Below are 55,453 nucleotides of genomic sequence, written 5' to 3' on the forward strand. Positions count from 1 at the left end.
CCAGTTCTGGACGTCGTGGATCGCCTTCGATTCCGGCGGCAATCACGGCCTGGTCTATTTCACCCAGATGCTGTCCTACCGCTGCGCCATCAAGGAGGTGCATTACAGCCTGAACGGCGCCGCGCTCGACAGGTCGCTCGAGATCCCGCCTTGCGACAAGAAGGACCCCTACGCCATCCCCTACGACGCCAAGGGCTATTTCAAGGTCGCCGACAGCGTGAAATCGATGTCGGTGCAGGTGACCTACACCGACGGGACGAAATCGCCGGTCAGGGAATACAAGCGGCAGTAGGCCTGAGAGCGCTGGTCATGGCGATGGCTTCAGTTTGGCCCTCGTCTTCCCTCGTTTGCGCCGCCCCTCACCTTCCTGCCGGCATCCTCTCCCCGTGTAGAGACGGGGAGAGGGGCGCTGTCGTCAACGGTTTCGCCAATCATCAGCGTTGCAGAGAAAGCTCCAGCGTGCGGCCAGTTCCCTTCTCCCCGTCACTATACGGGGAGAAGGTGCCGGCAGGCGGATGAGGGGCAGCGCCGATGGCTTCCATTGTGCCTGATGCAAAATGCCTTACGCAGTGCTTGCGCGATCAGCGCCTACAGGTTCTGTTTGCGCCCGTCAGATTCGGGTGAGAGCGCTATGGATACGATCACGATCAAGGCCAAAGGTATTTCGGTTTCGCTCGACCTCACCGTCGGCCACATCGCCGACATGACCGTCGAAAGCGACGGACGCCAGCTGAAGCCGCTGCACCGCGCGCCCTGGGTCGACGCAAACGAGACGCTGCCGAAGGACCTGCCGCAAGGCACGGTCCGGCTGTCCGGCGACTTCCTCTGCGCGCCGTTTTCGCGCAGCGATGTCGAGGAGGCGCCGCTGCATGGCTGGACGGCCAACAGTGCCTGGGATGTCACCGAAAGCAGTGCCACGGACGGCGGCTGGCGCGCTGTCTTCCGGCTGCGGCACGAGGTCATGGGCGCCAGCGTCGACAAGATTTTTACGCTCATCGACGGCCATCCCTTCCTCTACCAGGAACATGTGTTTTCCGGCGGCTCCGGCGCGATTTCCGTCGCCCACCACCCGATGACGGTGATGAAAGGCGGCGGACGGCTAGCCTTTTCGCCGAAGCGCTTTGCCGCGACGCTGGCCGATCCGCTGGAGCCGGATCCCGCGCGCGGCCGCTTCATGCTGGCCTATCCGGCGCGTTCGGCCGAGCTCGGCCAGTTTCCCGCCGCCGGCGGCGGCACGCTCGACCTGACGCAATACCGCATGGAGGACAGGCGCGAGGATTTCATCACCCTGGTCGAAGCCGACCATGCCGGGCCGGGCTGGACGGCACTGGCACGCCAGGCCGAGGAGGACCTGGTGCTGGTGCTGAAGAACCCCGCGGAGCTGCCTGTTACCATGCTGTGGCTGAGCAATGGCGGGCGCGACTATGCGCCGTGGAGCGGCCGCCATCTCGGCGTGCTCGGCATAGAGGACGGCCGCACGGCGATAGGCCATGCCGCTTCCATCGGCGACAACTGGCTGAAACGCGAAGGCGTGGCGACCGCCTTTGCGCTCGGCGAAGGCCGGAGCTTTTCGTTCCGCCATGTCATCGGCGCCCTGTCCGGCGGCACCCCGCCGCGAGAGATCACCACGGCCGACGGCCGGATGCGGCTTGCGGCCGGCGGCTCGACGTCCGACGTGCCGTTCGACAGCGCGTTCCTGCGCATCGGCCAGCCTGCGACCGCCTGAGGCGAGGTATGCCCTGAGCGCAGGATTTGAAATTTCCGCCGACTGCCGCCAAAATGCGGCGTAATGTTTCGCCGATCATCCAGGCAAGTGAGGCTCCCATGTCCGAAATCGCCCACCTAGCCGCCACCATCTTCAAACGTGCCGGCAAGGCAAAACGCTTCATCGTCGCCATCGCCGGACCGCCAGGCTCCGGCAAGTCCACGCTGTCGGCCGGCCTGCATGACCTTTTGCCGGAAGGGGCGGTGGAAGTCGTGCCGATGGACGGCTTCCACTATGACGACATCGTGCTCAACGCGCGCGGCATGCGGGCGCGCAAGGGCGCGCCGGAAACCTTCGACTTTGCCGGCTTCGAGACCCTGATGAAGCGCATCCGGGCCGGCGAACCCGACATCGCCATTCCCGTCTTCGACCGCAGCATGGAATTGTCGCGCGCCGCCGCGGCTATCGTCGGCACCGAGACCAAGTTCATCCTGGTCGAAGGCAATTACCTGCTGCTCGACGAGGAACCGTGGGCGCGGCTGGCGCCGCTGTTCGATTTCTCGATCTTCGTCGACGTGCCGCGCAATGAACTCGAGCGACGCCTGATGGAACGCTGGCACGGCCATGGCCGTTCCGACGAGGAGGCGCGCGCCTGGATCGCCTCCAACGACATGCCCAACATCGAACGCGTGCTGGCCCGGCGCCGGGCCGCCGACCTGATCATTGGTTAACACGCTTAATTTTCGGTATTTCTTGGCGGGAACCTTAAGAGTTTCGCGCCGTTATGCCTGACAACCCATTTGTCCGGCGTAAGGGATTTTCCAATGGCCACCAAGGCAAAAAAACCAGCCAAGACCAGGCCTGCGAAGGCAACTCAAGCGAAAGCCGGTGCTGGCCCCGCGATTGCAGAACGCTCGAAAGACGCCAAGGCCGCTTTCGGCAAGGCCGCACCGCGAAAAGTCGCACCGGTCGCCAAGACCGCCAGCCCGCGCAAACCGGCGCCGGCAAAGGCCGGTGCCGTCAGGACGGCGGCTAATGTCGCCGCCGGCGCGGTGGTCGCCACCGCGCGCGGCGCCGTCTCGCTGGCGGCCTCGGTTATCGGCAGGGGCGGCTCGAAGGCCAAGGCGAAGTAGCAGGCTGCTCCGCCCGACCGTGTGTATTGGGCCAAGGCTGTCGCCTTGCAGGGACAGGGCGCACTAGTCCTTTGCCGGTATGGTCAGGCCCTTCTGGACCGCCGGCCGGGCCAGGCCGCGCTCCAGCCATGCCGCCACATTGGCGAAATCATCGAAACCGACGAGGTCGCGCGCTTCATAGAAGCCGATCAAATTGCGCACCCAGCCGAGCAGCGAGATGTCGGCGATGGTGTAGTCATTGCCCATGATCCATTTGCGGCCCTTCAGCCTGCCATCGAGAACGCCAAGCAACCGCCGCGATTCGTCGCGGTAACGTTCCAGCGGACGCTTGTCGGCGATCTCGCGGCCGGCGAATTTGTGGAAGAAGCCGACCTGGCCGAAGATCGGCCCGATGGAAGCCATCTGGAAGAAGACCCACTGGATCGTCTCGTAGCGCCGCGCTGCGTCCGCCGGGACGAGCAGGCCGGTCTTGTCGGCGAGATAGAGCAGGATGGCGCCGGATTCAAAAAGGCCGATCGGCTTGCCGTCCGGGCCGTTGGGATCGATGATCGCCGGGATCTTGCCATTGGGGTTGAGCGACAGGAATTGCGGCGTCCAGCTTTCGTCCTTGCTGATGTTGATCAGATGCGGCTCATAGGGCAGGCCGAGCTCTTCCAGCGCGATCGATATCTTCACGCCGTTCGGCGTCGTTGCCGAATAGAGCTGGATCTGGTCGGGATGTTTGGCCGGCCAACGGATGGTGATCGGAAAGGCGGACAGGTCGGCCATCGGGAAACTCCTGAGCGGGGGATTTGGCGCACCAAGGTGCGCGGTGTTGGCGGGTAGGCCCAAGAACTAGGCCTGCGACCCGCTAGGATCAATATGGCGGCGGCAGTTTCGCCATCGTTATCCTTGGACACCGAATCGAACGCGGTGGATGGTGTCCCCGCCCTGGGGCGGTGGTGACCGCCGAGATCAGATGGCCTTGAATGCCAGCACCGCGTTGGTGCCGCCGAAAGCAAAACCGTTGCTGATCGCGGCGCGCACCTTGCGCTCGCGCGCGACATTGGGCGTCACGTCGAGATCGCAATCGGGATCGGGTTCACGGTAATTCGCGGTCGGCGGCACGACGCCTTCGCGGATCGCCATGACGCAGGCGATCATCTCCAGCCCGCCCGAAGCGCCGAGGCAATGGGCATGCATCGACTTGGTCGAGGAGACCGACAGCGAGCGCGCGTGCTCGCCGAAGACGCGCTTGATCGCGTTGGTCTCGATCTGGTCGTTGGCCTTGGTGCCGGTGCCGTGCGCGTTGAGATAATCGATGTCCTCGGGATTGAGCCCGGCATCGGCGAGACAGAAGCGCATCGCCGCTTCCGGTCCCTCGATGGTCGGGGCGACGATGTCGGAGGCATCGGCCGAAAGGCCGGCGCCGGCGATTTCGGCGAGGATGGTGGCGCCACGCGCCATGGCGTGATCGTAGCTTTCCAGAACCGCCATGCCGGCGCCTTCGCCGAGCACCAGACCCTGGCGGTCGGCCGAGAACGGCCGGCAGGTGTCGGGCGATAGCACGCGCAGTGCCTCCCAGCCCTTGAGCACGCCCCAGACCAGCGGCGCATCGGTGCCGCCGGCGACCATCACGTCGGCACGGCCGAGCCTGATCTGGTCGACCGCGGAGGCGATGGCGTGGTTGGCCGACGAGCAGGCCGACGTGACGCCGAAAACCGGTCCACGCAGGCCAAGATGCATGCTGACCTGGCCGGAGGCGGCACCTGGCATGACCCGGGGCACGGTGAAGATGCCGGCGCGATTCTTGCCCTCGATCAGAATAGCGCGATAGTTCTCCTCGACGGTCTCGAAGCCGCAGACGCCGACGCCGACAATGGTTCCCATGCGATAGGTGTTGTCGGCATGTGGGGCCAGGCCGGACTGCTGCATCGCCTCCTTCGCAGCGATAACCGCCAGCAGGCTGAAACGGTCCATCGACACAAGCTGCTTGCGCTCGATGCCGTGATCGGGCAGCGCCTTGATCTCGCAGCCGGTCTTGACCTTCAGGTCATGCAGGAAGGGATTGTCGATGGGGCCGATGGCCGAACGGCCGGCCCGCATTTCAGCCCAGATCGACTGCGCATCGACGCCTAGTCCGCACAGCCCGCCAATGCCGGTAATGACGACGCGTTTCAGCATTCGGTCAGGCTTTTTTCGCGATCAGCGCGCGAACGGCCTCGACCATGTCGCCAACATTCTTCAGATTGCTCCAGGCATCGACCGTGTTCATCTCGATCTCGATGTCATACTGCTCCTCGAGGTCGAAGATGATCTCCGTCAGCTCCAGCGAATGGATGCCGAGCGACGTCAATTCGGTGCTGGTGGTGATTTCTTCACCGCCCGGCTCGGCATGGGCCTTGATCTTTTCGATGATGTCCGTTGCCAGCTGGTCAGCCATTCGGTTTCTTCCCCACTTTATCGTTTCCCGACGCCAACTGAACAGCGCCTTCTTATCCTCGATATCAGGCCGCGATCGTCGCCTTCTACCCCCGTCAAGCATCGCCTGACCGTATCGAGGTGGCTCCCTCTATAGAAACGGAAACGCCATCAAGCAACAAGCTATATATCGACAAAACCGCCACAGTGCTTAACCTGACGGCGTGGATACGATCGAACATACCAAGTTTTCGGCCCCTTTGGCCCAGCGCGCCGCGGGTCTGGCCCAGCTGGGCTGCGCCAGCGCGGACGGGCGCACGCGGCTGCGACGCCTTTATCAGGACGGTTCCGCCAAGATAAGGCTGCCGGCCGTTTTGGCCGACCCGCTGGAGGCAGTGCTGATCAACACCGCCGGCGGATTGACCGGCGGCGACCGCATCGGCTGGGATGTGGATGTCGGCACAGAAGCCTCGGCGTCGATAACGACCCAGGCCTGCGAGAAGGTCTATCGCGCCGCATCCGACCATGCCGAGGTGCGGGTCAAGCTGACGGTCGGCGAGAACGGCCGCATCGCCTGGCTGCCGCAGGAGACCATCGTCTTCGACCGGGCGGCCTTTGCCCGCACATTGGATGTCGAGCTTGCCGCGGGGGCCGAGGCGCTGGTGCTGGAGGCCACCGTCTTCGGCCGCCTGGCGATGGGCGAACGCGCCGCGCAAGGCATTTTCCGTGACCGCTGGCGGGTCCGCCAGGACGGTTTCCTCATCCATGCCGAGGATTTCCGTATTGGACCCGATATCACTGGTGCCCTGGCACGCCCGGCGGCCGCCGGCGGCGCGATCGCCGTGGCGACGCTGCTGCTGGTGTCGCAGCGGGCCGAGACCCTGCTCGACCCGGTCCGGGAAATCATCGGCGACCAGGGCGGCGCCAGCGTCTGGAGCGTGAAGGCATCTGGCAAGCTTCTTGCGAGGCTTTACGCCGGGGACGGCTACCAACTGCGTCAGCGGCTGGTTCCGCTCGTCGGACTGCTCAACGGAAGGGCGGGGCTGCCCAAATTATGGTCACTGTGATTCTGGAAACCGCATGAACCTGACGCCGAGGGAAAAAGACAAGCTGCTGATCGCCATGGCGGCGATCGTGGCACGCAAGCGGCTGGAGCGCGGCGTCAAGCTCAACCATCCGGAAGCGATCGCGCTGATCACCGATTTCGTCGTCGAGGGCGCCCGCGACGGCCGCCCGGTCGCCGAACTGATGGAGGCCGGCGCCCATGTCGTCGCCCGCACGCAGGTGATGGAAGGGATCGCCGAGATGATCCATGACGTGCAGGTGGAAGCGACCTTCCCCGACGGCACCAAGCTGGTGACCGTGCACGAGCCCATCAGGTGAGGAGATCGACATGCTCGAACTGCGCCCAAACTGCGAGTGCTGCGACAAGGACCTGCCGCCTGAGGCGACGGATGCATTGATCTGCACCTTCGAATGCACTTTCTGCGCCGATTGCGTGGAAAACGTGCTGGACGGCGTCTGCCCCAATTGCGGCGGCAATTTTTCGACCCGGCCGATCCGCCCGGCAGCGAAGCTGGAAAAATACCCGGCGTCGACCAAACGCGTCCTTAAGGCCGAGGGCTGCGGCCCGCGCAAGGCCGCGTGACTGCACCATCGCAAACGAAAGGCATGTAGAATGATCCCTGCCAAACGCCTGTGCCTCGCGGCGATCCTGCTCATGGCTGCCGCCATGCCGGCCTATGCCCATGTCGGCATCGGCACGACCTCTTCCTTCACGGCCGGCTTCATGCATCCCTTATCCGGCCTTGATCATATGATTGTGATGATCGCCGTCGGCCTGTGGGCGGCGCTCAAGGGCGGCAGGGCGATCTGGGCATGGCCGGCGGCCTTTGTCGGCGTGATGCTTGCCGGCTCGGCCCTTGGCATGGCGCATGTGCCGGTGCCCTTCGTCGAGCCAGGCATACTGGCCTCCGTGGTGGCGCTTGGCCTGCTCGTGGCGCTGGCGGTCGACCTGCCGGTTTTGGCCGGCGTCGCCATCCTCGGCCTTTTCGCGCTTTTCCACGGCCACGCTCATGGCACTGAAGTGCCGGAAAACGCCGGCGGGCTCGAATACGTGGCGGGCTTTGCCGTCGCCACCGTGCTGCTCCATGCCGTCGGCATCGCCGCCGGAATGAGCCTTGGCATGAGGTTCCGTGGTCTGGCTCGTGTCGCCGGTGCTGCCTGCGCGGCGATCGGCGTCGGCCTCGCCTTCGGCGTCGTGTGACATCAGATGATCCCCGGCGAAATCATTCCCGTCCCAGGCGACATCGAGCTCAACAAGGGTCTGCCGACCGTCACCCTGAAAGTCGCCAACAGCGGCGACCGGCCGATACAGGTCGGCAGCCACTACCATTTCTTCGAAACCAATGAAGGGCTGAAATTCGACCGCGAACAGACCCGCGGCATGCGCCTCGACATCGCCGCCGGCACCGCCATGCGCTTCGAGCCGGGACAGGAACGCGATGTCACGCTGGTGCCGCTCGGCGGCAAGCGCGAGGTCTATGGATTCCAGCAGAAGGTGATGGGCAAGCTGTGAATCCTGTGGCGTCTCGCGCTTGGCCTTCAAAGGCCGCGAACGGCGTTTGGGCAAGCGTGAAAGCAAATGGTGCTTTCGGCTCAGTCCGACGGTTTGGCGGCCGCATAGATGATGATCTTTCCGGGATCGTCGAACGCGACGGCAAGGACGTCCTGCGCGGCCACGCGCCGCGAATCGATGGCGTTAAAGAGCAGGGCGTTCGCCTCAATCTCCTTGCGCAGTTCCGCGACGTCGTCCTGATGCTGCCGGACCTTGTTCTCGATGACCGGCGGCGGGCCGCCTTCGCTGCGTGCCGCGTCGGTCAGGAACACGATATCGACCTTGTCGAGCTTGGAGGTCTTTCGCACCGTGCCGATGTTGTCGCGCGTGCGGTCGATCGCCGAACTGACTTTTCCGATTTCAGCTGTCGTCTTGGCCTGTTCCTCGCTGATTTGCGAGCCGACGATGCGGTCAACGGTCTCCGGGCTTTCAAGGCCTTGCGCATTCAGCGCGGCCTGGGGAAGGCTCGCTGCCAGAAACGCGGCCGCCGCAATGGCATGCAGCCATCGGGCATCGGGCAAGGTGGTGGAGGTCATCGTTCGCTTTCGCAGCTTGTTTCAACAATCAGCAAGCGAAACGACTCCAGCCCTGCCACGGTTCCCTTCGCAATACGGCCGGCGGACCGGATACCGGCCCGCCGCGCCGACCCGTCAGCTGGCCTTCTTGGTGATCAAGGTCAGCGCGCCATTGGGCTCCATGCTGGCCGCGACGACCTGGGCCGAGGTCATTCCCTTGGCCTGGAGGGCGGACTTCACCTTGGGGGTGGCGTCGATCGAGCTGCGCAGTTTCTGCAGGCCGGCGTCACCGCGCTGGGCGATCACCTGATTGACCTGCGTCTGGGTGTCCTTCGGCAGCTCGGTGATGTCGACAATGTTGACGCTCTGGATCGCCGGCGCGGCCTGCTGACCGCCGGGGGCGGGAGTCGTCGCCTTGGGGGCAGGCGTGGCCGGAGCGGGCTGCTGCTGGGCACTGGCGGCACCGGCCAGCATCAGGCTGGCGGCGGCTGCAAGAATTATCGTTTTGCGCATGGATTTTCCTTCCATCGATTTGGCAAACGGTCGTTTTGGGGTGACCTCCCAACCTCAACCGCCAAATGGGATCAGAAGGTGTCGCCCAGCGGGTCATTGCGTGACCATTGGATGGCGGCAATGTGCAGGCCAGCCTCAACCACACCGCATTTCGGGAGCAATCGCTGATGGCCAGAATCTCGCGTGCCGCCTACGCCCAGATGTATGGGCCGACTGTCGGCGACAAGGTCAGGCTGGCCGACACCGAACTCTTCATCGAGGTCGAAAAGGACCTCACCATTCACGGTGAGGAAGTAAAATTCGGCGGCGGCAAGGTGATCCGCGACGGCATGGGCCAGAGCCAGGTTTCCCGTGCCCAGGGCGCGGTCGACACCGTGATCACCAATGCCTTGGTGATCGACGCCAGCGCCGGCATCTTCAAGGCCGATATCGGCCTCAGGGACGGCCGCATCGCGGCGATCGGCAAAGCCGGCAATCCGGACACGCAAGACGGCGTCACCATTATCATCGGCCCGGGCACCGAAATCATCGCCGGCGAAGGCAAGATTCTCACCGCCGGCGGCTTTGACGCGCATATCCACTTCATCTGCCCGCAGCAGATCGAGGAAGCGCTGATGAGCGGCATCACCACAATGCTGGGCGGCGGCACCGGGCCGGCGCATGGCACGCTGGCCACCACCTGCACGCCGGGGCCGTGGCACATGGCGCGCATGATCCAGTCCTTCGATGCCTTTCCGATGAATATCGGCCTGTCGGGCAAGGGCAACGCCTCGCTGCCGGCGGCACTGGAGGAAATGGTGCTGGGTGGCGCCTGCTCGCTGAAGCTGCATGAGGATTGGGGCACGACGCCGGCGGCGATCGACTGCTGCCTGTCGGTGGCCGACGATTACGACGTTCAGGTGATGATCCACACCGACACGCTGAACGAATCCGGCTTTGTTGAAAACACGGTCGCGGCGATCAAGGGCCGCACCATCCATGCCTTTCATACCGAGGGCGCCGGCGGCGGCCATGCGCCCGACATCATCAAGGTCTGCGGCCTGCCCAATGTCATCCCGTCCTCGACCAATCCGACGCGGCCCTACACGGTCAACACGCTGGCCGAACATCTCGACATGCTGATGGTCTGCCACCATCTGTCGCCGTCGATCCCCGAGGATATCGCCTTTGCCGAGAGCCGCATCCGCAAGGAGACGATCGCGGCCGAGGATATCCTGCATGACATTGGCGCCTTCTCGATCATCTCGTCGGACAGCCAGGCGATGGGCCGCGTGGGTGAAGTGGCGATCCGCACCTGGCAGACCGCCGACAAGATGAAGCGCCAGCGCGGCTCGCTGCCGCAGGAGACCGGCGACAACGACAATTTCCGCGTCCGCCGCTACATCGCCAAATACACGATCAACCCGGCCATCGCGCATGGGCTGTCGAAAGACATCGGCTCGATCGCCGTCGGCAAACGCGCCGACCTGGTGCTGTGGAACCCGGCCTTCTTCGGTGTGAAGCCGGATATGGTGCTGATCGGCGGCATGATTGCCGCCGCCCCAATGGGCGACCCCAACGCCTCGATCCCGACCCCGCAGCCGATGCACTTTCGGCCGATGTTCGGCGCCTATGGCAAGGCCAGGACCAACTCGTCGGTGACCTTCGTTTCCAAGGCGGCACTCGAGTCTGGCCTGCATGGCCGGCTTGGCGTCGAAAAACAGTTCGTCGCCGTGGAAAACACGCGTGGGGGCATCGGCAAGCATTCCATGGTGCTCAACGACGCCACGCCGCATGTCGAGGTCGATCCGGAAACCTACGAGGTCCGCGCCGACGGCGAATTGCTGACCTGCCAGCCGGCGACCGTGCTGCCGATGGCGCAAAGGTATTTCCTGTTCTGAGGTCGGTCGGCCAAATTCCGTTGCGGCTGGTATGCATAGGCCGCAATATGCGGTCGAGCAGAAACCCACCGTGATCAGGCATGGCCACCGAAATCGCCTCTCCCCACGACGTCTTCCCGCATATCCGCATCGTCATGGGCATGGTGATCGGGCTTGGTGTCGCCCGCCTGCTGTCGGGGGTGGCGCGCATCGTCCAGCATCCCGGCCAGTACCGGCTGTATCCCGTGCATCTGGCCTGGGTCGCCTCGGTGCTGTTGATGCTGGTGCATTTCTGGTGGTGGGAGTTCGGGCTCTACGCCATCGAGACCTGGACCTTCGGCAAGTACCTGTTCATCATTTTCTACGCGATCACGCTGTTCCTGCTGTGCGCGCTGCTGTTTCCGGATTCGATGCTGGACTACACCAGCTACGAGGATTTCTTCTATTCGCGCCGCGGCTGGTTCTTCGGCCTGCTGGCGGCGACCTATCTGCTCGATGTCATCGATACGCTGCTGAAAGGGCCCGAGCATTTTGCCCGCTTCGGCAACGAATATCTGTTCCGCACGCCGGTCTTCGTGGCACTGTGCATCGCCGCGATCCTGGTGCGCGACCGCCGCTTCCACATCGCCTTCGTCGCGGCAGCACTGATCTACCAGATATCGTTCATCCTGCGGCTCTTCGACACGATCGTATGACTGTTGCGGATGGTCTAGAGTCCAGGAAAAGACAGGATCTTAGCATGTACAAGGCCGTTGGATCACGGGGATCCCGGGTCAGCCGCGTTCTCTGGATGCTCGAGGAGCTCGGGCAGCCCTATGAATTCGTCGAGGTCAAGCTGCGCTCGCCGGAAGCCTATGCGCTCAACCCGTCGGGCAAGGTGCCGGTCCTCATCGACGATGAACTGACGGTGACGGATTCGGCGGCGATCTGCGTCTACCTGGCCGACAAGCACGCCGACAAGGGCATGGGCGCCAATCCCGGTGTTGCCGGCCGTGCCGAGATGGATTCCTGGATGCATTTTGCCCAGAGCGAGTTCGAGGCGCCGCTGTGGAACAAATTGCGCCACCGCTTCCTGCTGCCGAAGGAGGTTCGCGTCGATGTCGGCCCGGCGGCGGCCTACGATTTCGCCTCGGAAGCCAAGGCGCTGGACCGCCGGCTCGGCGACAAGCCGTTTGCGCTGGGTGACCGGTTTTCCGCGGTCGACGTGCTGCTCGGCGACATGGGCAACTGGGCGCGCGCCGGAAAATTCCCGATCGAGTCCGACCGCGTCAACGCCTATTTCGACCGGGTGCTTTCGCGCCCTGCCCGCGCGCGGGCGCAGGCCAACGGAGGCTCCATGAAATGAAGCTCAACCTCAACACCGACTTCACCAAATTCCCGCGCGCCGTCTCGGTGCTGGCCGTCGGCGAGGCGGGCGCGGCGCCGGCGTTTGCCAAGGCTGTGCTTGCGCATGACGAGCGGCATCTGCGCCGCCGCGCCATCGAACTGTCCGACGGCAGCAAGGTGCTGGTCGACCTGCCCGAACCCGTCGCCCTGAACGATGGCGACCGGCTGGTGCTGGAGGATGGCCGCCATGTCGAGATCATCGCGGCGCCGGAAGAGGTCTATGACATCCGCGCCCGCGACGGCGTGCATCTGACCGAACTGGCCTGGCATATCGGCAACCGCCATCTCGCCGCAGGCATCGAGGCGGATCGCATCGTCATCCTGCGCGACCATGTCATCAAGGCGATGCTGGAGGGGCTTGGCGCCACGGTGCGCGAGGTCTCGGAACCGTTCAAGCCGGTGCGCGGCGCTTATTCCGGCCATGGTGGTGGGCATGGTCATGACCATGGCCACGATCACAGCCATGCCGAGGCGCATGCACATAGCCACGGTGAGGCACACTCCCACTCGCATAGCGAATCGCATTCGCACTCGCACAGCCATACCGGCCACCACCACGATCATGACTGACCAGCCTTCGAACATCGCCCTGCTGCGGCTGATGGCGTGGCTGTCGCCGGCCTTCCCGGTCGGCGGCTTTGCCTATAGCCACGGTCTCGAACGGGCGGTGCATGACGGGCAGGTTGCCGATGCCGCGAGCCTGGCCCACTGGCTGGAAACGCTGGTCGAGATGGGCTCGGGCTGGAACGATACCGTGCTGTTTTCCGAGAGCTGGCGCCGCGCCCGCACCGCCGGCGATCTCGACGAAGTCGCCGCACTGGCCGAGGCGCTGGCCGGCTCGCGGGAACGCCATACCGAGACCATGCTGCAAGGTGCCGCCTTCCTCAAAGCAGCTGCGGCCTGGCCCAATCCGGTGCTGGCGCGCCTGCCGGCCGAAAGCGCTTATTGCGTCACCGTCGGCGCCATTGCCGGCGGAAATGGCATTGCGCTTGAGGATGCGCTGTCCGCCTTCCTGCAAGCCTTCTTCTCCAACCTCGTCCAGGCGGCGATCCGGCTCGGTGTCGTCGGCCAGAGCGAGGCCACCACGCTGCTGGCCGGCTTCGAGCCGTTGGCGCTCTCAACCGCCGACCGCGCGTCCCGATCGACATTGGATGATCTCGGCGGCTGCGCCTTCGTCTCCGACATCATGGCGATGAAGCACGAAACCCAGTATTCGCGGCTGTTCCGTTCATGATCGCCCTCGCCTTTGTCCTCTCCTTCGTCCTGCTGCTGATCACGGCGCTGCATGTCTATTGGGGCATTGGCGGCATCTGGCCGGGCAGGGATGCGGCGTCCTGCGCCCGCGCGGTCGTCGGCTTTCGCGGTGTCGACGAAATGCCGACGCCCTTCGCCAGTTTCGCCGTTGCCGCCTGTCTTGGCCTGGCAACGCTCTGGCCGCTGGCGCTCATCGGCTTCTTTGCCTCGCCTTTCCCGAGGGAGGGCCTTGCCGCCACCTCGCTGCTCATCGGGCTGGTGTTCCTGGGGCGCGGCATTGCCGGCTTCACGCCGTGGTGGCGGCGCCTGGCGCCCGAACAGCCTTTCGCGCGGCTCGATGTGCGTTACTATTCGCCGCTGTGCCTGTTGATCGGGCTCGGCTTCGCAGTCCTTGCCATCATGGAGTTCCCGACATGACCCAAGCCAACGGTCCCCTTCGCATCGGTATTGGCGGCCCTGTCGGCTCCGGCAAGACGACGCTCACCGAAAAACTCTGCAAGGCGCTGCGCGACGAGTTCTCCATCGCCGTCGTCACCAACGACATCTACACAAGGGAAGACGCCATGATGCTGGCCCGGCTGCAGGCGCTGCCGGAGGATCGCATTGTCGGCGTCGAGACCGGCGGCTGCCCGCACACCGCCATTCGCGAGGACGCGTCGATCAATCTGCAGGCGATCGCCGAACTCAACCGGAAGTTTCCCGACCTCGACATCATCTTCATCGAATCCGGCGGCGACAACCTTGCCGCCACCTTCTCACCGGACCTCGCGGATCTGACGCTCTATGTCATCTCGGTCTGCCAGGGCGAGGAAATCCCGCGCAAGGGCGGACCGGCGATTACCCGCTCCGATTTCCTGATCATCAACAAGAGCGATCTGGCGCCCTATGTGAACGTCAACCTCGACGTGATGGAGAGCGACGCCGCCCGCATGCGCGGCAGGCGTCCGTTCGGCTTCACCGATCTATCGCGCGGCAAGGGCTTGCGGGAAGTCATCGACTTCATCGTCGAGCATGGCGGGCTGAGGGTTGGCACCGCCACCAGCACGGCGGCCTGACAGGCATCCGGCCCCTCTGCACCAACCGAAACCCGTTGCGGGCAGCGGTGGCTCGCGGCATTCTGGCCAAAACCGGAGGATTTTTCGATGAGCATCGCCCGCCTGCAGAAGGAACCGCTGACCAACCTGCCCTTCTACGAAGAGCGCGTCGATCTCGCCTGCGCCTTTCGCTGGACGGCGCGGCTCAACATGCACGAGGCGGTGGCCAACCATTTCTCGCTGGCGGTCAATGATGACGGCACGCAGTTCCTGATGAACCCCAACCAGGTGCATTTCTCGCGCATCAAGGCCAGCGACATGTTGATGATCGACGCCAACGATCCCAACACGCTGTCGGGCCCCAACGCGCCCGACCCGACGGCCTGGGGCCTGCACGGCGCCATCCACCGCAACGTGCCCCATGCGCGCTGCGTCATGCATGTGCATTCCATCCATGCCACGGTGCTGGCGTCGCTCGCCGATTCGACATTACCGCCGATCGACCAGAATTCGGCGATGTTCTTCAACCGCCATGTCGTCGACGCGCATTATGGCGGGCTGGCCTTCGAGGAAGAGGGCGAGCGCTGCTCGCAGCTTCTCACCGACCCCAAGGTCAAGGTCATGGTGATGGGCAATCACGGCGTGCTGGTGATCGGCGATACGGTCGCCGATGCCTTCAACCGCATGTTCTATTTCGAGCGCGCCGCCGAGACCTATATCAAGGCGCTGTGGACCGGCCGGCCTCTGCGCACGCTGTCCGATGCGATCGCCGAGAAGGCGGCCAGCGAAATGGACGACTATCCCGGCCAGGCCGAGCGCCATCTCGCCGAGTTGAAGGCGATCCTCGACGAGGAAGAGCCGGTCTACCGGAATTAGAGCCCGAGCTGAGCCCGCAATTCCTCGGCGCTGTTGATGACGATGGCGCCGGGCGGTCCTTCCATCGGCTTTTCCGGCCAGAAGATCGTCTTCATGCCCGCCGCCAGACCTGCCATGGCGCCCGGCCAGCTGTCGTCGACCGCGACCGCGTGCGCGGGATCGACTTCGGCCAGGTACGCGGCGCGCAGGAAAGGTTCGGCGTGCGGCTTGCCATCACGCACATCGTTGCGGCTGATCGTTTTCATGCCTGGATAAAACAGACCGACCATGCGCAGATTGGCGTCGACGATCATCCGGTCCGAATTCGATACCACCGCTTGCTGCACGCCAAGCGCGCGCAATTCATTGAAGACTTCTATAGCGCCAGGACGCGGTTTCAGCCTCTCCACCAGCGGCAGATAGTGCTCGTATTTGCGCATGATCCAGTCGTCGAAGGGAAGATCGAGGCCGAACTCGTCGCGCATCATTTCGTAGACCGGCCAGGCGGCGACACCGAGCACGCGCTCATGAAGGTCGGCGGGCGGCTTGAGGCCTGCATTGCGCATTGCCGCCACAAGGGCGGCCTCGTGCAGCGGCTCGCTATCGACCAGCGTGCCGTCCATGTCCCAGAAAACCGCCTTCGGTGTCATGCAGCGCTCCTTTTGCGATCCCCTTAAAGGGTTTGCGCCGGGAGATAAACCATCGCGATCACAGAAGGTGACTGCCGCCGGAAGCGAAGCCGCCCTGCTTTGCGCGTCGCGATCGTGTCAGCGGGAAAATCCCTGCCGTGCGTGGCCAAACAATTGCCCTTGAGATTGACAATTGCGCAGGAGGCCGTTCCCTGCGAAACTGGGAGCGGACCGCTCCTGTGAGCAGCGGTTTGCGGAGGCAGGACGTGAATACCCGGCAGGATGGCGGCAGCAACAGGCTGGACGACGCGGCGCGCGCCGGATGGCTCTATTATGTCGCCGGTAACACACAGGACCAGATCGCCGCCACGCTCGGCATTTCGCGGCAGACGGCGCAGCGGCTGGTGTCGCTGGCGGTGTCGGAAGGCCTGATCAAGGTCCGTGTCGATCATCCGATCGCCAACTGCCTTGACCTCGCCGCCCGGCTGAAATCGCGTTTCGCACTCGACCTGGTCGAAGTGGTGCCGAGTGATCCGAATTCATCCTCCACCACCATCGGCATCGCCGAAGCGGCGGCCGCCGAGATCGAGCGGCGGCTGCGGTCGCCGACGCCGATCGTCATGGGCATCGGCACCGGACGCACGCTGAAGGCGGCGATCGAGCAACTGCCGCCGATGGAATGCCCGCAGCACAAGGTGGTGTCCTTGACCGGCAACATTTCGCCGGACGGCTCGGCCGCCTTCTACAACGTCATCTTCACCATGGCCGACCGGGTCAAGGCGCGCTCCTTCCCGATGCCGCTGCCGGTCATCGCCTCCTCGCCGCAGGAGCGCGAGATGCTGCTCAACCAGCCGATGATCCAGCCAACGCTGGCGCTTGCGGCGGAAGCCGACGTCACCTTCATCGGCATCGGCGATCTCGGTCCGAAGGCGCCGCTCTACGAGGACGGGTTCATTTCCGAAAGCGAGTTGAAGGCCCTGCAGAAGGCTGGCGGCATCGCCGAGATCGTCGGCTGGGTGTTCGACCGGGAAGGCCGCATGATCGAGGGCATCACCAACGACCGTGTGTCGTCGGCATCGCTGCCGTCGCGCGAGAAGTCGCTGGTCATTGCGCTGGCCATGGGCGAGCGCAAGCTGCCGGGCATCCTGGCGGCCGTGAACCGCCGGCTGGTCAATGGTCTCATCACCGACGAACGGACGGCGACCGCTTTGCTGGCCAGCATCTGACCGGGACGCGGTGGCGCCTGCCGGACACGGCCGCGGCGACTGGCTGGCGATAAAGCCAACAAGTCTATTTATGCCGCCCGAGGGGATCGTTACCATCGAGGAAACCGAGGTCGCGCTGCAGATGCGGCGACAGGTCCCTGATGTCCAGATGCGCCTTTTTTCTGATCGCGAACCAGCCGAATCCGTCCGCAAGCCACGAAATCCAGCGGTGATCGGGAGCGGGAGTGCATTTTTGCTGCGCCATGGTCATGATCGTCAACCTTCGCTATCCTAGACCCGAATGACGGGTTGACAGTGAATGTCGGGCTTGCTGGCCAGCTTTGCCAATCGAACGTCGATAAGGACCCATAAGGACCCTTTATGCCGGATCTGAGCTCACCGCAGGTTTCGCAACTGCCACCGCTGCAGGCGATCCGGGTGTTCGAAGCGGTGGCGCGGCATCTTTCCTTCACCAAGGCCGCCGTGGAACTCGCCATGACACAGGCCGCCGTCAGCTATCAGATCAAGGTGCTGGAAGAGCGCGTCGGCGCACCGCTGTTCCTGCGGCGGCCGCGGCAAATCGAGCTGACCGAAGCCGGCCAAAGGCTGGCGCCGGCGGTCAGCGAGGCCTTTGCCATTCTTAGCCAGGCCTATGCCTCCGCGCGCGGTGGCGCGGACGGGCTGCTGTGCGTCACCACCGTGCTGACCTTCGCCTCGAACTGGCTGGCTCATCATCTGGGTTCGTTCCAGATGGCTCATCCAGCACTTGCCGTGCGGCTCGAAACATCGAGCCGTCTGACGGATTTCGCCCGCGAGGATGTCGATCTCGCCATCCGCTCGGGCAGCGGCAAATGGCCGGGTCTGGAGGCCCACAAGCTGCTCGACGCCGATTTCACGCCGATGCTGAGCCCGAAGCTCGCGGCCAGCATTGGCGGCGTCAAGGAGCCGGCCGACCTCTTGCGGCTGCCGATCCTCGATCCGGGCGATGTCTGGTGGACGCAATGGTTCGAGACGGCCGGCGTGCATGCGCATGATCTTGCCAAGCGGCCCGGCAGCAGCATGGGCGCGCAGGCCTATGAGGCCAATGCGGCTATCGCGGGCCATGGCGTGGCGATCCTGACCCGGGCACTGTTCAAGGCGGAACTTGCCGACGGCCGCCTGATCCAGCCTTTCGACCTGGTTGGCGATGACGGCCATGCCTATTGGCTGGTCTATCCCGAAGCACGCCGCAACGTGCCGAAGATCCGCGCCTTCCGCGACTGGCTGCTGGCCGAGATCGCCTGCTGACAGGCGCTTTTCTCCCGATTCAATCCTCCGGCCCTTCCAGTCCCGCCGCCTGATATCAGGGGCGGACAAGCCTCTCTTTGTCTGTCCATCGGCAGGTCCGGTGCTGCGCTGCAGCATCGAATCCGGCTTGACATAATTCACGGCAAGTGAGTAATTGCTCACAGCCAAGGCAAATGCTCATCTTGGTTCATGGGAGGAATTTGATGAAACTGCGTACGCTCACCCTGGGCTTGTTGTCGGCCAGCGCTCTCGCCTTTGCCGCACATGCCGAATCCATCACCATCGCCACGGTCAACAATGGCGATATGGTCCGCATGCAGAAGCTGACCGACGACTTCACCAAGGCCAACCCCGACATCCAGCTCAACTGGGTCACGCTTGAAGAGAACGTGCTGCGCGAGCGCGTCACCACCGACATCGCCACCAAGGGCGGCCAGTATGACGTGATGACCATCGGCACCTACGAGGTTCCGATCTGGGCCAAGCAGAGCTGGCTGCTGCCGCTCGACAAGCTCGGCGACGACTATGACGCCAAGGACATCATCCCGGCCATCGCCGGCGGTCTTTCGGTCGACGGCAAGCTCTATGCCGCGCCCTTCTATGGCGAAAGCTCCTTCGTCATGTACCGCAAGGACCTGATGGAGAAAGCCGGACTGAAGATGCCCGACGCGCCGACCTGGGATTTCATCAAGCAGGCCGCCGACAAGATGACCGACCGCGCCAATGGCGTGAACGGCGTGTGCCTGCGCGGCAAGGCCGGCTGGGGCGAGAACATGGCCTTCCTGACCGCCATGTCGAACTCCTTCGGCGCCCGCTGGTTCGACGAGAACTGGAAGCCGCAATTCGACCAGCCCGAGTGGAAGAAGACCTTGCAGTTCTATGTCGACCTGATGAAGGCCGACGGCCCCGAAGGCGCCTCTTCCAACGGCTTCAACGAGAACCTGGCGCTGTTCCAGCAGGGCAAGTGCGGCATGTGGATCGACGCCACCGTCGCGGCGTCCTTCGTCTCCGATCCCAAGGCATCCCAGGTCGCCGACAAGGTCGGTTATGCGCTGGCGCCCGACAATGGCCTCGGCAAGCGCGGCAACTGGCTGTGGGCGTGGTCATTGGCCATTCCGGCCGGCACCAAGAAGGCTGACGCGGCCGAGAAATTCGTCTCATGGGCGACCAGCAAGCACTACGCCGAACTCGTCGCTTCGAAGGAAGGCTGGGCCAACGTCCCTCCGGGCACGCGCTCCTCGCTCTACGCCAATGCCGAGTACCAGAAGGCGGCTCCGTTCGCCAAGATGACGCTGGACTCCATCAACGCCGCCGACCCGACGCATCCGACCGTCAAGCCGGTACCCTATGTCGGCGTCCAGTTCGTCGCCATCCCTGAATTCCAGGGGCTTGGCACCACGGTCGGCCAGCTCTTCTCGGCGGCTCTTGCCGGCCAGTCGAGCGTCGACGATGCGCTGAAGCAGGCCCAGGACGCCGCCACCGCGGCGATGACCGAAGGCGGGTATATCAAGTAAGGCTCCTCCCGGTGCCGAATGCCGGTTGCCTCCTCGACCGGCAACGGCCGCCCGAGTTCCCAGCTCGGGCGGCCGCCTTCAACGCCTCTGAAAATTCAGTCTGACCATTGAAGGGTGACCGTCATGGCTACTCAGCAGACCCGTTCGCTTGCCCGTTTCATGATGGCACCATCCGTCGTTCTGCTGTTCGTCTGGATGATCGTGCCGCTGGTCATCACCATCTGGTTCTCCTTCCAGCAGTACAATCCGCTCAACCCGATCCGCGACGGGTTCGTCGGCTTCTCCAATTACGCGCTGTTTTATTCCAATCCGGCCTTCCTGCAGTCGATCCTCAACACCTTGATCCTGGTGATCAGCGTGCTGCTGATCACGGTTATCGGCGGCATCCTGCTGGCGCTGTTGATCGACCAGCCGATGTGGGGACAAGGCATCGTGCGCATCCTCGTCATCTCGCCGTTCTTCGTCATGCCGCCGGTGGCCGCGCTTGTCTGGAAGAACATGATCATGCACCCGCAATACGGGGTGTTCGCCGACATAGCGCGCTTCTTCGGGGCGCAACCGATCGACTGGTTCGGGCAACATCCGATGACGGCCATCATCATCATCGTCGCCTGGCAGTGGCTGCCTTTCGCGACGCTGATCCTGTTGACCGCGCTGCAGTCGCTTGACGGCGAGCAGAAGGAAGCCGCCGAAATGGACGGCGCCGGCTTCATCAGCCGCTTCATCTATCTGACGCTGCCGCACATGTCGCGCGCCATCACCGTCGTCATCCTCATCCAGACGATCTTCCTGCTCTCGGTCTATGCCGAGATCCTCGTCACCACCAATGGCGGCCCCGGCTACGCCTCCACCAACCTGCCCTTCCTCGTCTACCAGAAGGCGCTGCTGGAGTTCAAAATCGGCCAGGCATCCGCGGGCGGTGTGATCGCCGTCATTCTCGCCAACATCGTCGCCTTCTTCGCCATGCGCGCGGTCGGCAAGAACCTCGACAAGTAAGGGAGGACAAGATGGCCCGTGCAGTCACCACCCAGCACAAGACGATCGCGACGGTTGCGGCCTGGATCGTCGCCCTGCTGATCTTCTTCCCGATCCTCTACACGATCATCACCTCGTTCAAGTCGGAACAGGAGGCGATCCAGGGCTTCGCGCTGATCCCGTCGGGAACTTTCGAGAGCTATACCGAGGTTCAGGCGCAGAGCGGCTATTTCAAGTTCTTCTTCAATTCGGTGCTGCTCTCGGTCGGATCGACCGTCCTGGCCCTGCTGGTCGCAATTCCGGCGGCATGGTCGATGGCGTTCTCGCCGACCAAGCGGACCAAGGACATTCTGATGTGGATGCTGTCCACCAAGATGATGCCGGCGGTCGCGGTGCTGTTCCCGATCTACCTGATCTTCCGCGACACCGGCCTGCTCGACAGCCGCATCGGCCTGATGGTCATGCTGATGCTGATCAACCTGCCGATCGTGGTGTGGATGCTCTACACCTATTTCCGCGAGATCCCGGGCGAGATCCTGGAAGCGGCGCGCATGGACGGCGCCTCGCTGTGGAACGAGATCATCTATGTGCTGACCCCGATGGCGGTGCCCGGCATCGCCTCGACCATGCTCTTGAACATCATCCTGGCCTGGAACGAGGCGTTCTGGACGATCCGGCTGACCACCACGGAAGCAGCGCCGCTGACCGCCTTCATCAGTTCGTTCTCCAGCCCGCAAGGCCTGTTCTGGGCCAAGCTTTCGGCGGCCTCGACGCTGGCGATCGCGCCGATATTGATCATGGGCTGGTTCAGCCAGAAGCAGCTGGTGCGCGGCCTGACCTTCGGCGCCGTGAAGTAAGTAAGCCGTGACCTAACGTGACGCTCAAGAACGTCGGACAATAACCCCTCGGGGAGGAAACCATGGGAAACATCACGCTCAAGAACGTCTCCAAATCGTTCGGGTCGACGGTCATCATTCCAGGCATTGACCTGGTGATCGAGAATGGCGAGTTCGTCGTCTTCGTCGGCCCGTCGGGTTGCGGCAAGTCCACGCTGCTGCGGCTGATCGCCGGGCTGGAGGACACCAGCGGCGGCACCATCAACATCGACGGCCGCGACGTCACCGGCGAGGCACCGGCCAAGCGCAAGCTCGCCATGGTGTTCCAGTCCTACGCGCTCTACCCGCATATGACGGTGGCCAAGAACATTGCCTTCCCGCTGAAGATGGCGGGCGAGGACCAGGCGACCATCGACAGGAAGGTGAAGGACGCGGCGCGCGTCCTGAACCTCACCAACTATCTCGAACGGCGGCCAGGCCAGCTCTCCGGCGGCCAGCGCCAGCGCGTCGCCATCGGCCGCGCCATCGTGCGCCAGCCCTCGGCCTTCCTGTTCGACGAGCCGCTGTCCAATCTCGACGCAGCCCTTCGCGGCACGATGCGGCTGGAGATCAGCGAGCTGCACCACCAGCTCAAGACGACCATGATCTACGTCACCCATGACCAGGTCGAGGCCATGACCATGGCCGACAAGATTGTGGTGCTGAACGCCGGCAATATCGAGCAGGTCGGCTCGCCGATGGAGCTCTACAAGACGCCGCGCAACCTGTTCGTCGCCGGCTTCATCGGCTCGCCGAAGATGAACCTGGTGGAAGGCGCGCCGGCCGCCAAATATGGCGCCAAGACCATCGGCATCCGCCCCGAGCATATGCAGATTTCGACCACGGCGGGCGAATGGAAGGCCACGGTCGGCGTTGCCGAGCATCTGGGCTCCGACACCTTCCTGCATGTCCAGGCCGACGGCGTCGGCCCGCTGACGGTGCGTGCCGACGGCGAACTGGCCGTGCATCATGGCGATACCATCTATCTCACGCCCGACAAGGCCAAGCTCCATCGCTTCGGCCCCGACGGCAAGGCGATGGCGACGTGAGGCTGAAAGGCAAATCGGCGCTGATCACGGGATCGGCGCGTGGCATCGGCAAGGCCTTCGCCGAAGCCTATGCGCGCGAAGGCGCTATCGTTGCCATTGCCGACATCAATCTCGAGGCCGCGCAAAAGACGGCGGCAGAGATCGGCGACAATGCCTATGCGGTCAAACTCGATGTCACGGATCAGGCCTCGATCGACGCCGCGGTGAAGGCAGTGGAAACGAGGACCGGCGGCCTCGACATATTGATCAACAACGCCGCTCTGTTCGATCTGGCGCCGATCGTCGAGATTTCGCGGGCGAGCTATGAAAAACTGTTCTCCGTCAATGTCGCCGGCACGCTGTTCATGCTGCAGGCGGCGGCCCGCTCGATGATCGTGCGGGGCAAGGGCGGCAGGATCATCAATATGGCGAGCCAGGCCGGACGGCGCGGCGAGCCGCTGGTCGGCGTCTATTGCGCCACCAAGGCCGCCGTCATTTCGCTGACCCAGTCGGCCGGGCTCGACCTGATCAAGCACCGCATCAACGTCAACGGCATCGCGCCCGGGGTCGTGGACAGCGACATGTGGGATCAGGTCGATGCTCTGTTCGCCAAATACGAAAACCGGCCGAAGGGCGAGAAGAAGCGGCTTGTCGGCGAAGGCGTGCCTTATGGCCGCATGGGCAAACCGGAGGACCTCGCCGGCATGGCCGTCTTCCTGGCCAGCGACGAAGCCGAGTACATCGTCGCCCAGACATACAATGTTGATGGCGGCCAGTGGATGAGTTGAGGGGGGCGGCCTCTGCTTCTCGTCCCTCCGCGAGGAGCAGAGGCTCACATTACAGGCCGCATCGGCCTCGCAAGGCATGTGTCGTCCCTTTCCCGACAGGACGGAGAGAGGCGGAGTAACGAGGCCGAAGCCCGGCCAAAGGGTAAAACAGATGACCGTGAAACTCTCGTCTTCAAACCTCTCCAGCCTGCCCGGCAATGTTGCCGTTCCTAAATATGATCGCTCGAAGCTCAAGGCCGGCATCGTGCATTTCGGCGTCGGCAATTTCCACCGCTCGCACCAGGCGGTCTATCTCGACGATCTGTTCAATTCAGGTGTCGGCCATGACTGGGCGCTGGTCGGCGCCGGCGTCTTCGAGGGCGAGAAGATCGGTCGCGGCAAGCTCGAAGAGCAGGACTGGCTGACCACGGTGGTCGAGCAGGATGAGGGCCATATGAGCGCCCGCGTCACCGGCGCCATGATCGATTTCCTGATGCCCGGCGATGCGGCGGGCATCATCGAGCGGCTGGCCGATCCGGCGATCAAGATCGTTTCGCTGACCATCACCGAAGGCGGCTATTTCATCGACCCGGCGTCGGGCGTCTTCAACCCGGCCCATCCGGATATCGTCGCCGACGCGCAGCCGGGCGCGACACCGAAAACCGTGTTCGGCATCATCCTGGCAGGACTGCTGCGCCGGCGTGACGAAGGCACCGTGCCGTTTACCGTGATGTCCTGCGACAACATCCCTCACAATGGCCACGTCACCTCGGATGGCGTCATTGGTCTGGCGCGGCTGATCGACGAGGATCTCGCCAACTGGGTCAGCAGCAACGTCGCCTTTCCAAACGGCATGGTGGACCGCATCACGCCGGCCACCACCGACCGCGAGCGCGGCATCCTGGCCAAGGATTTCGGCGTCGAGGACGCTTGGCCGGTGTTCTGCGAACCGTTCCGGCAATGGGTGCTGGAAGACCGCTTTACCGATGGCCGGCCGCCGCTGGAAAAGGTCGGCGTGCAGTTCGTCAAAGACGTCGCGCCCTACGAATTGATGAAGATCCGCATTCTCAATGGCGGCCACGCCACGATCGCCTATCCGGCCGGGCTGATGGACATTCATTTCGTCCATGAGGCGATGCAGGAGCCGCTGGTGCGCGGCTTTCTCGACAAGCTCGAGCACGACGAGATCATCCCGACGGTGCCGCCGGTGCCGGACACGGTGCTGGAGGACTATTACCAGCTCATCGAGAAGCGCTTTTCCAATCCCAAGATCGGCGACACCATCCGCCGGCTCTGCCTTGACGGCTCCAACCGCCAACCGAAATTCATCATCCCGACCATCGCCGACCGCCTGAAGGCCGGGAAGAGTGTTGCCGGGCTGGCGCTGGAATCGGCGCTGTGGTGCCGCTATTGCTTCGGCACATCAGACAGCGGCGCCGTCATCGAACCCAACGACCCGAGCTGGGACCGGCTGCAAGCGACGGCAAAAGCGGCAAAGGAGGCGCCGGCCGCCTGGCTCGCCATGGAGGACATCTATGGCGATGTCGGCCGCGCCACGGCGTTCGTCGAAGCCTTCGGCCACGCCCTCAACGTGCTGTGGGCCAACGGCGCCCGGGCCACGCTGACACGCTACATCGCCGGCAAGCTCTGAGAGCTACCAGCCATCATGACGCCTGAACTGGTCATCTTCGACTGCGATGGCGTGCTGGTCGACAGCGAGGCGCTCTCCGTCTCGGCACTGCTCGGCATGATCGGACGTGCCGGCGGCACTGTCAGTGAGGACGCCGCCTACGAGCATTTCCTCGGCAAGAGCATGAAAAGCGTGCGCGAGATCCTTGCCCGCGACTTCGGCCTGGAGATCAGCGATCAGCATCTGACCGCCATGCGTGTGGACCTGATGAGAAGATTCCGCGAGGAGCTCAAGCCCATCCCCGGCGTCAAGGAGGTGTTGCCGAAGCTCGGCCTGCCGTTCTGCGTCGCCTCTTCGGGCACGCTGGAGCGCATCCGCTACGCGCTCGACGTCACCGGACTGCTCGGGCTGATGGAGCCGCATCTGTTCAGCGCAGCCATGGTCGCCAAGGGAAAGCCGGCGCCCGACCTTTTCCTGCACGCCGCCGCCAGCATGCGGGCGCATCCGCGCAAATGCCTCGTTATCGAGGACAGTCCGGCCGGCGTCGCGGCGGCGCGTGCGGCCGGCATGCGCGTCCTTGCCTTCACCGGCGGCGCTCATGCCGGCAACCCCGCACTGAAAGCGCGGCTTGCGTCGAGTGAACCGGACTTTATATTCGCTGACATGCTGCAATTGCCCGATCTGATTGCAGGCCTGGGAGCGAGAGTTAGAGCATCTTGACGAAACAGTTTGTTTGCGCGGTCGATGTCGGCACCGGGAGCGCTCGCGCGGGCATTCTCGACGCCCGTGGTATCTTGCTCGGCCGTGCCGATCGGCCGATCGCCATGAACCAGCCGAAGCCCGATCATGCCGAGCATGATTCGCGCGACATCTGGTCGGCGGTCTGCGCCGCCGTGCGTGCCGCCCGCGAAAGAGCCGGCGTCGCGGCGCAAGACATTGTCGGCATCTCGTTCGACGCGACCTGTTCGCTGGTGGTGCGCGACCGGCAAGGCGATCAGCTCAGCGTTTCGACCACCGGCGAGAAGCGCTGGGATACCATCGTCTGGCTCGACCACCGCGCCATTGCCGAAGCCGACGAATGCACGGCGAGCAGCCACGAGGTGCTCAACTATATTGGCGGCGTCATGTCGCCGGAGATGGCGACGCCGAAGCTGATGTGGCTGAAGCGCAACCTGCCCAAGACTTGGAATGAAGCCGGCTATCTATTCGACCTGGCCGATTTCCTGACCTGGCAGGCGAGCGGCTCGCTGGCTCGTTCGCAATGTACGCTGACGGCGAAGTGGACCTATCTCGCGCATGAGGAAAGCGCCTGGCAGCGCGATTTCTTCGAGATTGTCGGCCTTGACGACCTTTTCGAGCACGGCAATCTGCCGGAGCGGGCTAGTCCGGTCGGCGCCGACATTGGTCCGCTGACGGCGCAAGCGGCGGCGGAGCTCGGCCTGAGCGAAAACTGCCGGGTCGGCGCCGGTGTCATCGACGCCTATGCCGGCGCGCTTGGCGTGCTCGGCGGCTTTGCCGGCGACGATCAGGATATCGGCCGGCATCTGGCGCTGATCGCCGGCACGTCGAGCTGCGTCATGGCGATGTCGCCCGATCCGCAGCCTTTCGCCGGGGTCTGGGGCCCTTACTATGGTGCTGCGCTGCCGAAGCTGTGGCTGTCGGAAGGCGGCCAGTCGGCCACCGGCGCGCTGCTCGACCACATTATCCGCTGGCACGGCGCCGGCGGCGAGCCGGACGCCGCCATGCACGCCAAGATCGCCAGGCGGGTCGCCGAACTGCGCGCCGCCGAGGGCGACAACCTCGCCGCGCGCCTGCATGTGCTGCCGGATTTTCACGGCAACCGCTCGCCGCTCGCCGACCCGCATGCCGTCGGCGTCGTCAGCGGGCTGACGCTGGATTCCTCTTTCGACAGTCTTTGCAAGCTCTATTGGCGCACCGCCGTCGGCATCGCGCTCGGCGTGCGCCATGTGCTGGAGGCGCTGAACGAGAATGGCTATCTGATCGACACGCTGCATGTCACCGGCGGCCACACCAAGAACCCGCTGCTGATGGAGCTCTACGCCGACGCCACCGGCTGCACGGTGGTCGAGCCGCTGGCCGACGAGGCGGTGCTGCTCGGCACCGGCATGGTTGCCGCCACCGCCGCCGGGCTTTTTCCCGACCTCAACGCCGCCTGCCTTGCCATGCAGCAAGGCGGCAAGAGGCGGGCCGCCAACCCGGCAGCCGGCGCCCGCTTCGACCGCGACTACCGGATTTTCCTGGAGATGCACCGCCAACGCCAGGCGCTCGACGCCATCCGGTAGGCTTTTGCCTACTGCTTGCGCAGCGACGCGCCTGATGTCGCGTCGAACAAATGGATGGCCTCTTCCACGAATGTGTAGCGGACAGGGGCATTCAGCGCCGGGCATTCGCGTGCCGGAACCAGCGCGCTAATCTCCTTGCCGCCGGAGCCGAATGTCACCAGCGCGTCATTGCCGTGGAATTCGATGAGATCGGCCGTGCCTTGCAATATGCCGGCGGCGCCGGCATTGGCCGTCTTCAGGTCCGGCGGCCGGATGCCCAGCACGGCGCGGTCGCCATGCTGCAGATGGAAACCCCGGCCCTCGATCGAAAGCACCGTTCCCGCGTCGGTCAACGTCCAGTCATTGCCCGAGCGGCCGACCGTCACCTCGACGAAGTTCATGTTCGGCGTACCGATGAAACCAGCCACGAACATGTTGGCCGGGCGCAGGTAGATTTCCGCCGGTGCGCCGATCTGCTCGATGACCCCCTCTTTCAGCAGCACGATGCGATCGGCCAGCGTCATCGCCTCCAGCTGGTCATGGGTGACGTAGACGGTGGTGGTCTTCAGCGACTGGTGCAGGCGCGCGATCTCGACACGCATATGGTTGCGCAATTTGGCGTCGAGATTGGAAAGCGGCTCGTCGAACAGGAAGACTTTCGGCGTCTTGATCATCGCACGGGCAATGGCGACGCGCTGCTGCTGGCCGCCGGAAAGCTCGGCCGGCTTGCGGCCGAGATAGGGCTCCAACCCGAGCGTCCTCGACACCGCGTCGACCCGCTTGCGGATCTCGGCCACCGGCACCTTCTGGCGCCGCAGCCCGAAGGCGATGTTGTCGAAGATCGTCATATGCGGATAGAGCGCGTAGTTCTGGAACACCATGGCGATGCCGCGGTCGCCCGGATCGAGATCGTTGACCACCTTGCCGCCGATCGAGACCTCGCCGCCGCTGATGTCCTCCAGCCCCGCCAGCATGCGCAGCAAGGTCGACTTGCCGCAGCCGGACGGGCCGAGGAACACGACGAATTCGTGTTCCTCGATCGAGAGGTTGAGGTCGCGGATGACAGTGGTGGCGCCATAGGCCTTGTCGACATGGGAGCAAACGATCGCGGACATGGTCAGCCCTTCTCGCCGGTGAGCAGGATCTGCAGCTTGACGTCTTCCGGATTGCCTTGGGCAGCGCGCTCGAAGGCCTCGATGCTGTCTGAGAAATCATAGGTGCCGGTGATCAGCGGCTTGAGGTCGACCTTGCCGGAGGCGATCAGTTGCAAGGCGCGGTCGAAGATGTTGGCGTAACGGAACACCGTCTCGATGCGCACCTCCTTCGAGATCGCCGCCGGCACGTTGAGGGCAACCGGCTCCACCGGCAGCCCGACCAGCACCACCGCGCCGCCCGGTCGCACGACATCGAACAGATCGGCGAAGGCCTTCGGGCTGCCGCTGGCCTCGAAGACGATGTCGGCACCCCAATTGTCGGTCGCGGCGGCTACCGCGTCGGCCAGCGAGCGCTCGCCGATATTGACCGGCACGATGCCGGCATATTGCGCAGCGATCTTCAGCTTGGGCGCGGAAAAATCGGAGATCAGCACCTTTGAGCAGCCGCCGGCCAGGGCGGCAAGCGCGATCATGATGCCGATCGGGCCGCAGCCGACGACGACGGCGACATCGCCCGGAACGATGCGGGCACGGCTTGCCGCCTGCATGCCGATGGCGAAGGGCTCGACCATCGCGCCCTCGGCGAAAGAGACGTTGTCCGGCAGTTTGTAGGTGAAGGCGGCGGGATGCACCGCATAGGGCGCGAGCACGCCATGCACCGGCGGCGTCGCCCAGAAACTGACGTCGGGATCGACATTGTAGATGCCGAGCTTTGTCGCGCGCGACGACAAGTTCGGCACGCCCGGCTCCATGCAGACGCGGTCGCCGACCTTGAACGTCTCGACATTGGCGCCGGTCTCGACGACCGTTCCCGCGGCTTCGTGGCCGAGCACCATCGGCGCGCGCACGACATAGCTGCCGATGGCGCCATGGGTGTAATAGTGCACGTCGCTGCCGCAGACGCCTACGGTGTGGATGGCGATCTTGACGTCGTCCGGCCCGACATCGAGCGGCAGCGCGATCTCGCGCAACGACAGTTCGCCTTTTTTCTCAAGCACCAGTGCCCGCATCGGGAAATCCTCACATCAAGTCTTTTTTTGCCGGAAAACTGAATTCAGGAAGCCGCTGAGCACGCCGAGGAACAGCAGCGGCGGCAGCGACAGGAGCACGACCGAGGCGTTGAGAATCCCCCATGGCACGTTCATGCCTTGCTGGGAGAGTTCCGAGGCGACGATCGGCAAGGTCTTGGCGTTGGAGCTGGACAGCATCAGCGCGATCAGGAATTCGTTCCAGACCAGCACGAAGCTGAAGGCGACCGCCCCTGCCAGGGAGCGGGCGGCCACGGGCAGCGCGATGCGCCAGAACACCGAATAGGCGCCGTAGCCGTCGACGAAGGCGGCTTCCTCGATCTCTTTCGGCACGCTCTGGAAGGCGGGGATGGCGAGCCACATGATCACCGAGATGGTGAGCAACGAATAGGTGATGATCAGCGCCGGCAAAGTATCGTAGAGGCCGACCTGCAGCCAGATCACCATCAGCGGGATGGCGACCGCCACCGGCGGCAGGAAGCGCAGCGACAGCACGAAGAACTGGATGTCGCCGGCCCAGCGGTTGGGATAGCGCGCCACCGCGTAAGCCGCCGGCAGGCCGAGCACGATGCCGATCAGCACGGCCGAGCCGCAGGCGACGACCGAGTTGTAGAGCCCGGTCAGCACGCTGTCGCGGCCGAGGATGTAGCCGATGTTGGCCCATGTCGGCGTGAACACCAGGCGCGGCACGCGGGTAATGATGTCGACATTGTTCTTCAGCGCATTGAGCGCCGTCCACAGCAGCGGAAACACGGCCAGGAATCCAGCCAGCGCCAATATGGCCTTGCCGATCAGGCGACCCGGTCTCATGCCTGCACCCGCTTCCACAGCATAGTGAAGGTGATGACGGTGGCGATCATCATCAGCACGGCCATGGCCGAGGCGTATGAGACCTTGCCGGACTCGATGAAGCCTTGCGAGAAGGCGTACATGTCGAGCGTCTCGGTGGCCACGCCCGGTCCGCCGCGGGTCATCACATAGATCAGGTCGAAGGAGCGCAGCGATTCGATCATCTTGACGAACATCAGGCTGATCAACGGCGCCTTCAGCATCGGCAAGGTGACATAGGCGTGGATCTGCCAGCGTTTGGCATGGTCGAGCCGCGCCGCCTCGATCGGCTGCGGCGGCAAGGTTTCGAGCAGTTTCAGCACGATGACGGCGAAGAACAGCCCCCATTGCCAGACATCGACCGAAGCGACGGCGAACAAGGCCGTCGCCGGCTTGGACAGCGGGTCGAAGATTAGCCCACCGGTCAGTAGCCTATAGGGATAGGTGGCGATGCCGTAGAGAGGGTGATAGGCGAACTTCCAGACGAAGGCCGCCGAGACGCGCGGCAACAGCACCGGGATGATGAAGAGCAGGCAGTAGATATTGCGTAGGCGTGGGCTGGCGACCTCGAACATCAGCACGCCGAGGCCGATCGCCACCACCATGGTCGCGACAACAGTGACGATCTCCCACTTCACCGACACCCAGACCGCGTTGAGGAAGCGGCGGTCGAGGAAGAGGTCGACGAAGTTCGACAGCCAGACCCAGGAATAATCGGGTGTGCTCAACTCGCGATTCTGCAAGGCGATGACGATGGCGTAGAGCGTCGGCACCATCGACAGCACCAGAAGGATGGCAATGGTCGGAACGACGAAGGTGACAGGGAGCGACGTGCGTCGGGCCATTGGCATCTATCCTCGCTTGCGTCTCGATCGTGTCGGCATGATTTCCTCGTTGGGCAAATTCCCCGTGGCGCGCAGGTCCCGGCGTTGCGGACAATGCCGCGGACCGCGTGCCACGGGCGGGAGGATGGCCCTACTTCTTCTTCGCCAGCTCGTTGGCATAGGCGTCGAGTTCGTTGAGGCCGCCCTTGATGTCGGTCCGGGTGCCGGTCACCAGTTCCTCGAGGATGATGCCCCAGCGGTCGCCGAGATCGGGCCAGCGCGGATCCTGCCAGAAGTTGACCGCGGTGACCTTGCCGGTTTCGGCCAGCGCCTGGCCGAGATCGGCGCCGTAGATGTCGGCGAACTCCTTGCTGGACAGGATGCTGGTGCGGTTCAACTCGCCGAACTGGTGGGCGTCGAGCCGGCGCTTCTCGTTTTCCTTCGATGTCGCCCAGGCGATGAACAGGCCGGCGCATTTCTTCGAAGCGTCATCGGCATTGGCCTTCGCCGCGATGGCAAGGCCATGGCCGTAACCGCCGCCGGGCAGCGGCGAGGGCGGCGGCAGGAAGCCGATCTTGCCGACCACCTGCGAGGTCTTCGGGTCCACCGCCATGCCCGACAGCGGCGTCGATTCGACGAGGATGGCGACCTGGCCCGACAGGAAGGCGCCGGTCGATTCGTCCCAGCTGCCGGTCTGCGTGCCGGGTGCCGAATCCTTGAACAGCTTCAGATAGGTTTCGGTCGCCTTGACGGCGGCGTCCGAATTGAAGACCGGCTTGTCGCCATCGAACCACTGGCCGCCATAGGCCTTGAAGAACGGCATCCAGCGCCAGACATTGGCGCCCGAGCCGCGCGCGCCGCGCAGCGCGATGCCATACATGCCCTTGTCCGGGTTGGTGAGCTTCGGCACGTCGGCGATCAGCTCGTCCAGCGTCTTGGGTGGCTGGATGCCGGCGGCCTCGAGCACGTCCTTGCGGTAGACCATCAGGTCGCCGCCGCCGGTCAGCGGCGCGAACCAGACCTTGCCGTCAAAGGTGGCGACCTTCTGGCGGCCGGGATCGAAGTCGGCATAGTCATAGTCAGCCGGATAATAATCGGTCAGCGGCACGATCCATTTCGACGAGGCAAACAATGCGACATTGGCTTCGTCGACATAGTAGACGTTGTAATTGCCGACGGTGGACGCATCGGCGCGCGATTTCGCCCGGCGGTCGTTTTCGTTCAGATAGTCGATCTGGAAGCCGGCGCCGGCAAGCTTCTCGAACTCGGCCTTGGAGTCCTCCAGAAGCGTCAGGCCGTCGCGCGGCTGCGCCAGCACCTTGACCGGCGCCGAGCAGACCGGCGCCTGTGCCAGCGCGATGGTTGATACGGTAGCGGAAAGCATGAAAGCTGCGCCCAAGCCCGCAGCGAGCCGAATTGGTTTCATTGATTTTCTCCTCCAGGAACATTCGCAGGAAGCGCAAGTCCTCGGGCTTCGCGATCCTCACCATCGCCCGAACGACAAGCCACCCATCGCCAAAATGCGGAGTTCAACCGGGCCAAGCTAGAAGCCCCGTTGCAGCAAACCTGTACTTTTATGCATTGTGCAGCGCAAAATACGGCGCCCTGCAACGAAGTCCGTCACATGAGTATCGATCGCGTGAAAGCCGCTGATTTAGGCCGTGCTTATGCGCGCATCGTCAGCCGCTGCCGCGACAGCTTGCGATAGGAGGACGGCGTCATCTTGTGCTTGCGCAGGAAGGCGCGGTTGAAGTTGGAGATGTTCATGTAGCCGACCTGGAAACAGATGTCGGTGATCGCGACATCGGTGTCGGCCAACAGCTTGCAGGCCTGCCAGAGCCGGAGCTTGGCGAGGTGGTCGCTGAAGGAGTTGCCGGTGTTCTTCTGGAAGAAGCGCGAGAATGTGCTCTCGCTCATCCCGGCGCGTTCGGCAACGTCCGGCAGCTTCAGATCCTCGGCGAAATGCTGGAACAGATAGGTCAGGGTGCGCTGGATGATGTCGAGCGAGGCGGCGTCGAGGAGCGGCGAGAAATCCGGCGACGACAAAAGCTCGTATTCGTCGGTCCTGGCCAGCAGGTCGACCAGTTCGAGGAACAGGCAGAGGCGCGCGAGCCCATGCACGGTTCCCATCCGCTCCATCAGCTCGGCGCCTTCCAGCGCCGTGCGGCCGTGGAAGACCATGCCGCGCAGCGACCGCTCCAGGAACGGCTCCAGTTCGCGCAGTTCCGGCAGCAGGCCCACCGAGCCGCGCAGCCTCTGCGCATCGAATTGCAGGACGATGTCGCGGCCTTCGATCAACTCGCCCGGCTGCACCGCCGTCACCCAGTCATGCGGCAGGCCGCCGCCGACAATGGTCAGGTAGCCCGGCCCGAACTCGCCGATGTGATCGCCGACCAGGACCACGCCGGAGGATTTGCGCAGCAGATGGATTTCGTATTCCGGATGGAAGTTCCAGACATTGCGCTCCCAGGGATAGTCATCGAGCCGCCACAGGAAACTGTCGCTCGCCTCGGTCACGATGTGCTCGAAAGCGGGCGCCGTGCGCGGAATCGCGGCCGTGTTTTTTCGCTGCCTGAACGCCATCCGTTCCTCCCGGCGGGTTCGCTGGCTGCCGGTCTCCACGACAATCCGTAGCAGCCAGCGGCCGGCAAGGGAACGAGGCTACGGTAGCCCCTGGAATGGCGCTGGCTCAATCGGTGCCCGCTCCTCCTCCCTTGCCATCATGTCGCATTTCGTTCAATAGACGGCGCAAACGCCGCGAAACCGAAGGTTTTGCCGTTTGCAATGCGGCTTCCGGCCTATGCCGATGCGCCGCAACCTTGAAAGAGCGGAACAATGTCTGCGATCGAAGCCGGCGCTCGCGCGCCGGAAAATCTTTGGCGTCAGGAAATCAGGGCGACGCTGGCGCTGGCCTGGCCGATGGTGCTGACCAATCTCGGCCAGACCGCGATGACGGCCACCGACGTCATGATGATGGGCAGGCTCGGGCCGGACACGCTGGCCAGCGGCGCGCTTGGCGCCAACCTCTATTTCATGCCGCTGATCTTCGGCCTCGGCCTGATGCTGGCGACCTCCCCGATGATCGCCACCGAGCTCGGCCGCCGCCGCTATTCGGTGCGCGATTTGCGCCGCACCGTGCGCCAGGGCCTGTGGCTGGCGATCCTGATCTCGATCCCGATCTGGATCGTGCTCTGGCACGGTGAGGCGATCCTGCTGGCGATGGGGCAGGAACCCGCGCTGGCGCACCAGGCCGGCATCTATTTGCGCTGGCTGGAATGGGCGGTGCTGCCTTTCTACGGCTATATCGTGCTGCGCTCGTTCATCTCGGCGCTGGAGCGGCCGGGCTGGGCGCTGATCATCGTCTTCGTCGCCGTCGCCTGCAACGCGCTGTTCAACTGGGTGTTCATGTTCGGCAATCTCGGCTTTCCGGCGATGGGCATTGCCGGCTCAGGCCTCGCCACCTCGCTGTCCAGCATGCTGATGTTCATCGGCATGGCTCTCGTGGTGATGCTGGAGAAGAAGTTTCGGCGCTACCGCCTGTTCGGCCGCTTCTGGCGGTCCGACTGGCCGCGCTTCAAGGGCCTGCTGCGGCTTGGCCTGCCGATCGCCGGCATCCTTGCCTTCGAGGTGACGATCTTCAACGCGGCGGCCCTGCTGATGGGCCTGATCGACGCGGATTCGCTGGCCGCGCACGCCATCGCCATCCAGATCGCCTCGATCTCCTTCATGGTGCCGCTCGGCCTCAACCAGGCGGTGACGGTTCGCGTCGGGCTTGCGCATGGCGCCGGCAATCCGGAGGGCGTGTCGCGTGCCGGCTGGACCGCGTTCGTCATCGGCGTCTCGTTCATGGCGCTGATGGGGCTGGTGATGGTGCTGTGGCCGCATCTCTTGATCAGCGCCTTCATCGACCTCGCCAACCCGGCCAATGCCAGGGTGATCGCGCTTGCCGTGTCGTTCCTGGTGTTTGCCGCACTGTTCCAGGTCTTCGACGGCGCGCAGGCGGTGGCCGCCGGCATGCTGCGCGGCCTGCACGACACCAAGGTGCCGATGATCTATGCCGCGATCGGCTATTGGGGCGTCGGCCTGCCGCTCGGCGTGCTGCTCGCCTTCCATTTCGGCTTCCACGGCGTCGGCATCTGGATCGGCCTGTCGTCGGGGCTGGCGGTGGTGGCGGCGCTGCTCCTGGCGCGCTGGCTGCGGCGGGATCGGTTGGCACCGCCGCTGGCGTTCGGGCATTGAACCAGACGGCCGGTGGCCGCCAGCGGTCATCAACACTTGCAGATGTGGGGCAAGCTAGTTCTGTCCGAGAGCCGACCGGAAGTCCTTGGTGTTGTTGCGATTGGGGTACGACCGGTCCGGCACCGGCACACCGAGATGGAGGCAAAGCGGCTCCCATCCGTCTCCCAGATTGTGGACCAGCAGCCTGCCCGGTGGCACTGTCGCAATGACTGCCCTTACATTGGCTTCGTAAACGGCGATGGCATGGGCGCGATCATGCGCCCGGCCGCCGAAGACCTGCCTGGAGATCAAGGCAAGACCGAGCGATTCCTGATCCGTACTCTGGTTGATGCCCGCCAGGATCGTCTCCTCGAAGCTTGCCCACCAGCTTTCCGGCGAGCGATATGTCAGAATGACCCGTGCGTCCGGATAGAAGTCGATCAGCTCACGCCAATAGTGCGCCGAGGGCCAGTCGACGCAGGATGCGTAGCCGGCCAACAGCTGATTCCATTCTGGCGCCGCGCCCTGGGCCAGAGCGCGCCAAAGCCGCTTCTGGTCTTCATTGGCCATGACTTCGTACATGTGGTGACACGGGCCGAAGCCAAGGATCGTCAGCGCCTCGCGCATCGAGTCCGTTCCTGTCCGGCCAAAGCCCGTTCCGATCACCCTTATCACCACAGTTCCCCGATTCAGGTCTGCTGCTGTCAGATCAATCGCTTGCGAGCAGCACCCGCAGGCGGTTTCCCACAGGATCGGTGGTCAGCGCTGGAAGATTAGCCGTGAATAATATTCCTGTCTTGCACATAATTCGGGCCGCGTAGCCCCGTAGCCCGGTGACAGTCAGGTTGATCCGATGTCGCCTATTGCTTCAGCACGGCGAGGAAGTCGGGCACGTCCTTGAGCGCTGCTGCACGGGCTGCCGGATTCAGTCCGGCATGGGTCACGCCGTCGCCATTGGCGGTATAGGCCAGCCCATGCAGTTCGTGGAGCTTTTGCGCCTCATTGTCGAAATCATGATAGGCGCCGGCATAGAGGATAAGCTTGACGCTGTCGGGATTGGCGTCGGCCAGCGCCTTGCACGGCGCGGCCGGTGTCCAGTCGTCCGCCTCGCCCATCACAATCAGCAGCGGCACACGGGTCGCCCAATCGCCTTTTTCGGCCGGAGCCCTGCAGCCGGGGTAGAAGGCAACCGCCGCGCGAAAGTCGGGCGAATCCGGCTTCGGCCTATCCTTCGGCCGGACCGTGTAAAGAACGGTCGAGCCGCCATTCGACCAGCCAAGCAAGGCGATGGCGGCAGGCTTCACATAGGGCAGCGTCTGCAGATAGCGGCGGGCGGCATTGGCATCCTCCACTCGCTCGCGGTAGGGTTCGACCTCGCGGTCGCCGTTCTTGCATTGCGGTCCAAGGTCGCGCGAGCCGAAACTGTCCGGAAAGATCACGACATAGCCGAGAGCGGCCAGGCGCCGGCCCCAATCGGCATGGCGCGGGCTGAGCTCCGCCCCGTTCTTACTGCTCCATAGGCCACTGCAGCCATGCATGGCCACGACCGCCGGAAATGGCCCTTGCCCTTGCGGCTTGAACAGCATTGCGTCCAGCGTCGCCGGCTCGTTCTTGCCGTCGGCCGGTATGCTTATGCGATCGGGTGCCTGGTCGGCGGCCGCGGCCGGCTGTATCATCCAAAACGCAAACAGGCCCGCGAGAGCGACACGATATTTCGCCTGCATCGCCAACGCCCCTCCCTCCCGAAAGCCGTTGCGCTCACATTGGGGCGCGGCGCGGCTTACCGCAAATCACGGTTGCGTGGTGAAGATAGGGAAACCGACGAGGCCAAAATGGCAAGATCGGTCGAGCGCGAGATATCTGGGAGCGTCTATCTGGTGCTGCCACGGAGGAAGAGACGGTGAAGGCATCCGTTGAAAAATATCATGCCCGGATGCAGCGGGTGCTGGACCATATAGACCAGCATCTGGACGACGATCTGGGCCTGGAAGCGTTGAGCGGCGTCGCGGCGTTCTCGAAATTCCATTTCCACCGGCAGTTCATGGCCACCTTCGGGCTGTCCGTGCATCGCTATGTCCAACTCGCCCGCATGAAGCGCGCTTCGCACAGGCTTGCCGCGAGCGACGCCCAAAGCGTCACCGATATAGCGATGGATGCCGGTTACGACGCACCGGATGCCTTCGCCCGCGCCTTTCGGCAACGGTTCGGACAGTCGCCTTCGTCGTTTCGGAAATCTCCCGACTGGGGGGCGTGGCTCATGGCCTTCGGGCCTTTCGACAAAGCAAGGAACACGCTCATGCAGATAATCTTCGAACCCGACGACGTGACGATCCGCGATGTGCCGCCCACACCGGTGGCGATCATGGAGCATCGCGGAGACCGGGCGACACTCCAGGACACCATCCAGCGGTTCATCGCCTGGCGCAAGGCGGCGGGCTTGTCGCCCGAGACAAGCCCGACCTTCAACGTCTTCCGTTCCGAAAGGGAGCCCGCAATCGCGGCAGACTACAGCATGGACATTTGTGTTGGGACCGATCAGCCGATCGATGAGAATGACGGGCAGATGAAGGCCGGCGTGATCCCCGGCGGACGCTGCGCGGTGCTGCGCTACCCCGGCAACACCAACAATCTCGAACCCGCGGCACTCTACCTCTATCGGGAATGGCTTCCGGCCAGCGGCGAGGACGTGCGCGACTTTCCAGTCTATTGCCAGCGCCGGCTGTCCCGCCTCGCGGAAGGGCCACTGCACGAAGTGGTCGTTGAGCTCTTCCTGCCTCTGAAATAGCCCTTGGGGCGGCTTGTCCCTTCTGATCGCAAGACGCGGACAAGCCGTCCACTCCACCTCGGTTATTCCGCCTGGATCTAGCGGGCCGCCGCGCGCTTTTCGAGCGAACGGGCATATTGCGTCAGCGGGAAGCACATGAGGAAGAAGATCAGCGCCACCAGCCCGTAGACCTTGAACGGTTCGAAGGTGGCGTTGTTGATAGCGTTGGAGGTCCGCACCAGCTCCTCGAAACCGATGATCGAGGTCAGCGCCGTCGACTTGATCAGCTGCACCAGGAAGCCGACCGTCGGCGCGCGGGTGATCGAGAATGCCTGTGGCAGGATGATCAGCCTGAGCTCCTGCAGATAGTGCAGGCCGAGGCTGGCGCCGGCGTCCCACTGGCCGCGCGGCAAGGCATCGACGCCGGAGCGCCAGATCTCGGCGAGATAGGCGCTGGCGAAGAAGGTGAGGCCGAGCACCGCCGCGGTCCAGGGCTCTATGCGCAGGCCGAGCATGGGCAGGCCGAAGAACATCAGGAAGAGCTGCATCAACAGCGGCGTACCCTGGAAGAGCGCGATGTAGCCCGAGGCAAGGCGGCGGCTCCATTTATGCTTGGAGATCCGGAAGAACAGCACCGCCATGCCGACCAGCGCGCCGCCGACGAAGGCGGCCAGCGACAGCAGCACCGTCCAGCGTGTGGCCAGCAGAAGGTTGCGCACGATGTCCCAGAAAGTGAACTCGATCATGACACGCCCGCTCCGAGCGCACGGCGCCCGCCGGTGACCAGAAGCCGGCGCAAGGCCATCGACATTGCGAGATAGACCAGCGTCACGACGAAATAGGTCTCGAAGGACCGGAAGGTGCGCGCCTGCAGCATATCGGCCTCATAGGTCAGCTCGCGCACCGCGATCTGCGACACGACGGCCGATTCGAGCATCATGATGACGATCTGGCTGGTCAGCGCCGGATAGATGATCTTGAGCGCCTGCGGCAGCACGATCTTGACGAACACCTGGCGGGGCCTGAGCCCCAGAGCCAGGGCTGCTTCCGTCTGCCCACCCGGCACGGCATCGAGCCCGGCGCCGACGATCTCGATCGTATAGGCCGCCATGTTGAGCGTCATCGCCAGCATGGCGGCCAGGATCGGGTCGAGTCGGATGCCGAGGCTCGGCAGGCCGAAGAAGATGAAGAACAGCTGCACCAGGAACGGCGTGTTGCGCATCACCTCAACATACCAGGCGATGGCGTGACGCAGCGGCATGGGGCCGTTCCGCCGTCCGGCGGCGCCCAGGATGCTGAGCAGCGTGCCGGCCAGCGTGGTCACGGCGATCAGCAGGATCGTCGTGGCCGCGCCATGCGCGATGTCGCCCAAGGCACCCGGGAGCCAGGCAAAGGCCACGGCGACTCAATCCTTGAGGTTGTCGGGGTTGAGCGGCGTCTTCAGCCAGGCTTTCGAGCTTTCGTCCAGCTTGCCGTCGGCCAGCATCTTGGCGATGGCGTCGTTGACCGCCTTCTTCAGCCCGTCTTCGTTCTTGTTGAGGCCGATATGCGAGGGCGAGGTCAGCAGCTGGAACTTCTGCTCCGGCTTCAGCGCATCCTGCTTGGCCAGCACCTGGGCGCCGACATCGTTGCCGACGACCATCAGCTGGGTCTGGCCCGAGATGAAGGCCTGGATGACCGAATTGTAGTTGTCGAAGCGCTTGATGTCGGCCGAGGCGGGCGCGGCCTCGGTCAGCGAGGTGTCCTCGAGCGTGCCGCGATTGACGGCGATCGACTTGTCGGCAAGGTCTTCCTTGCCTTTGACCGACATCGCCGCCGGACCGATCACCGCGATGTAGTAGGGCGCGTAGGCAGCGGCAAAGTCGATGACCTGCTCGCGCTCCTTGGAGTAGCCGACGCTCATCAGTATGTCGACGCGATGGTCGTTGAGATAGGGGATGCGGTTCTGGCCGGTGACGGCGACCGGATTGAGCTTCACCTTGAGCGTGTCGGCGATGTATTGCGCGACATCCATGTCGTAGCCCTTGAGGCTCATATCGGCGCTGGCCGAGGAGAAGGGCGGGAAGTCGGCGAAGACGCCGACATTGATGGTGCCGGCCTTGGTGATGTCAGCCAGCGCGTCGGCATTGGCCGCCTGGGTGGCGAGACCGAGGCCGGCGGCACCGAGCACTAGGATGGCGGCTATGGATGATTTCAGTGTCGAGTGGATTGTCATTCTTATTCCCCTTCTGGAAGCTCTTGATTGTTTGAGGCGGCTGCCGGCTCCAGCGCGGCGGCCGCCTTTACTGGTTCAGGTGTCAGGCGCGCTTGCCCGTGATGGCCGGGCTGAATACCATCAGGCTCAATATCTCGAACAGCACCTGGGCGCCGGCATGCGCGGTGTTGGTGGTGGCGTCATATTGCGGCGCCACCTCGACGACATCGCCGCCGACGATGTTGAGGCCCTTGAGGCCTCGCAGCAGCTCGAGCACTTCGCGCGTCGTCAGGCCGCCGACTTCCGGCGTGCCGGTGCCGGGCGCGAAGGCGGGATCGACGCTGTCTATGTCGAAGGAGACGTAGGTCGGGCCGTCGCCGACGATCTTGCGCGCCTTCTCGATGATGGCGGGGATGCCCATCCCGGTCACCTCTTCGGCGTGCACCACGGTCATCCCCGACTCGTAAGTGAACTCCCAGAGATATTCGGCCGAGCCGCGGATGCCGATCTGGATGGTCCGCGTCGGGTCGAGCACGCCGTCGAGCACCGCGTTGCGGAACGGGCCGCCGTGGTGGAACTTGGTCATGTCGAACAGGCCGCTGGTGTCGCAATGGGCGTCGATATGGATGAGGCCGACCGGCGCCTTCTTGCCGACGGCCTTCAGGATCGGATGGCTGATCGAATGGTCGCCGCCGACCGACAGCGGGATGACGCCGGCATCGACGATCTGGTTGGTGCGGCGCTCGATGTCCTCATGGCTGGTCTCCAGCCGGTAGCGGCTGCGGAATGGCGTGTCGCCGATGTCGGCAACGCGAAGCTCATGCGTCGGCGCGCATTCCAGCACGTGGTTGTAGGGGCCGATGCGTTCGATGGCGCGCAGCGCCCTCGGCCCGAAGCGCGAACCGGGCCGGTTGGTGACGCCCAGATCCATCGGCACGCCGATGATGGCCACCTGCAAGTCGCCGAAATCCGGGTTCTCGGCAGCGATTTCGCGGTAGGGCGCGGCGAGAAAGGTCGGGATGCCGGAATAGGGCGCCAGCCTTGTGCCCGACTTGGAGAAGATCTTGTCGGCGACCTTGCGGAATTTCGGGTCGAACATCTCGCCGCCATGGCTCTCGCCATACTTGCGGCGCAACGCGTCGAGCTTGCCGCGATCGTAACCCATATCCGCTCCTCCTGGGCTGATGCAGTGCCGCCGTCGGCGATCTCAAACGAACCGGCCGTCATCCGGCCGGGTCGCTGTCCCGCTGGCTGCCTGCAGATTTCACGTCTTGGTGTTATTTCGAGCCGAAGTGTCCGGCAGCCCAATTGAAAAAGCAATTGATATTGTTAGGGTGTTTCCTGTGAGAAAATCTCACAAAGAAGCCGAGCGTCCATGGTCAAGCGCCTGCCACCCCTGAACCCGCTGCGCGCCTTCGAGGCAACGGCGCGCCATGGCTCACTGACCAAGGCGGCGAGTGAACTGAATGTCACGCATGGCGCCGTCAGCCACCAGATCAAGGCGCTGGAGCAGTCGCTTGGCGTCAAGCTGTTCGAGCGTATTGGCCAGCGGGTCAGGCTGACGCCGCATGGCGCGGAGCTGTTGCCGGCGGTATCGACCGCCTTCGACGGCATCGCCGCCGCCACGCAGCGGCTTACGCGGCCGGCCAGCAGCGGCGCGCTGTCGGTATCCTGCGTGCCGGCCTTGCTGCTTTTGTGGATGACGCCGAGGCTGGGCAGCTTCACCGCGCAATATCCCGACATCCAGCTGACGCTGATCCCCTCCAACGACCCCAGGGATATCCGTGCGCCGCAAATCGATGTCTGCGTGCACTATGGCGATGGCAGCTGGGCCGATTGCTGGATGCGCAAATGGTCGGGGCTGGAGCTGTTTCCCGTGGTCAGCCCGACTTTGATCAACAACCGGCCGATCCGCAGCGTCAGGGACTTGGCCGACCATGTCTTCCTGCATGGCGACGACGGCCGCGAATGGCACACCTGGCTGGCGGCCGCCGATGCGCTGGACCTCGAAAAGGGCCGCCGCCATCATCTGGGCGACGCGCGCATGGCGGCCGAGGCGGCGGTGCATGGCCATGGCGTGGCGCTTGGCGATTCCGTGACGGCAAGCGCGCTGCTGGCCAGGGGCATGCTGATCGCGCCGTTCAGCCTTTCGGTGCCGGCGGTCGACGATTTCTATGTCGTCTGCCGCAACGAGATGCGCGCGACGCCGATCGTGCAGGTGTTCATCGACTGGCTGTTTGCCGAGAAGGCCGGAGATGACGGCCGTGCCGACGCTCCGGTCGCCGGCCGCATCATCAGCCGCCGCAAGCGTCCGCAACTCAAGGTCATCGGCGCGAAGGCGGTCGGCTGAGACCGGCTGCTCATGGCCATGCGCAGGCCGTTCTTTTTGTCGGGCCAGCCTGAAAGCGGGCAGCGCTTTGGCCAATTCGATGCTATGAGGCCTGTCGCGGTTATGGATGGCAGGCAGCGAAGGCGGTGTTGAAACATGGCTAAGACCGATATTGCGCGGCGTGTCTACAACCACACCTGGAAGCTCGACCCGATCGTGCGCAGCCTGCTCGACACGGACTTCTACAAGCTTTTGATGCTGCAGATGATCTGGGGCATGTACCCCAAGGTCGACGCCACCTTCTCGCTGATCAACCGCACCACCTCGGTGCGTCTTGCCGACGAGATCGACGAAGGTGAACTGCGCGAACAGCTCGACCATGCCCGCACCTTGCGCTTCTCCAAGAAGGAAATGATCTGGCTCGGCGGCAACAATTTCTATGGCCGCAAGCAGATCTTCGAACCGGAATTCCTCGCCTGGCTGGAAGGCTTCCGGCTGCCCGACTACGAGCTGTCGAAGCGCGACGGCCAGTACGAGCTCTCCTTCAGCGGCCCGTGGATGTACACCACGCTGTGGGAAATCCCGGCGCTCGCGATCATCAACGAGCTGCGCTCCCGCGCCGCCATGCGGGCCTTCGGGCCGTTCGCGCTCGATGTGCTCTATGCCCGCGCCAAGGCCAAGATGTGGGCTAAGACCGAGCGGCTGAAGGCGCTGCCCGGCATCCGCATTTCCGACTTCGGCACGCGCCGGCGGCATTCCTTCCTGTGGCAGCGCTGGTGCGTCGAGGCGCTGAAGGAAGGCATTGGCGAAGCCTTCACCGGCACCTCCAACGTGCTGCTGGCCATGGACAACGACCTCGAGGCGCTCGGCACCAATGCGCATGAATTGCCGATGGTGTTTGCCGCCCTTGCCAATTCGGAGAAGGAGCTGAAACAGACCCCCTACAAGGTGCTGCAGGACTGGCAGCGCTATTATGGCGGCAACCTCCTGATCGTGCTGCCCGATGCCTTCGGCACCGCCTCGTTCCTGCGCGACGCGCCGGACTGGGTGGCCGACTGGACAGGCTTTCGCCCCGACAGCGCGCCGCCGATCGAGGGCGGCGAAAAAATCCTGTCCTGGTGGCGCGAGAGGGGCAAGGACCCCAAGCAGAAGCTGCTGATCTTCTCCGACGGGCTTGAGGTGGAAACCATCGAGGAGACCTACCGCCACTTCAAGGGCAAGGTGCGCATGTCCTTCGGCTGGGGCACCAACCTCACCAATGATTTCGAAGGCTGCGCGCCGACCGAAACCAACAGCCTCGATGCCATATCGCTGGTCTGCAAGGTGACGGAAGCGAATGGCAGACCGGCGGTGAAGCTGTCCGACAACCCGGCCAAGGCGACGGGGGATGAGAAGGAAATTCAGCGGTATCTCAGGATTTTTGGGGAGAAGGACCGGGTGGAGCAACTGGTCAAGGTGTGAAGAACAGGCGGGCTCTTGGATAGGTCGAGTTCCTTGGCGCCCCCCTCTGTCCTGCCGGACATCTCCCCCACGAGGGAGGAGATTGGCTGTGATCTCCGCTTTCGCCAATTTTCAACGTCGCAAGAAGGGCGCCGATCGTGTCAACTGCCGATCTCCCCCTTTGTGGGGGAGATGTCCGGCAGGACAGAGGGGGGCGCCGTAGAGTGCCGTTGCCTGTCGTTGGCCTTGTTGTTTGTCGCGCTGCTTATCGCCCCCACACCCGCCTTCGCCCACGCCTCCGACCGTGGCCACGTCCTGCTCCTCCCAACAGGCTACTACCTGATCGGCGGCGCATTCGCCGTGGCCGTCAGCTTTCTTGTGCTGGCACTGCTGCCCGCGGCCTCCCTCGACCGTTTCTGGCGTAGGCGCCTGCCGCTGTTCACCCCCGGCGACAGCGCCCGCAGCGCCATCAGCCTGATATGCTTTGCCGGCTTTGCAATTCTCGTCGCCGCCGGCCTTTTCGGCAGCCGCGACCCGCTCTCCAACCCATTGCCGCTGGTGATCTGGACGCTGCTGTGGGCCGGCGTCACGCTGCTGCAAGGCGTCTTCGGCGATCTCTGGTCATGGCTGAATCCTTGGGTTGGACCGTGGCGGCTCGTCTCGCGCCTGCTTGGCACTGGCGATGAGGGACCTTGGCGCCTTCCACGATGGGTCGGCTGCTGGCCTGCCGTCATGCTGTTCTTCGCCTTTGCCTGGTTCGAGCTGATCGATGCGGCGCCCGACGACCCGGCACGGCTCGCCTTTGCCGCCGGCCTCTACTGGCTGTTCTCATTCCTCGCCATGCTGGCCTTCGGCTATCGCGACTGGAGCCGGAGCGGCGAGTTCCTGACCGCGTTCTTCGCCATGGTGGCGCGCTTTGCACCGGTCGAGCGCGACGAGGCAGGCCGGCTAGTACTGTGCTGGCCGGCCGCCAAGCTGCTGGCGGCGGAGCCATTGCCGCCCAGCGGCATCGCCTTCCTGCTGCTGGCCTTGTCCTCGGTCTCGTTCGACGGCCTGTCGAAAACCTTCTTCTGGCTCGGCCTGTTCGGCGTCAATCCGCTTGAATTCCCGGGCCGCACGGCGGTGATCGGTAGCGGCACTTTTGGGCTCGTTCTGACATTCGTGCTGCTGGCAGCGGTGTTCCTTTTCGCGGTCTGGCTCGGCCAGCGCCTGGCCGGCAGCGGTCCGCCACTTGGCCAGGCGGCCGGACTGCTGGTGTGGTCGATCGTGCCGATCGCGCTCGCCTACCATGTCGCGCACTATCTAACGGCGCTGCTGGTCGACGGCCAGTATGCACTAGCCTCGTTGTCCGACCCGTTCGCGCTGGGCTGGAACCTGTTCGGCTCCGCCGACATACAGGTCGAGGCCGGCATCGTCGCCGGCGCGGAGTCGGCCTGGTGGCTGTGGAACATCCAGGCCGGCGCCATCATCCTAGGCCATGTGCTCGCCGTCCTCGTCGCGCACGGCTTTGCCTGGCGCCTGCATCCGCAGCCCGCCCGCGCCGCGCTCAGCCAGTTTCCGCTCACCCTGCTGATGATCGCCTACACGGTCTTCGGCCTCTGGCTGCTTGCCACGCCGACCGTCGGATGACAAAAGGGCGGCCCCGATGTCGTTGGGGAAAGCTCGCTTGCCACATCAGGGCTTTGGTGATTTAGTTTGTACACATGCAATTTTCCGCACCCTCCGAGCGAGGATGCCGAACCCGCACTATCGTTGGTCAAGACTGAAAAAACAGGGGAACGAACATGGCTGACAAGAACGGATTTTTCGACCTCTCCAAGACTGGCCTCATCTCCAAGACCGGCCTCACCCGCCGCACCGCGCTGAAGGGCCTGGCCGCGGGCGCCGGCCTTGCCGTGGCGCCCGGTTTCGTCCGCTATTCCCAGGCGCAGAGCTCGGCGCCGATCAAGATCGGCTTCCAGTCGCACCGCACCGGCATCGGCGCCGCCTATGGCCGCTGGTACGAGAAGACCACCGCTGCCGCGGTCAAGGCGATCAACGCCGCCGGCGGCATCAACGGCCGTCAGGTCGAGGTGATCATCGAGGATGACGGCACCGATCCCGGCCGTGGTGCGGAAGTCGTCGGCAAATTCGCCACCCAGCACAAGACCGATATCGTCTTCGGCACGCTGTTCTCGCATGTCGTCATCGGTTCGGCGCCCGCCGCCGGCGAGGCCAAAATCCCCTACTTCGTCGTCAGCGAAGGCCACCACGTCGCCTCGACCAAGCTCAACCGCTATGTCTTCCAGCCCGGCATCACCGACGTGAAGAGCCAGATCCAGTCGATGGCGCCGTGGATCGCGGCCAATGCCGGCAAGAAGGTGACGCAGATCTTCCCGGATTTCGCCTTCGGCTACGACCATCGCGACTACCTGCCGCCGGCGCTGAAGGCGCAAGGCGCCGAGGTCATCGCGCAGATCGCCATTCCGCCGACGGAATCCTCCTTCACCAAATATTTTCCGCAGATCCCGCCCGAGACCGAGGTGATCTACCACGTCATGGTCGGCCCGGCCGTGCTCACCTTCGTCAAGGAGCTCGGCGAATTCTACGGCTCCAACCGGCCGCAGCTGTTCGGCTTCATCGATTCGCTCGAAGCCACCGACATCAACAGCCCCGGCCTGGAATTCCTGGACGGCAGCCATTTCTGGGAAGGCTCGCCACGCTACGCCCAGCCCGATGATAGCGCTGCGCAGAAGGCCTACCGCGCCGCCGTCGGCATCGACGACAATGGAGCGGCGGTCGGCGATCCCAAGGACGTTTCCACCGCGGCGCACATGTTCGGCTGCTGGGAAACGCTCTATGTCGTCAAGAAGGCGATGGAAGATGCCGGCTACAAGGGTCCGGAGGACCGTGCCAAGCTCGTCGAGGCGACCGAGGCGCTGACCGCCTTCGCCGAAGGTCCGGAGCATCCGCAGGGGCCAAAGACCTTCAACGGCAAGATCCACCAGTGCTTCGGCATCCAGAATATCTCCAAGGTCGAAGGCGGCAAGCTGAAGGTGGTGCACAAGACCAAGATCGAGGACGGGCTTTACGAGGCCGAGGGGGACTATACGAAGCAGGCGCTTTAGGCTTAGCCATCTAGCAAGCGTGAGCGCCAAGGCACCCCCCTCTGTCCTGCTGGACATCTCCCCCGCAAGGGGGGAGATCGGCAGTTTGTGTGGCAGCGCCCATCCGCCAGCGTTGATGATTGGCGAAACCAGAGACGACATCCAATCTCCCCCCTTGCGGGGCAGATGCCCGGCAGGGCAGAGGGGGGTGCCTCGCGCATCCCTCGGTGCCTAGCCGATGCACTTCGGTCCCCACCTTCTCCTCGCCGCCCTCGAAGGCCTCGTCACATCAGCCGTGCTGGCGTTGACCGCGCTTGGGCTGTCGCTGGTGTTTGGCGTCATGCGCGTCGTCAATGTTGCGCATGGCGAGTTCTTCATGCTGGGCGCAGTGCTCGCCTGGGCGATCTCGACGGCGATATCGGGTCACCCCGCGCTCGGCTTCCTGGCAGCACTGGTGATCGCGCCGCTGATCGTCGGCGCCATTGCGCTGGTGGCCGAACGGCTGGTGCTGCGCCGGCTCAACTACAATCCGGAAGCCACCATCGTCGCCACGATCGGCATGCTCTACATCATCCAGCAGCTGGCGCTGACCTTCTATGGCCCGGAGGCGCGGCCGGTGGAGCCGCCCTTCAGCTACCGCATCCTTTTGCCGTGGTTCGGCTACTCCGGTTACAAACTGTCGATCATTGCCGCCTCCGCGCTTCTCTTGCTCGCGACGTGGCTGGTGCTGACGCGCACCAGGATCGGCCTCATCATGCGCGCCACCCAGTATGACAGCGAGACCGCGCAAGCCTTCGGCATTCCGGTCGACCGCGTCTATGGCGGCGTCTTCGCGCTCGGCGCCATGCTGGCGGCGATCGCCGCGGTGCTGATCGTGCCGATCAGTCAGGCGCATTACCTGATGGGGCAGGATCCGCTGCTCTTGTCCTTCATCGTCGTCATCATCGGCGGCCTCGGCTCGCTGCGCGGCACCGTCGTTGCCGCCGTGCTGATCGGCCTTTCCGACGGCATCATTTCGATGTTCTTCTCGCCGACCTTGGCCAAGATAATCGCCACGCTGCTGGTCGCCATGGTGCTGGTGTTCCGGCCGCAAGGCCTGTTCGGGACGGCATCGCGATGAGCGAAGCTTCGCCGGCAAAGGCCTATGCGCTGCATCTCGGCGTCATCGCCCTGCTCTTCGCGCTGAGCTTCGTTCTGCCGGAGTACTACCACGGCCTGCTCGCCCGCATCATGGTGCTGGCGGTGTTCGCGATGGGCTACAACATGCTGTTCGGCTATGTCGGCCTGCTCAGCCTCGGCCACGCCATGTTCTTCGGCGCCGGACTTTACGGCGCCGGCCTTGCCATCATCCAGCTCGGTTGGGGCGTGCCGTTGGCCTTCCTTGTCGGGATTGCCTGCGGCGCCGTGCTGGCGCTGGTGATCGGCCTGCTGGCGTTGCGCACCACGGGCGTCGCCTTCATGATCGTCACCATGATGTTCGCGCAGGTGTTTTCGCTGTTGATCCTCTACTTCGCGACGTGGACCGGCGGCGATCAGGGCCAGGTCGTGCCGCAGCCGGCGCGTGTCCTCAATCTCGGTGCGACGTCGCTGGACCTCACCGACCCCACCGTGCGTTACATGAGCGCACTGCTGCTGTTCTCGCTCGTGCTTTTGGTTACGCTGGCCATCGTCCGCTCCCGGTATGGCCGCGTTCTGGTCGCCATCCGCGAAAACGAGGAACGCACGAAGATGCTGGGCTACGACACCTTCTCCAACAAGCTCATGGCCGTCGTCGTCTCCGGCACGATCTGCGCGGCGTCGGGCGCCGCCTACGCGCTGCTGTTCGGCTATGTCGGCTCGAGCTTCGCGTCGGTGCAATATTCTATCCTGCCGCTGCTGTGGGTGCTGCTCGGCGGGGCCGCCACGACGCTCGGGCCGCTGATCGGCACCGTCTTCATGTACTATGTCATCGACGTCTCCAGCGGCTACACCTCGGCCTATCTGCTGATCGTCGGCATTGCGCTGATCCTTCTGGTGCTGTTTTTCCCGAAAGGCATTCTCGGCACCATCCGCCAGCGCTGGCTCGGATGGCTGCCATGACGCCGCTTTTGGCCACCAAGGGCCTGTCGCGTCATTTCGGCGGCCTGCGCGCTGTCGACAACGTCGACTTCACCTTGATGCCCGGTGAAATCCGTGCCGTCATCGGCCCCAACGGGGCGGGGAAGACTACCTTCGTCAGCATGGTCAGCGGCCGCATCCAGCCGTCTTCAGGAGCGATCGTGTTCGATGGCGCCGACATCACCGGCATGCCGGCCTATGTCAGGGTGCGCCAAGGCATCGCCTACACGTTCCAGATTACCAGCATCTATGCCAACCTGTCCGTTTACGCCAACGTCGCGCTGCCCGTGCAACTGACACTGAGGCACGGGCCTTCCAAGAGCGCGATACAGGCCGCTGTCATGACGGCGCTGGAACGCACCGGGCTCGCGGACCGCGCCCATATGCCGGCCGGGCAATTGTCCTATGGCCACCAGCGCCTGCTCGAAGTGGCGATGGGCCTGGCGCTCAAGCCGCGCCTGCTGATCCTCGACGAGCCGACGCAGGGGCTCGCCGACAGCGAGATCGACAATTTCATCGTGCTGGTGCGCGACATCGCCAGCAGCGCCACGGTGCTGCTGATCGAACACAATATGCCCGTCGTCATGCAACTCGCCGACCGCATTACCGTCTTCAACGCCGGCAGGATCCTGGCGGAAGGCACCCCGGAAGCGATCCGCGAGAACGCGGCGGTACAGCAAGCCTATCTGGGGACCACCCCATGAATGAGACGAGCAAGGCCGAGGCATTGCGGATCGCGGGACTGAACTGCTTCTACGGCGAGGTCCAGGTGCTCTACGGTCTCGACCTCGTGCTCAACAAAAGCGAGGTGCTGTGCCTGTTCGGCCGCAACGGCGCCGGCAAGACGACGACGCTGAAGGCGATCATGGGCCTGCTTCCTTCGAGCGCGGGCTCGATCAAACTCGACGGCCAGGAATTGACCGGCCTGCCGGCGCACGAAGTGCCGAAGGCCGGCGTCGCCTATGTGCCGCAGGGCAGGCGGCTGTTTGCCGAGATGACGGTGGCGGAGAACATCGAGATCGGGCTGATGGCGCGCGGCAAGGGCAAGGCCGTGCGGGAAAACGTCCTCGACCTCTTTCCGCTACTGCGCCAGCGGCTGCGGCAGCGCTCGGGCACGCTGTCGGGCGGCGAGCAGCAGATGCTGGCGATGGCGCGCGCGCTTTGCCTCGAACCGCAAGTGCTGTTGCTCGACGAACCGACCGAAGGGCTGATGCCGTCGATGATCGCCAAGATCCGCGAGACGGTATCGAAGCTGCGCGAGATGGACGTCTCGACCATCCTGGTGGAACAGCGCGTCGATGCGGTGCTGTCGGTCGCCGACCGTGTGTCGTTCATCGAGAACGGCCGTAACCGCGAGACGGTGGATGTCGAGGAATTGCGTGCCGACCCATCGGCGGTCAGGCGCTATGTGGGCGTTGGTTGATCAGCCGAAAAACAGAAAGCCGGCGATCAGGAAGGCCGGGATCAGCACCAGGCCGGACCACAGCATGTAGCCGAAGAAGCCGGGCATCTTCACGCCACGCTGCCTGGCGATGGCATAGACCATGAAGTTGGGCGCGTTGCCGATATAGGTGTTGGCGCCCATGAACACCGCACCCGCCGAGATCGCGGCAAGCGTCGAGGCGAATTCGGTCATCAGGTGATGTGGATCGCCGCCGGCAAGCTCGAAGAACACGAGATAGGTCGGCGCATTGTCGAGGAAGGACGACAGCGCTCCGGTCAACCAGAAATAGGCGAGATCGTTAGGCGTGCCTTGCGCCGAGGTGACGAGCGCGACCAGCGGCGCCAGCGCACCCTCGTGACCGGCCCTCAGGATGGCGATGACCGGCACGATGCAGATGAAGATGCCGGCAAACAATTTTGCCACTTCCGCGATCGGACCCCAGTTGAAGCCGTTCGCCGCGCGGTATTCCTTGCGCGAAACCGCCAGCGACACGAAGGCGAGCGCCAGGATAACGGCGTCGCGCACCAGGTTCTGCAGTTCCAGCGCCACGCCTTGAATGGAGAAGGCGACATCAGGCTTCCACGTCGCCGACAGCAGGATGGCGCCGATAACGCCGGCCAGCAGCGGAATGTTGGGCAGGCCGCGGATGCGAACCTTCGAATCCGGCGTCGGGTCCTTGATCTTCGGCGCGCCGGCCTCGCGCCGGTGCAGGATGATGTCGATCGCCAGGAACACGGCCAGCACCAGGCCGCCGACGAACAGCGTCTCGCGCCAAAGGTTGGCGGTTGTCCAGAAGAAGTCGACGCCACGCAGGAAGCCGACGAACAGCGGGGGATCACCGAGCGGCGTCAGCGAGCCGCCAATGTTGGACACAAGGAAGATGAAGAAGACGACGACATGGGCGTTGAACGGCCTGTTATCATTGGCGCGGATGATCGGCCGTATCAGGATCATCGAGGCGCCCGTCGTACCGATGACCGAGGCGAGCAGCGCGCCGACCAGCAGCAGCCCGGCATTGACCAGCGGCGTGCCGTGGATGTTGCCGGCGACTAGGATGCCGCCCGAAATGGTGAACAGCGCAAACAGCAGGATGATGAAGGACATGTATTCGGTGAGCAGCGCATGCAGCACCGCCTCGGCCGCCTGGGGGATCCCGAAGGCGAGCGCCAGCGGCACGACGACCAGCGCCGCCCACAGGGCCGCGATCTTGCCGTAGTGATGCTCCCAGACATGGTGGAACAGCAGCGGGCCGGTGGCGATGGACAGCAGCAGGCCGGCAAAGGGCAGTGCCCACCACAGCGACATCGCGGCACCGGGCAGAGCATGTTCCTCGGCCGCTACGGCTACGTCCGGGAACAGCATGGGGACGGCGATGCCAGCGCCCACCATCACGCCTGCACTGATCCGCGAAAAGCCCCCTCGATGCCCCACCGTTCAGTCCGACAGTTGGTCTTCGAGCGTCACGCCGGCATCGCGCATGCGTTGCAGCATCGCGTCGAGCGAGCCGTTGAGATCGATGCCGCGACAGGCGTCGAGCCGCACGGTGGTCTTGAAACCCTGGCTGACGGCGTCCAGCGCCGAAAAGCCGACGCAGAAATCGGTCGCAAGGCCAACCAGGGTGATGGTGTCGATACCGCGCTCCCTGAGGTAGCCCCCGAGGCCGGTCGGCGTCGCGTGGTCGTTTTCGAAGAAGGCCGAATAGCTGTCGATGGCGGGGCGAAAGCCCTTGCGGATGACGAGTTCGGCCTTGGTCCAGGCAAGGCCGGAATGGAAATCCGAACCGAGGCTGCCCTGGATGCAATGGTCCGGCCACAGCGTCTGCTGGCCGTAAGGCATCTCGATCACGGAGAAGGGTTGCGCGCCGGGATGGCTGGAGGCGAAGCTCGAATGCCCGGCGGGATGCCAGTCCTGCGTCAGCACGACATGGTCGGCGTGCCGGATCATGTCATTGACCAGCGGCACGATCTCGTCGCCGCCGGTCACGGCCAACGCGCCGCCCGGGCAAAAGTCGTTCTGCAGGTCGATCACAACAAGCGCTTGGTCGGCCATTGGGCCTCCTTCTTCTCTGCGTTGGGCTCAGGCTCCAGTAGAAAGATGCCGCTGACGCGACCGGAGGCAGAAACTTGACCAGATGGCCGGCCGCGTCAACCTCCGAAGGCGTAACAATCTCGTTGCATGCACCCTGGCAAGCACGGCGGCCCAAACTCTGGCTTTGACAATTTCCACCGGCTTGATATCATTTGCATACGAATGAATTTCCGGTTTGCGGACCGGCAAGATCATGCCTGGGGTAAACGCCCTGGGAGGGCCATTTCGGGGAAGGCCCACTCTCTGGGAAGGCAAAGCGTGATCCGTTACGCGAAACCCACCACTCTCGACGAGGCGCTCGCTTTGCTTGGCGAGGGCGCCTGGCGCATTCTTGCCGGCGGCACTGATTTCTATCCGGCACAGGGCGCGAAGCCGTTCCGCGACAATGTCCTCGACATCAACGGCCTCGCTGCGCTGCGCGGCATCGCCGAGACGGACGACCACTTTGTCATCGGCGCGCGCACGACCTGGACAGACCTCATCCACCACCCCTTGCCGCCAGCATTCGATGCGCTGAAACAGGCGGCGCGCGAGGTCGGCTCGCCGCAGATCCAGAACGTCGCTTCCGTCGCCGGCAATCTCTGCAACGCCTCGCCGGCCGCCGATGGCGTGCCGGGCCTGCTCGTGCTCGATGCCGAGGTCGAACTGCGTTCGGCGATAGCGACACGGCATCTGCCCTTGCCCGATTTCATCCTCGGCAATCGGCGCACGGCCTTGCAGCCTGGCGAAATGGTGACCGCCATCCGCGTGCCGAAGCCAGCCGCCGGTACATCGGCTTTCGTCAAGCTCGGCGCACGGCGCTACCTCGTCATTTCCATCGCCATGGTGGCGGCGCGCCTGGTCGTCGACAACGGCAGGGTTACTGAGGCGGCCATCGCCGTCGGCTCCTGCTCGGCTGTCGCCAGGCGCCTTGCCGGCGTCGAGACGGCGCTGCTCGGATTGCCTAGGGATGGCGGGCTCGCCGGCGCCATTCAATCCGCGCCGATGACCGAACTGTCGCCGATCGCCGATGTGCGTGGCAGCGCCGAATACCGGCTCGACGCGGTGCGCGAGATCGTCGCGCGGGCCGTGCTGACGGCCGCCGGACCGATGAACGATCATATGGTGGCGGCGGCATGAGACAAGCTCAGCCTGACATGAACCAGGTTCTGCCTGAAGTCAGTGAAGCTCGGCCCGAATTGGGCGTAGTCCAGCCCGGTCTCGGCCGCGCCGACATCGCCTTCGCGGTCAATGGCGCCGCCGTCTCGGTCAATGTGCCGCCGCTGCGCCGGCTGTCCCAGGTGCTGCGTGAAGAATTGCGGCTCACCGGCACCAAGGTCGGCTGTGATGCCGGCGATTGCGGCGCCTGCACGGTGCTGGTCGACGGCGATCCGGTCTGCGCCTGCCTGATGCCAGCGGCTTCGGCCGCCGGCGCATCGGTGACGACGGTCGAGGGGCTGGCCAACGGCCGTCTTTCGGCGCTGCAGGCCTCTTTCCTCGCCCATGGCGCGGCGCAATGCGGCATCTGCACGCCGGCGCTGCTGGTGGCAGCGACAGCGCTGCTGGACACGACTCCCAGACCAACCGAGACCGAGGTGCAGGATGCGCTGGGCGGGATTCTGTGCCGCTGCACCGGCTACCGGAAGATCATCGCGGCGGTGATGGAGGCAGGACGATTCGAACCGTCAACCGACAGCGCCGCCCCTCATCCGCCTGCCGGCACCTTCTCCCCGTATAGTGACGGGGAGAAGGGAGAAGCTCCAGCGCTGGCGACCCCCTCTCCCCGTTCTTCACGGGGAGAGGGTGAGGAGCAGCGCGAACGTCATTCGTTCGATCTCGGCCTCGACCGTAGAATGCCAATTTCGGGCAATGCCGTAGGCGCGTCGCCCGTCAGGCTCGACGGTGTGCCAAAGGTGACCGGGGCTGAGAAATTCGGCGGCGATTCCTTCCCGGCCGATGCGCTTGCCGTGCTGGTGGTCCGCTCGCCGCATTATCACGCCGGCTTCGCCTTCGGCGATCTCGACGGCTGGGCAAACAAGCATCCCGGCATGGTTGGTGTCTTCACGGCCGCCGACATTCCGGGCAAAAACTGTTTCGGCGTCATCGGTCCGTTTGCCGACCAGCCGGCGCTCGCCGATGGGTTTGCGCGGCTGCGCGGCGAGGCGGTGGCGCTGGTCGCCGGCGAGCGCGAGGCGATGTTCGATCTCGATATGTCGGATTTCCCGATCCGCTGGACCGAGTTGCCGCATATCCTGCAGCCCAGCGAAGCGCAGGCCAAGGATGCTGCGCTGATCCATGGGAACCGCCCTTCGAACCTGCTGACCTCCGGCTTCGTCGAGCGCGGCGACCCCGAGACGGCGCTTGCCAATGCGGCCGTTGCCGTGACGGGCGCAATCGAAACCTCCTATGTCGAGCACGCCTATATCGAGCCGGAAGCCGGCCATGCCTATATGGACGGCGATACGCTGGTCGTCGTCGCCTGCACCCAGGCACCCTATATGGACCGCGACGACACGG

The 55,453-nt window shown here is 64.3% G+C and carries 60 protein-coding genes (2 of these 60 running past the window's edge); 39 read left to right on the forward strand and 21 right to left on the reverse strand.

From position 1 onward, the window contains the following. The 4 genes from JG747_RS02630 to JG747_RS02645 all read left to right on the forward strand — a co-directional run. Positions 1–292: the end of a chemotaxis protein gene (locus JG747_RS02630; protein ID WP_069090726.1), read on the forward strand. It extends 1,523 nt beyond the left edge of the window; only the last 292 of its 1,815 coding nucleotides appear in the window; the start codon falls outside the window, past its left edge; its stop codon occupies positions 290–292. Positions 293–631: 339 nt separating this feature from the next. Beyond that, positions 632–1,726: a hypothetical protein gene (locus JG747_RS02635; protein ID WP_202361092.1), complete on the forward strand. Its 1,095-nt coding sequence runs from the start codon at positions 632–634 to the stop codon at positions 1,724–1,726. Positions 1,727–1,824: 98 nt separating this feature from the next. Further along, positions 1,825–2,436: a nucleoside triphosphate hydrolase gene (locus tag JG747_RS02640; RefSeq protein WP_027047624.1), complete on the forward strand. Its 612-nt coding sequence runs from the start codon at positions 1,825–1,827 to the stop codon at positions 2,434–2,436. A 93-nt stretch (positions 2,437–2,529) separates the two neighbouring features. Continuing rightward, positions 2,530–2,838, forward strand: coding sequence for a hypothetical protein (locus tag JG747_RS02645; protein WP_202361093.1), 309 nt, complete (start codon positions 2,530–2,532; stop codon positions 2,836–2,838). Positions 2,839–2,901: 63 nt separating this feature from the next. Here the strand turns inward: JG747_RS02645 and JG747_RS02650 are convergent, their stop codons facing one another. From JG747_RS02650 to JG747_RS02660, 3 genes are all read right to left on the reverse strand, one after another. Beyond that, entirely contained in the window at positions 2,902–3,606 is a 705-nt protein-coding gene (locus JG747_RS02650; protein ID WP_202361094.1) for a glutathione S-transferase family protein, read from the reverse strand. Between the two features lie 186 nt (positions 3,607–3,792). Next, a complete protein-coding gene (locus JG747_RS02655) occupies positions 3,793–5,001 on the reverse strand; it encodes a beta-ketoacyl-[acyl-carrier-protein] synthase family protein (protein WP_019862543.1) in 1,209 nt (402 codons plus the stop codon). 4 nt (positions 5,002–5,005) lie between these two features. Beyond that, positions 5,006–5,260, reverse strand: coding sequence for an acyl carrier protein (locus tag JG747_RS02660; protein ID WP_019862542.1), 255 nt, complete (start codon positions 5,258–5,260; stop codon positions 5,006–5,008). A gap of 202 nt (positions 5,261–5,462) precedes the next feature. Here JG747_RS02660 and JG747_RS02665 point away from each other — a divergent pair, with 202 nt between their 5' ends. From JG747_RS02665 to JG747_RS02685, 5 genes are read left to right on the forward strand one after another with little or no spacing between them, the layout of a single operon-like run. After that, positions 5,463–6,305, forward strand: coding sequence for an urease accessory protein UreD (locus tag JG747_RS02665; protein ID WP_202361095.1), 843 nt, complete (start codon positions 5,463–5,465; stop codon positions 6,303–6,305). A gap of 13 nt (positions 6,306–6,318) precedes the next feature. After that, positions 6,319–6,621: an urease subunit gamma gene (locus JG747_RS02670; RefSeq protein ID WP_202361096.1), complete on the forward strand. Its 303-nt coding sequence runs from the start codon at positions 6,319–6,321 to the stop codon at positions 6,619–6,621. Positions 6,622–6,631: 10 nt separating this feature from the next. Next, the gene (locus tag JG747_RS02675) at positions 6,632–6,886 is read left to right on the forward strand and encodes a DUF1272 domain-containing protein (RefSeq protein WP_038651331.1); all 255 of its coding nucleotides are present in this window, start codon (positions 6,632–6,634) and stop codon (positions 6,884–6,886) included. A 30-nt stretch (positions 6,887–6,916) separates the two neighbouring features. After that, positions 6,917–7,504 carry a HupE/UreJ family protein gene (locus JG747_RS02680; RefSeq protein ID WP_202361097.1) on the forward strand — a complete coding sequence of 196 codons (588 nt, stop codon included), beginning with the start codon at positions 6,917–6,919 and terminating at the stop codon, positions 7,502–7,504. 6 nt (positions 7,505–7,510) lie between these two features. Continuing rightward, positions 7,511–7,816: an urease subunit beta gene (locus tag JG747_RS02685; protein ID WP_038651327.1), complete on the forward strand. Its 306-nt coding sequence runs from the start codon at positions 7,511–7,513 to the stop codon at positions 7,814–7,816. Between the two features lie 80 nt (positions 7,817–7,896). Here the strand turns inward: JG747_RS02685 and JG747_RS02690 are convergent, their stop codons facing one another. After that, positions 7,897–8,391 (reverse strand): hypothetical protein, encoded by a 495-nt coding sequence (locus JG747_RS02690; RefSeq protein ID WP_038651325.1) that lies wholly within the window; start codon positions 8,389–8,391, stop codon positions 7,897–7,899. Between the two features lie 114 nt (positions 8,392–8,505). Next, positions 8,506–8,883, reverse strand: a complete 378-nt coding sequence (locus JG747_RS02695; RefSeq protein WP_027047623.1) for a hypothetical protein — start codon at positions 8,881–8,883, stop codon at positions 8,506–8,508. Positions 8,884–9,050: 167 nt separating this feature from the next. Here JG747_RS02695 and ureC point away from each other — a divergent pair, with 167 nt between their 5' ends. The 8 genes from ureC to JG747_RS02735 all read left to right on the forward strand — a co-directional run bounded on the left by ureC (position 9,051) and on the right by JG747_RS02735 (position 15,292). Then, complete coding sequence (gene ureC / locus JG747_RS02700; RefSeq protein ID WP_446720607.1) at positions 9,051–10,763, forward strand: urease subunit alpha; 1,713 nt, start codon at positions 9,051–9,053, stop codon at positions 10,761–10,763. 80 nt (positions 10,764–10,843) lie between these two features. After that, a complete protein-coding gene (locus tag JG747_RS02705) occupies positions 10,844–11,437 on the forward strand; it encodes a hypothetical protein (RefSeq protein WP_202361098.1) in 594 nt (197 codons plus the stop codon). Between the two features lie 44 nt (positions 11,438–11,481). Beyond that, positions 11,482–12,087 carry a glutathione S-transferase family protein gene (locus tag JG747_RS02710; RefSeq protein ID WP_019862532.1) on the forward strand — a complete coding sequence of 202 codons (606 nt, stop codon included), beginning with the start codon at positions 11,482–11,484 and terminating at the stop codon, positions 12,085–12,087. Then, on the forward strand, positions 12,084–12,698 hold the full coding sequence (gene ureE, locus JG747_RS02715) for an urease accessory protein UreE (protein ID WP_202361099.1): 615 nt from the start codon (positions 12,084–12,086) through the stop codon (positions 12,696–12,698). Before JG747_RS02710 ends, ureE begins: the two co-directional genes overlap by 4 nt. Then, complete coding sequence (locus tag JG747_RS02720; RefSeq protein ID WP_202361100.1) at positions 12,691–13,362, forward strand: urease accessory protein UreF; 672 nt, start codon at positions 12,691–12,693, stop codon at positions 13,360–13,362. The genes ureE and JG747_RS02720 overlap by 8 nt, the downstream gene beginning before the upstream one ends. After that, positions 13,359–13,799, forward strand: a complete 441-nt coding sequence (locus tag JG747_RS02725; protein WP_019862528.1) for a DUF3995 domain-containing protein — start codon at positions 13,359–13,361, stop codon at positions 13,797–13,799. Before JG747_RS02720 ends, JG747_RS02725 begins: the two co-directional genes overlap by 4 nt. Continuing rightward, a complete protein-coding gene (ureG, locus tag JG747_RS02730) occupies positions 13,796–14,437 on the forward strand; it encodes an urease accessory protein UreG (protein ID WP_199646985.1) in 642 nt (213 codons plus the stop codon). The genes JG747_RS02725 and ureG overlap by 4 nt, the downstream gene beginning before the upstream one ends. Before the next feature lie 87 nt (positions 14,438–14,524). Next, a complete protein-coding gene (locus JG747_RS02735; protein WP_069090717.1) occupies positions 14,525–15,292 on the forward strand; it encodes a class II aldolase and adducin N-terminal domain-containing protein in 768 nt (255 codons plus the stop codon). On the opposite strand, the gene JG747_RS02740 is transcribed toward JG747_RS02735, so the two are convergent. Beyond that, positions 15,289–15,921 (reverse strand): HAD family hydrolase, encoded by a 633-nt coding sequence (locus JG747_RS02740; RefSeq protein ID WP_019862526.1) that lies wholly within the window; start codon positions 15,919–15,921, stop codon positions 15,289–15,291. The genes JG747_RS02735 and JG747_RS02740 overlap by 4 nt on opposite strands. A gap of 245 nt (positions 15,922–16,166) precedes the next feature. Between JG747_RS02740 and JG747_RS02745 the strand changes: the two genes are divergently transcribed. After that, the gene (locus JG747_RS02745; protein ID WP_010912814.1) at positions 16,167–17,126 is read left to right on the forward strand and encodes a sugar-binding transcriptional regulator; all 960 of its coding nucleotides are present in this window, start codon (positions 16,167–16,169) and stop codon (positions 17,124–17,126) included. Positions 17,127–17,190: 64 nt separating this feature from the next. Here the strand turns inward: JG747_RS02745 and JG747_RS02750 are convergent, their stop codons facing one another. After that, positions 17,191–17,376 carry a hypothetical protein gene (locus JG747_RS02750; RefSeq protein ID WP_027047619.1) on the reverse strand — a complete coding sequence of 62 codons (186 nt, stop codon included), beginning with the start codon at positions 17,374–17,376 and terminating at the stop codon, positions 17,191–17,193. A 110-nt stretch (positions 17,377–17,486) separates the two neighbouring features. On the opposite strand from JG747_RS02750, the gene gcvA (JG747_RS02755) reads away from it, so the two are divergent. The 9 genes from gcvA (JG747_RS02755) to JG747_RS02795 all read left to right on the forward strand — a co-directional run bounded on the left by gcvA (JG747_RS02755) (position 17,487) and on the right by JG747_RS02795 (position 27,484). Beyond that, entirely contained in the window at positions 17,487–18,392 is a 906-nt protein-coding gene (gene gcvA / locus JG747_RS02755; RefSeq protein WP_019862524.1) for a transcriptional regulator GcvA, read from the forward strand. 203 nt (positions 18,393–18,595) lie between these two features. Continuing rightward, positions 18,596–19,906 carry an ABC transporter substrate-binding protein gene (locus JG747_RS02760; RefSeq protein WP_019862523.1) on the forward strand — a complete coding sequence of 437 codons (1,311 nt, stop codon included), beginning with the start codon at positions 18,596–18,598 and terminating at the stop codon, positions 19,904–19,906. A gap of 123 nt (positions 19,907–20,029) precedes the next feature. Continuing rightward, entirely contained in the window at positions 20,030–20,902 is an 873-nt protein-coding gene (locus JG747_RS02765; RefSeq protein ID WP_027047618.1) for a carbohydrate ABC transporter permease, read from the forward strand. A gap of 11 nt (positions 20,903–20,913) precedes the next feature. Next, positions 20,914–21,738 (forward strand): carbohydrate ABC transporter permease, encoded by an 825-nt coding sequence (locus tag JG747_RS02770; RefSeq protein WP_019862521.1) that lies wholly within the window; start codon positions 20,914–20,916, stop codon positions 21,736–21,738. Between the two features lie 62 nt (positions 21,739–21,800). Continuing rightward, positions 21,801–22,805, forward strand: coding sequence for an ABC transporter ATP-binding protein (locus tag JG747_RS02775; protein ID WP_019862520.1), 1,005 nt, complete (start codon positions 21,801–21,803; stop codon positions 22,803–22,805). Beyond that, positions 22,802–23,572 (forward strand): L-iditol 2-dehydrogenase, encoded by a 771-nt coding sequence (locus JG747_RS02780; RefSeq protein ID WP_019862519.1) that lies wholly within the window; start codon positions 22,802–22,804, stop codon positions 23,570–23,572. The genes JG747_RS02775 and JG747_RS02780 overlap by 4 nt, the downstream gene beginning before the upstream one ends. 151 nt (positions 23,573–23,723) lie before the next feature. Then, positions 23,724–25,202 carry a mannitol dehydrogenase family protein gene (locus JG747_RS02785; RefSeq protein WP_064985236.1) on the forward strand — a complete coding sequence of 493 codons (1,479 nt, stop codon included), beginning with the start codon at positions 23,724–23,726 and terminating at the stop codon, positions 25,200–25,202. A 15-nt stretch (positions 25,203–25,217) separates the two neighbouring features. Next, positions 25,218–25,901: an HAD family hydrolase gene (locus tag JG747_RS02790; RefSeq protein ID WP_019862516.1), complete on the forward strand. Its 684-nt coding sequence runs from the start codon at positions 25,218–25,220 to the stop codon at positions 25,899–25,901. Beyond that, the gene (locus tag JG747_RS02795) at positions 25,898–27,484 is read left to right on the forward strand and encodes an FGGY-family carbohydrate kinase (protein WP_019862515.1); all 1,587 of its coding nucleotides are present in this window, start codon (positions 25,898–25,900) and stop codon (positions 27,482–27,484) included. The genes JG747_RS02790 and JG747_RS02795 overlap by 4 nt, the downstream gene beginning before the upstream one ends. A gap of 8 nt (positions 27,485–27,492) precedes the next feature. Here JG747_RS02795 and JG747_RS02800 read toward each other — a convergent pair whose 3' ends face one another. The 6 genes from JG747_RS02800 to JG747_RS02825 all read right to left on the reverse strand — a co-directional run bounded on the left by JG747_RS02800 (position 27,493) and on the right by JG747_RS02825 (position 33,880). Next, positions 27,493–28,578, reverse strand: a complete 1,086-nt coding sequence (locus tag JG747_RS02800; RefSeq protein ID WP_202361101.1) for an ABC transporter ATP-binding protein — start codon at positions 28,576–28,578, stop codon at positions 27,493–27,495. 2 nt (positions 28,579–28,580) lie between these two features. Further along, a complete protein-coding gene (locus JG747_RS02805) occupies positions 28,581–29,627 on the reverse strand; it encodes an NAD(P)-dependent alcohol dehydrogenase (RefSeq protein WP_019862512.1) in 1,047 nt (348 codons plus the stop codon). Positions 29,628–29,642: 15 nt separating this feature from the next. Further along, positions 29,643–30,455 (reverse strand): carbohydrate ABC transporter permease, encoded by an 813-nt coding sequence (locus JG747_RS02810; RefSeq protein ID WP_027047617.1) that lies wholly within the window; start codon positions 30,453–30,455, stop codon positions 29,643–29,645. Beyond that, entirely contained in the window at positions 30,452–31,318 is an 867-nt protein-coding gene (locus JG747_RS02815; protein ID WP_027047616.1) for a carbohydrate ABC transporter permease, read from the reverse strand. Before JG747_RS02815 ends, JG747_RS02810 begins: the two co-directional genes overlap by 4 nt. Before the next feature lie 130 nt (positions 31,319–31,448). Continuing rightward, on the reverse strand, positions 31,449–32,723 hold the full coding sequence (locus JG747_RS02820) for an ABC transporter substrate-binding protein (protein ID WP_027047615.1): 1,275 nt from the start codon (positions 32,721–32,723) through the stop codon (positions 31,449–31,451). 239 nt (positions 32,724–32,962) lie between these two features. Continuing rightward, complete coding sequence (locus JG747_RS02825) at positions 32,963–33,880, reverse strand: AraC family transcriptional regulator (RefSeq protein WP_064985415.1); 918 nt, start codon at positions 33,878–33,880, stop codon at positions 32,963–32,965. A gap of 252 nt (positions 33,881–34,132) precedes the next feature. Between JG747_RS02825 and JG747_RS02830 the strand changes: the two genes are divergently transcribed. Beyond that, positions 34,133–35,536, forward strand: coding sequence for an MATE family efflux transporter (locus tag JG747_RS02830; protein WP_202361102.1), 1,404 nt, complete (start codon positions 34,133–34,135; stop codon positions 35,534–35,536). Positions 35,537–35,590: 54 nt separating this feature from the next. Here the strand turns inward: JG747_RS02830 and JG747_RS02835 are convergent, their stop codons facing one another. Both JG747_RS02835 and JG747_RS02840 read right to left on the reverse strand, forming a co-directional pair. Further along, positions 35,591–36,142: a sulfotransferase family protein gene (locus JG747_RS02835; protein ID WP_240564605.1), complete on the reverse strand. Its 552-nt coding sequence runs from the start codon at positions 36,140–36,142 to the stop codon at positions 35,591–35,593. Between the two features lie 233 nt (positions 36,143–36,375). Then, entirely contained in the window at positions 36,376–37,191 is an 816-nt protein-coding gene (locus JG747_RS02840) for a dienelactone hydrolase family protein (RefSeq protein ID WP_236952193.1), read from the reverse strand. 257 nt (positions 37,192–37,448) lie between these two features. Between JG747_RS02840 and JG747_RS02845 the strand changes: the two genes are divergently transcribed. Beyond that, a complete protein-coding gene (locus JG747_RS02845) occupies positions 37,449–38,300 on the forward strand; it encodes an AraC family transcriptional regulator (protein ID WP_019862504.1) in 852 nt (283 codons plus the stop codon). Positions 38,301–38,377: 77 nt separating this feature from the next. Here the strand turns inward: JG747_RS02845 and JG747_RS02850 are convergent, their stop codons facing one another. The 4 genes from JG747_RS02850 to speB form a co-directional block, all read right to left on the reverse strand. Then, complete coding sequence (locus JG747_RS02850) at positions 38,378–39,025, reverse strand: amino acid ABC transporter permease (RefSeq protein ID WP_038651269.1); 648 nt, start codon at positions 39,023–39,025, stop codon at positions 38,378–38,380. Continuing rightward, the gene (locus tag JG747_RS02855) at positions 39,022–39,678 is read right to left on the reverse strand and encodes an amino acid ABC transporter permease (protein WP_019862502.1); all 657 of its coding nucleotides are present in this window, start codon (positions 39,676–39,678) and stop codon (positions 39,022–39,024) included. The genes JG747_RS02850 and JG747_RS02855 overlap by 4 nt, the downstream gene beginning before the upstream one ends. Positions 39,679–39,684: 6 nt before the next feature. Continuing rightward, complete coding sequence (locus tag JG747_RS02860; protein ID WP_019862501.1) at positions 39,685–40,494, reverse strand: transporter substrate-binding domain-containing protein; 810 nt, start codon at positions 40,492–40,494, stop codon at positions 39,685–39,687. Positions 40,495–40,576: 82 nt separating this feature from the next. Further along, positions 40,577–41,638 carry an agmatinase gene (gene speB / locus JG747_RS02865; protein WP_019862500.1) on the reverse strand — a complete coding sequence of 354 codons (1,062 nt, stop codon included), beginning with the start codon at positions 41,636–41,638 and terminating at the stop codon, positions 40,577–40,579. A 210-nt stretch (positions 41,639–41,848) separates the two neighbouring features. Here speB and gcvA (JG747_RS02870) point away from each other — a divergent pair, with 210 nt between their 5' ends. The 8 genes from gcvA (JG747_RS02870) (at position 41,849) to JG747_RS02905 (ending at position 50,848) form a co-directional block, all read left to right on the forward strand. After that, a complete protein-coding gene (gcvA, locus tag JG747_RS02870) occupies positions 41,849–42,823 on the forward strand; it encodes a transcriptional regulator GcvA (protein WP_202361103.1) in 975 nt (324 codons plus the stop codon). A gap of 135 nt (positions 42,824–42,958) precedes the next feature. Further along, positions 42,959–44,263 carry a nicotinate phosphoribosyltransferase gene (pncB, locus tag JG747_RS02875; RefSeq protein ID WP_019862498.1) on the forward strand — a complete coding sequence of 435 codons (1,305 nt, stop codon included), beginning with the start codon at positions 42,959–42,961 and terminating at the stop codon, positions 44,261–44,263. 171 nt (positions 44,264–44,434) lie between these two features. Then, a complete protein-coding gene (locus JG747_RS02880; RefSeq protein WP_064985251.1) occupies positions 44,435–45,871 on the forward strand; it encodes a hypothetical protein in 1,437 nt (478 codons plus the stop codon). A 155-nt stretch (positions 45,872–46,026) separates the two neighbouring features. Further along, the gene (locus tag JG747_RS02885) at positions 46,027–47,349 is read left to right on the forward strand and encodes an ABC transporter substrate-binding protein (protein ID WP_064985252.1); all 1,323 of its coding nucleotides are present in this window, start codon (positions 46,027–46,029) and stop codon (positions 47,347–47,349) included. Positions 47,350–47,566: 217 nt separating this feature from the next. Next, the gene (locus tag JG747_RS02890) at positions 47,567–48,448 is read left to right on the forward strand and encodes a branched-chain amino acid ABC transporter permease (protein WP_202361104.1); all 882 of its coding nucleotides are present in this window, start codon (positions 47,567–47,569) and stop codon (positions 48,446–48,448) included. Next, complete coding sequence (locus JG747_RS02895; protein WP_019862494.1) at positions 48,445–49,407, forward strand: branched-chain amino acid ABC transporter permease; 963 nt, start codon at positions 48,445–48,447, stop codon at positions 49,405–49,407. Before JG747_RS02890 ends, JG747_RS02895 begins: the two co-directional genes overlap by 4 nt. Further along, positions 49,404–50,129 (forward strand): ABC transporter ATP-binding protein, encoded by a 726-nt coding sequence (locus tag JG747_RS02900; RefSeq protein ID WP_202361105.1) that lies wholly within the window; start codon positions 49,404–49,406, stop codon positions 50,127–50,129. Before JG747_RS02895 ends, JG747_RS02900 begins: the two co-directional genes overlap by 4 nt. Continuing rightward, complete coding sequence (locus tag JG747_RS02905; protein WP_019862492.1) at positions 50,126–50,848, forward strand: ABC transporter ATP-binding protein; 723 nt, start codon at positions 50,126–50,128, stop codon at positions 50,846–50,848. The genes JG747_RS02900 and JG747_RS02905 overlap by 4 nt, the downstream gene beginning before the upstream one ends. Here the strand turns inward: JG747_RS02905 and JG747_RS02910 are convergent, their stop codons facing one another. Then, a complete protein-coding gene (locus JG747_RS02910; protein WP_038651259.1) occupies positions 50,849–52,258 on the reverse strand; it encodes a sodium:proton antiporter in 1,410 nt (469 codons plus the stop codon). Positions 52,259–52,303: 45 nt separating this feature from the next. Continuing rightward, positions 52,304–52,918, reverse strand: coding sequence for a bifunctional nicotinamidase/pyrazinamidase (gene pncA / locus JG747_RS02915; protein WP_064985256.1), 615 nt, complete (start codon positions 52,916–52,918; stop codon positions 52,304–52,306). Between the two features lie 297 nt (positions 52,919–53,215). Between pncA and JG747_RS02920 the strand changes: the two genes are divergently transcribed. Both JG747_RS02920 and JG747_RS02925 read left to right on the forward strand, forming a co-directional pair. Beyond that, positions 53,216–54,076: an FAD binding domain-containing protein gene (locus tag JG747_RS02920; RefSeq protein ID WP_064985257.1), complete on the forward strand. Its 861-nt coding sequence runs from the start codon at positions 53,216–53,218 to the stop codon at positions 54,074–54,076. A 17-nt stretch (positions 54,077–54,093) separates the two neighbouring features. Further along, positions 54,094–55,453 carry the beginning of a molybdopterin-dependent oxidoreductase gene (locus JG747_RS02925; RefSeq protein ID WP_244748418.1) on the forward strand. Its footprint extends 1,622 nt past the window's final position, so the window shows 1,360 of its 2,982 coding nt (coding positions 1–1,360); it begins with the start codon at positions 54,094–54,096; its stop codon lies beyond the right edge, outside the window.

It is taken from the genome of Mesorhizobium sp. 131-3-5 (assembly GCF_016756575.1).
GTDB classification, from domain to species: Bacteria; Pseudomonadota; Alphaproteobacteria; order Rhizobiales; family Rhizobiaceae; genus Mesorhizobium; species Mesorhizobium jarvisii.

Bases quoted from the DNA above. Each gene is read 5' to 3' on its own strand.
- JG747_RS02770 (WP_019862521.1), top strand. From the start codon at position 20,914: ATGGCCCGTGCAGTCACCACCCAGCACAAGACGATCGCGACGGTTGCG.
- JG747_RS02815 (WP_027047616.1), bottom strand. From the start codon at position 31,318: ATGGCCCGACGCACGTCGCTCCCTGTCACCTTCGTCGTTCCGACCATT.
- JG747_RS02685 (WP_038651327.1), top strand. From the start codon at position 7,511: ATGATCCCCGGCGAAATCATTCCCGTCCCAGGCGACATCGAGCTCAAC.
- JG747_RS02825 (WP_064985415.1), bottom strand. From the start codon at position 33,880: ATGGCGTTCAGGCAGCGAAAAAACACGGCCGCGATTCCGCGCACGGCG.
- JG747_RS02775 (WP_019862520.1), top strand. From the start codon at position 21,801: ATGGGAAACATCACGCTCAAGAACGTCTCCAAATCGTTCGGGTCGACG.
- JG747_RS02840 (WP_236952193.1), bottom strand. From the start codon at position 37,191: ATGATACAGCCGGCCGCGGCCGCCGACCAGGCACCCGATCGCATAAGC.
- JG747_RS02890 (WP_202361104.1), top strand. From the start codon at position 47,567: ATGCACTTCGGTCCCCACCTTCTCCTCGCCGCCCTCGAAGGCCTCGTC.
- JG747_RS02750 (WP_027047619.1), bottom strand. From the start codon at position 17,376: ATGACCATGGCGCAGCAAAAATGCACTCCCGCTCCCGATCACCGCTGG.
- ureE (WP_202361099.1), top strand. From the start codon at position 12,084: ATGAAGCTCAACCTCAACACCGACTTCACCAAATTCCCGCGCGCCGTC.
- JG747_RS02905 (WP_019862492.1), top strand. From the start codon at position 50,126: ATGAATGAGACGAGCAAGGCCGAGGCATTGCGGATCGCGGGACTGAAC.
- JG747_RS02725 (WP_019862528.1), top strand. From the start codon at position 13,359: ATGATCGCCCTCGCCTTTGTCCTCTCCTTCGTCCTGCTGCTGATCACG.
- JG747_RS02635 (WP_202361092.1), top strand. From the start codon at position 632: ATGGATACGATCACGATCAAGGCCAAAGGTATTTCGGTTTCGCTCGAC.
- JG747_RS02650 (WP_202361094.1), bottom strand. From the start codon at position 3,606: ATGGCCGACCTGTCCGCCTTTCCGATCACCATCCGTTGGCCGGCCAAA.
- JG747_RS02680 (WP_202361097.1), top strand. From the start codon at position 6,917: ATGATCCCTGCCAAACGCCTGTGCCTCGCGGCGATCCTGCTCATGGCT.
- ureC (WP_446720607.1), top strand. From the start codon at position 9,051: ATGGCCAGAATCTCGCGTGCCGCCTACGCCCAGATGTATGGGCCGACT.
- gcvA (WP_019862524.1), top strand. From the start codon at position 17,487: ATGCCGGATCTGAGCTCACCGCAGGTTTCGCAACTGCCACCGCTGCAG.
- JG747_RS02735 (WP_069090717.1), top strand. From the start codon at position 14,525: ATGAGCATCGCCCGCCTGCAGAAGGAACCGCTGACCAACCTGCCCTTC.
- JG747_RS02850 (WP_038651269.1), bottom strand. From the start codon at position 39,025: ATGATCGAGTTCACTTTCTGGGACATCGTGCGCAACCTTCTGCTGGCC.
- JG747_RS02670 (WP_202361096.1), top strand. From the start codon at position 6,319: ATGAACCTGACGCCGAGGGAAAAAGACAAGCTGCTGATCGCCATGGCG.
- pncB (WP_019862498.1), top strand. From the start codon at position 42,959: ATGGCTAAGACCGATATTGCGCGGCGTGTCTACAACCACACCTGGAAG.
- JG747_RS02835 (WP_240564605.1), bottom strand. From the start codon at position 36,142: ATGCGCGAGGCGCTGACGATCCTTGGCTTCGGCCCGTGTCACCACATG.
- JG747_RS02820 (WP_027047615.1), bottom strand. From the start codon at position 32,723: ATGAAACCAATTCGGCTCGCTGCGGGCTTGGGCGCAGCTTTCATGCTT.
- JG747_RS02655 (WP_019862543.1), bottom strand. From the start codon at position 5,001: ATGCTGAAACGCGTCGTCATTACCGGCATTGGCGGGCTGTGCGGACTA.
- JG747_RS02765 (WP_027047618.1), top strand. From the start codon at position 20,030: ATGGCTACTCAGCAGACCCGTTCGCTTGCCCGTTTCATGATGGCACCA.
- JG747_RS02675 (WP_038651331.1), top strand. From the start codon at position 6,632: ATGCTCGAACTGCGCCCAAACTGCGAGTGCTGCGACAAGGACCTGCCG.
- JG747_RS02705 (WP_202361098.1), top strand. From the start codon at position 10,844: ATGGCCACCGAAATCGCCTCTCCCCACGACGTCTTCCCGCATATCCGC.
- JG747_RS02660 (WP_019862542.1), bottom strand. From the start codon at position 5,260: ATGGCTGACCAGCTGGCAACGGACATCATCGAAAAGATCAAGGCCCAT.
- JG747_RS02760 (WP_019862523.1), top strand. From the start codon at position 18,596: ATGAAACTGCGTACGCTCACCCTGGGCTTGTTGTCGGCCAGCGCTCTC.
- JG747_RS02900 (WP_202361105.1), top strand. From the start codon at position 49,404: ATGACGCCGCTTTTGGCCACCAAGGGCCTGTCGCGTCATTTCGGCGGC.
- JG747_RS02710 (WP_019862532.1), top strand. From the start codon at position 11,482: ATGTACAAGGCCGTTGGATCACGGGGATCCCGGGTCAGCCGCGTTCTC.
- JG747_RS02720 (WP_202361100.1), top strand. From the start codon at position 12,691: ATGACTGACCAGCCTTCGAACATCGCCCTGCTGCGGCTGATGGCGTGG.
- JG747_RS02740 (WP_019862526.1), bottom strand. From the start codon at position 15,921: ATGACACCGAAGGCGGTTTTCTGGGACATGGACGGCACGCTGGTCGAT.
- JG747_RS02880 (WP_064985251.1), top strand. From the start codon at position 44,435: ATGTCCGGCAGGACAGAGGGGGGCGCCGTAGAGTGCCGTTGCCTGTCG.
- speB (WP_019862500.1), bottom strand. From the start codon at position 41,638: ATGGGTTACGATCGCGGCAAGCTCGACGCGTTGCGCCGCAAGTATGGC.
- JG747_RS02785 (WP_064985236.1), top strand. From the start codon at position 23,724: ATGACCGTGAAACTCTCGTCTTCAAACCTCTCCAGCCTGCCCGGCAAT.
- JG747_RS02640 (WP_027047624.1), top strand. From the start codon at position 1,825: ATGTCCGAAATCGCCCACCTAGCCGCCACCATCTTCAAACGTGCCGGC.
- JG747_RS02830 (WP_202361102.1), top strand. From the start codon at position 34,133: ATGTCTGCGATCGAAGCCGGCGCTCGCGCGCCGGAAAATCTTTGGCGT.
- JG747_RS02845 (WP_019862504.1), top strand. From the start codon at position 37,449: ATGCAGCGGGTGCTGGACCATATAGACCAGCATCTGGACGACGATCTG.
- JG747_RS02910 (WP_038651259.1), bottom strand. From the start codon at position 52,258: ATGGTGGGCGCTGGCATCGCCGTCCCCATGCTGTTCCCGGACGTAGCC.
- ureG (WP_199646985.1), top strand. From the start codon at position 13,796: ATGACCCAAGCCAACGGTCCCCTTCGCATCGGTATTGGCGGCCCTGTC.
- JG747_RS02885 (WP_064985252.1), top strand. From the start codon at position 46,027: ATGGCTGACAAGAACGGATTTTTCGACCTCTCCAAGACTGGCCTCATC.
- JG747_RS02690 (WP_038651325.1), bottom strand. From the start codon at position 8,391: ATGACCTCCACCACCTTGCCCGATGCCCGATGGCTGCATGCCATTGCG.
- pncA (WP_064985256.1), bottom strand. From the start codon at position 52,918: ATGGCCGACCAAGCGCTTGTTGTGATCGACCTGCAGAACGACTTTTGC.
- JG747_RS02800 (WP_202361101.1), bottom strand. From the start codon at position 28,578: ATGTCCGCGATCGTTTGCTCCCATGTCGACAAGGCCTATGGCGCCACC.
- JG747_RS02695 (WP_027047623.1), bottom strand. From the start codon at position 8,883: ATGCGCAAAACGATAATTCTTGCAGCCGCCGCCAGCCTGATGCTGGCC.
- JG747_RS02895 (WP_019862494.1), top strand. From the start codon at position 48,445: ATGAGCGAAGCTTCGCCGGCAAAGGCCTATGCGCTGCATCTCGGCGTC.
- JG747_RS02810 (WP_027047617.1), bottom strand. From the start codon at position 30,455: ATGAGACCGGGTCGCCTGATCGGCAAGGCCATATTGGCGCTGGCTGGA.
- gcvA (WP_202361103.1), top strand. From the start codon at position 41,849: ATGGTCAAGCGCCTGCCACCCCTGAACCCGCTGCGCGCCTTCGAGGCA.
- JG747_RS02805 (WP_019862512.1), bottom strand. From the start codon at position 29,627: ATGCGGGCACTGGTGCTTGAGAAAAAAGGCGAACTGTCGTTGCGCGAG.
- JG747_RS02860 (WP_019862501.1), bottom strand. From the start codon at position 40,494: ATGACAATCCACTCGACACTGAAATCATCCATAGCCGCCATCCTAGTG.
- JG747_RS02790 (WP_019862516.1), top strand. From the start codon at position 25,218: ATGACGCCTGAACTGGTCATCTTCGACTGCGATGGCGTGCTGGTCGAC.
- JG747_RS02645 (WP_202361093.1), top strand. From the start codon at position 2,530: ATGGCCACCAAGGCAAAAAAACCAGCCAAGACCAGGCCTGCGAAGGCA.